61 protein-coding genes (2 of these 61 cut by a window edge) are annotated in these 57,671 nt (G+C 42.9%); 48 read left to right on the top strand and 13 right to left on the bottom strand.

What is annotated here, in order from left to right; all coding sequences use genetic code 11:
* Positions 1-1,021 carry the 3' portion of a tartrate dehydrogenase gene (locus tag AC2YHV_RS06595; RefSeq protein WP_487372846.1) on the top strand. The gene continues 62 nt to the left of window position 1, outside the view, so 1,021 of the gene's 1,083 nt are visible here — the last part of the coding sequence; its start codon lies beyond the left edge, outside the window; it ends in the stop codon at positions 1,019-1,021.
* A 64-nt stretch (positions 1,022-1,085) separates the two neighbouring features.
* The gene (locus AC2YHV_RS06590) at positions 1,086-1,271 is read left to right on the top strand and encodes a sporulation protein Cse60 (protein ID WP_048682016.1); all 186 of its coding nucleotides are present in this window, start codon (positions 1,086-1,088) and stop codon (positions 1,269-1,271) included.
* Between the two features lie 114 nt (positions 1,272-1,385).
* On the opposite strand, the gene AC2YHV_RS06585 is transcribed toward AC2YHV_RS06590, so the two are convergent.
* Positions 1,386-2,315 (bottom strand): SDR family oxidoreductase, encoded by a 930-nt coding sequence (locus AC2YHV_RS06585; protein ID WP_063575433.1) that lies wholly within the window; start codon positions 2,313-2,315, stop codon positions 1,386-1,388.
* Between the two features lie 147 nt (positions 2,316-2,462).
* Here AC2YHV_RS06585 and AC2YHV_RS06580 point away from each other — a divergent pair, with 147 nt between their 5' ends.
* From AC2YHV_RS06580 to AC2YHV_RS06570, 3 genes are all read left to right on the top strand, one after another.
* Entirely contained in the window at positions 2,463-2,633 is a 171-nt protein-coding gene (locus AC2YHV_RS06580; protein ID WP_164855101.1) for a hypothetical protein, read from the top strand.
* A 229-nt stretch (positions 2,634-2,862) separates the two neighbouring features.
* The gene (locus AC2YHV_RS06575) at positions 2,863-3,423 is read left to right on the top strand and encodes an MEDS domain-containing protein (protein WP_411738805.1); all 561 of its coding nucleotides are present in this window, start codon (positions 2,863-2,865) and stop codon (positions 3,421-3,423) included.
* A gap of 78 nt (positions 3,424-3,501) precedes the next feature.
* Entirely contained in the window at positions 3,502-3,756 is a 255-nt protein-coding gene (locus AC2YHV_RS06570) for an MGMT family protein (RefSeq protein WP_487372980.1), read from the top strand.
* A gap of 166 nt (positions 3,757-3,922) precedes the next feature.
* Here the strand turns inward: AC2YHV_RS06570 and AC2YHV_RS06565 are convergent, their stop codons facing one another.
* Positions 3,923-5,188 (bottom strand): BaiN/RdsA family NAD(P)/FAD-dependent oxidoreductase, encoded by a 1,266-nt coding sequence (locus tag AC2YHV_RS06565; protein ID WP_487372845.1) that lies wholly within the window; start codon positions 5,186-5,188, stop codon positions 3,923-3,925.
* A 205-nt stretch (positions 5,189-5,393) separates the two neighbouring features.
* On the opposite strand from AC2YHV_RS06565, the gene AC2YHV_RS06560 reads away from it, so the two are divergent.
* The gene (locus AC2YHV_RS06560) at positions 5,394-6,995 is read left to right on the top strand and encodes a putative polysaccharide biosynthesis protein (protein ID WP_268592737.1); all 1,602 of its coding nucleotides are present in this window, start codon (positions 5,394-5,396) and stop codon (positions 6,993-6,995) included.
* 123 nt (positions 6,996-7,118) lie between these two features.
* The gene (locus AC2YHV_RS06555; RefSeq protein WP_034309348.1) at positions 7,119-7,841 is read left to right on the top strand and encodes a pseudouridine synthase; all 723 of its coding nucleotides are present in this window, start codon (positions 7,119-7,121) and stop codon (positions 7,839-7,841) included.
* An 84-nt stretch (positions 7,842-7,925) separates the two neighbouring features.
* Here AC2YHV_RS06555 and AC2YHV_RS06550 read toward each other — a convergent pair whose 3' ends face one another.
* The gene (locus AC2YHV_RS06550; protein WP_034309346.1) at positions 7,926-8,147 is read right to left on the bottom strand and encodes a DeoR family transcriptional regulator; all 222 of its coding nucleotides are present in this window, start codon (positions 8,145-8,147) and stop codon (positions 7,926-7,928) included.
* Positions 8,148-8,671: 524 nt separating this feature from the next.
* Between AC2YHV_RS06550 and AC2YHV_RS06545 the strand changes: the two genes are divergently transcribed.
* The 4 genes from AC2YHV_RS06545 (at position 8,672) to AC2YHV_RS06530 (ending at position 11,014) form a co-directional block, all read left to right on the top strand.
* Entirely contained in the window at positions 8,672-9,022 is a 351-nt protein-coding gene (locus AC2YHV_RS06545; RefSeq protein WP_487372844.1) for a hypothetical protein, read from the top strand.
* Positions 9,023-9,206: 184 nt separating this feature from the next.
* Positions 9,207-9,560, top strand: coding sequence for an HAD family hydrolase (locus tag AC2YHV_RS06540; RefSeq protein ID WP_487372843.1), 354 nt, complete (start codon positions 9,207-9,209; stop codon positions 9,558-9,560).
* Entirely contained in the window at positions 9,551-9,739 is a 189-nt protein-coding gene (locus AC2YHV_RS06535) for a hypothetical protein (protein WP_487372842.1), read from the top strand. Before AC2YHV_RS06540 ends, AC2YHV_RS06535 begins: the two co-directional genes overlap by 10 nt.
* Before the next feature lie 210 nt (positions 9,740-9,949).
* Positions 9,950-11,014, top strand: a complete 1,065-nt coding sequence (locus AC2YHV_RS06530; RefSeq protein ID WP_098866446.1) for an NAD(P)/FAD-dependent oxidoreductase — start codon at positions 9,950-9,952, stop codon at positions 11,012-11,014.
* A gap of 290 nt (positions 11,015-11,304) precedes the next feature.
* On the opposite strand, the gene AC2YHV_RS06525 is transcribed toward AC2YHV_RS06530, so the two are convergent.
* The 4 genes from AC2YHV_RS06525 to AC2YHV_RS06510 form a co-directional block, all read right to left on the bottom strand.
* The gene (locus tag AC2YHV_RS06525) at positions 11,305-13,251 is read right to left on the bottom strand and encodes an FtsX-like permease family protein (protein WP_487372841.1); all 1,947 of its coding nucleotides are present in this window, start codon (positions 13,249-13,251) and stop codon (positions 11,305-11,307) included.
* On the bottom strand, positions 13,241-14,002 hold the full coding sequence (locus AC2YHV_RS06520) for an ABC transporter ATP-binding protein (protein WP_063577649.1): 762 nt from the start codon (positions 14,000-14,002) through the stop codon (positions 13,241-13,243). The genes AC2YHV_RS06525 and AC2YHV_RS06520 overlap by 11 nt, the downstream gene beginning before the upstream one ends.
* 100 nt (positions 14,003-14,102) lie before the next feature.
* Positions 14,103-15,107, bottom strand: a complete 1,005-nt coding sequence (locus AC2YHV_RS06515; protein ID WP_278089309.1) for a sensor histidine kinase — start codon at positions 15,105-15,107, stop codon at positions 14,103-14,105.
* A complete protein-coding gene (locus tag AC2YHV_RS06510) occupies positions 15,104-15,793 on the bottom strand; it encodes a response regulator transcription factor (RefSeq protein WP_098866443.1) in 690 nt (229 codons plus the stop codon). The genes AC2YHV_RS06515 and AC2YHV_RS06510 overlap by 4 nt, the downstream gene beginning before the upstream one ends.
* A gap of 156 nt (positions 15,794-15,949) precedes the next feature.
* Between AC2YHV_RS06510 and AC2YHV_RS06505 the strand changes: the two genes are divergently transcribed.
* Positions 15,950-16,294 (top strand): zinc ribbon domain-containing protein YjdM, encoded by a 345-nt coding sequence (locus AC2YHV_RS06505; protein WP_487372840.1) that lies wholly within the window; start codon positions 15,950-15,952, stop codon positions 16,292-16,294.
* 49 nt (positions 16,295-16,343) lie between these two features.
* Here AC2YHV_RS06505 and guaC read toward each other — a convergent pair whose 3' ends face one another.
* Entirely contained in the window at positions 16,344-17,327 is a 984-nt protein-coding gene (gene guaC / locus AC2YHV_RS06500; RefSeq protein WP_034309334.1) for a GMP reductase, read from the bottom strand.
* A gap of 1,845 nt (positions 17,328-19,172) precedes the next feature.
* Here guaC and AC2YHV_RS06495 point away from each other — a divergent pair.
* Together AC2YHV_RS06495 and AC2YHV_RS06490 are read left to right on the top strand one after the other, a co-directional pair.
* On the top strand, positions 19,173-20,057 hold the full coding sequence (locus AC2YHV_RS06495; RefSeq protein ID WP_487372839.1) for a PHP domain-containing protein: 885 nt from the start codon (positions 19,173-19,175) through the stop codon (positions 20,055-20,057).
* A 207-nt stretch (positions 20,058-20,264) separates the two neighbouring features.
* A complete protein-coding gene (locus tag AC2YHV_RS06490; protein WP_400448548.1) occupies positions 20,265-20,618 on the top strand; it encodes a UTRA domain-containing protein in 354 nt (117 codons plus the stop codon).
* A gap of 490 nt (positions 20,619-21,108) precedes the next feature.
* Here AC2YHV_RS06490 and AC2YHV_RS06485 read toward each other — a convergent pair whose 3' ends face one another.
* On the bottom strand, positions 21,109-21,612 hold the full coding sequence (locus AC2YHV_RS06485) for a DinB family protein (protein ID WP_487372838.1): 504 nt from the start codon (positions 21,610-21,612) through the stop codon (positions 21,109-21,111).
* 633 nt (positions 21,613-22,245) lie between these two features.
* On the opposite strand from AC2YHV_RS06485, the gene AC2YHV_RS06480 reads away from it, so the two are divergent.
* The 15 genes from AC2YHV_RS06480 (at position 22,246) to AC2YHV_RS06410 (ending at position 34,558) form a co-directional block, all read left to right on the top strand.
* Positions 22,246-22,914 carry a YdeI/OmpD-associated family protein gene (locus tag AC2YHV_RS06480; protein WP_278089134.1) on the top strand — a complete coding sequence of 223 codons (669 nt, stop codon included), beginning with the start codon at positions 22,246-22,248 and terminating at the stop codon, positions 22,912-22,914.
* 115 nt (positions 22,915-23,029) lie between these two features.
* Positions 23,030-24,040, top strand: a complete 1,011-nt coding sequence (locus AC2YHV_RS06475) for a permease (protein ID WP_487372837.1) — start codon at positions 23,030-23,032, stop codon at positions 24,038-24,040.
* Positions 24,040-24,792, top strand: a complete 753-nt coding sequence (locus AC2YHV_RS06470) for a TIGR03943 family putative permease subunit (protein ID WP_098864046.1) — start codon at positions 24,040-24,042, stop codon at positions 24,790-24,792. Before AC2YHV_RS06475 ends, AC2YHV_RS06470 begins: the two co-directional genes overlap by 1 nt.
* A 192-nt stretch (positions 24,793-24,984) precedes the next feature.
* Complete coding sequence (locus tag AC2YHV_RS06465; protein WP_052137319.1) at positions 24,985-25,440, top strand: RrF2 family transcriptional regulator; 456 nt, start codon at positions 24,985-24,987, stop codon at positions 25,438-25,440.
* Positions 25,441-25,514: 74 nt separating this feature from the next.
* The gene (locus AC2YHV_RS06460) at positions 25,515-26,225 is read left to right on the top strand and encodes a DsbA family oxidoreductase (protein ID WP_487372836.1); all 711 of its coding nucleotides are present in this window, start codon (positions 25,515-25,517) and stop codon (positions 26,223-26,225) included.
* Positions 26,226-26,364: 139 nt separating this feature from the next.
* On the top strand, positions 26,365-26,637 hold the full coding sequence (locus AC2YHV_RS06455) for a hypothetical protein (protein WP_057276754.1): 273 nt from the start codon (positions 26,365-26,367) through the stop codon (positions 26,635-26,637).
* Between the two features lie 400 nt (positions 26,638-27,037).
* Positions 27,038-27,853: a uroporphyrinogen-III synthase gene (locus AC2YHV_RS06450; RefSeq protein ID WP_063575456.1), complete on the top strand. Its 816-nt coding sequence runs from the start codon at positions 27,038-27,040 to the stop codon at positions 27,851-27,853.
* Positions 27,854-27,866: 13 nt separating this feature from the next.
* A complete protein-coding gene (cobA, locus tag AC2YHV_RS06445; RefSeq protein WP_487372835.1) occupies positions 27,867-29,312 on the top strand; it encodes a uroporphyrinogen-III C-methyltransferase in 1,446 nt (481 codons plus the stop codon).
* A gap of 497 nt (positions 29,313-29,809) precedes the next feature.
* Positions 29,810-30,223, top strand: a complete 414-nt coding sequence (locus tag AC2YHV_RS06440; protein WP_057276751.1) for a DUF4064 domain-containing protein — start codon at positions 29,810-29,812, stop codon at positions 30,221-30,223.
* A gap of 179 nt (positions 30,224-30,402) precedes the next feature.
* Entirely contained in the window at positions 30,403-31,359 is a 957-nt protein-coding gene (locus tag AC2YHV_RS06435; protein WP_487372834.1) for a transglycosylase SLT domain-containing protein, read from the top strand.
* 14 nt (positions 31,360-31,373) lie between these two features.
* The gene (locus AC2YHV_RS06430; protein WP_487372833.1) at positions 31,374-31,682 is read left to right on the top strand and encodes an immunoglobulin-like domain-containing protein; all 309 of its coding nucleotides are present in this window, start codon (positions 31,374-31,376) and stop codon (positions 31,680-31,682) included.
* A 66-nt stretch (positions 31,683-31,748) separates the two neighbouring features.
* Positions 31,749-32,279: an immunoglobulin-like domain-containing protein gene (locus AC2YHV_RS06425; protein WP_487372832.1), complete on the top strand. Its 531-nt coding sequence runs from the start codon at positions 31,749-31,751 to the stop codon at positions 32,277-32,279.
* A gap of 580 nt (positions 32,280-32,859) precedes the next feature.
* On the top strand, positions 32,860-33,078 hold the full coding sequence (locus tag AC2YHV_RS06420; protein WP_413003447.1) for a DnaJ family domain-containing protein: 219 nt from the start codon (positions 32,860-32,862) through the stop codon (positions 33,076-33,078).
* Between the two features lie 195 nt (positions 33,079-33,273).
* Positions 33,274-33,825, top strand: a complete 552-nt coding sequence (gene lepB / locus AC2YHV_RS06415; protein ID WP_223255759.1) for a signal peptidase I — start codon at positions 33,274-33,276, stop codon at positions 33,823-33,825.
* A 247-nt stretch (positions 33,826-34,072) separates the two neighbouring features.
* Positions 34,073-34,558, top strand: coding sequence for a DedA family protein (locus tag AC2YHV_RS06410; protein ID WP_034309313.1), 486 nt, complete (start codon positions 34,073-34,075; stop codon positions 34,556-34,558).
* 86 nt (positions 34,559-34,644) lie between these two features.
* On the opposite strand, the gene AC2YHV_RS06405 is transcribed toward AC2YHV_RS06410, so the two are convergent.
* The gene (locus AC2YHV_RS06405) at positions 34,645-35,379 is read right to left on the bottom strand and encodes an SDR family NAD(P)-dependent oxidoreductase (RefSeq protein ID WP_487372831.1); all 735 of its coding nucleotides are present in this window, start codon (positions 35,377-35,379) and stop codon (positions 34,645-34,647) included.
* Between the two features lie 444 nt (positions 35,380-35,823).
* On the opposite strand from AC2YHV_RS06405, the gene AC2YHV_RS06400 reads away from it, so the two are divergent.
* The 8 genes from AC2YHV_RS06400 to AC2YHV_RS06365 all read left to right on the top strand — a co-directional run bounded on the left by AC2YHV_RS06400 (position 35,824) and on the right by AC2YHV_RS06365 (position 45,131).
* The gene (locus AC2YHV_RS06400) at positions 35,824-37,161 is read left to right on the top strand and encodes an MATE family efflux transporter (RefSeq protein WP_487372830.1); all 1,338 of its coding nucleotides are present in this window, start codon (positions 35,824-35,826) and stop codon (positions 37,159-37,161) included.
* A gap of 155 nt (positions 37,162-37,316) precedes the next feature.
* Positions 37,317-38,729, top strand: a complete 1,413-nt coding sequence (gene pepV / locus AC2YHV_RS06395) for a dipeptidase PepV (protein WP_063575465.1) — start codon at positions 37,317-37,319, stop codon at positions 38,727-38,729.
* Positions 38,730-38,750: 21 nt separating this feature from the next.
* A complete protein-coding gene (gene dat / locus AC2YHV_RS06390; RefSeq protein ID WP_487372829.1) occupies positions 38,751-39,605 on the top strand; it encodes a D-amino-acid transaminase in 855 nt (284 codons plus the stop codon).
* Between the two features lie 219 nt (positions 39,606-39,824).
* A complete protein-coding gene (locus AC2YHV_RS06385; protein WP_487372828.1) occupies positions 39,825-41,063 on the top strand; it encodes an Nramp family divalent metal transporter in 1,239 nt (412 codons plus the stop codon).
* A 460-nt stretch (positions 41,064-41,523) separates the two neighbouring features.
* Complete coding sequence (thpR, locus tag AC2YHV_RS06380; protein ID WP_487372827.1) at positions 41,524-42,087, top strand: RNA 2',3'-cyclic phosphodiesterase; 564 nt, start codon at positions 41,524-41,526, stop codon at positions 42,085-42,087.
* Positions 42,088-42,106: 19 nt separating this feature from the next.
* Complete coding sequence (locus AC2YHV_RS06375) at positions 42,107-43,114, top strand: NERD domain-containing protein (RefSeq protein WP_487372826.1); 1,008 nt, start codon at positions 42,107-42,109, stop codon at positions 43,112-43,114.
* Positions 43,089-44,057, top strand: a complete 969-nt coding sequence (locus tag AC2YHV_RS06370; RefSeq protein ID WP_487372825.1) for a diacylglycerol/lipid kinase family protein — start codon at positions 43,089-43,091, stop codon at positions 44,055-44,057. Before AC2YHV_RS06375 ends, AC2YHV_RS06370 begins: the two co-directional genes overlap by 26 nt.
* Positions 44,058-44,348: 291 nt before the next feature.
* Positions 44,349-45,131 (top strand): phosphotransferase family protein, encoded by a 783-nt coding sequence (locus AC2YHV_RS06365; RefSeq protein WP_034311469.1) that lies wholly within the window; start codon positions 44,349-44,351, stop codon positions 45,129-45,131.
* Here AC2YHV_RS06365 and AC2YHV_RS06360 read toward each other — a convergent pair whose 3' ends face one another.
* A complete protein-coding gene (locus tag AC2YHV_RS06360) occupies positions 45,132-45,407 on the bottom strand; it encodes a YtzH-like family protein (RefSeq protein ID WP_034309293.1) in 276 nt (91 codons plus the stop codon).
* 242 nt (positions 45,408-45,649) lie between these two features.
* On the opposite strand from AC2YHV_RS06360, the gene trmB reads away from it, so the two are divergent.
* Positions 45,650-46,288, top strand: a complete 639-nt coding sequence (gene trmB, locus AC2YHV_RS06355; protein WP_034309290.1) for a tRNA (guanosine(46)-N7)-methyltransferase TrmB — start codon at positions 45,650-45,652, stop codon at positions 46,286-46,288.
* A gap of 129 nt (positions 46,289-46,417) precedes the next feature.
* Positions 46,418-47,263: a YtnP family quorum-quenching lactonase gene (locus tag AC2YHV_RS06350; RefSeq protein WP_487372824.1), complete on the top strand. Its 846-nt coding sequence runs from the start codon at positions 46,418-46,420 to the stop codon at positions 47,261-47,263.
* Positions 47,264-47,311: 48 nt separating this feature from the next.
* Here the strand turns inward: AC2YHV_RS06350 and AC2YHV_RS06345 are convergent, their stop codons facing one another.
* Positions 47,312-47,629 carry a PepSY domain-containing protein gene (locus AC2YHV_RS06345; protein WP_034309283.1) on the bottom strand — a complete coding sequence of 106 codons (318 nt, stop codon included), beginning with the start codon at positions 47,627-47,629 and terminating at the stop codon, positions 47,312-47,314.
* Between the two features lie 176 nt (positions 47,630-47,805).
* Here AC2YHV_RS06345 and AC2YHV_RS06340 point away from each other — a divergent pair, with 176 nt between their 5' ends.
* The 3 genes from AC2YHV_RS06340 to AC2YHV_RS06330 all read left to right on the top strand — a co-directional run bounded on the left by AC2YHV_RS06340 (position 47,806) and on the right by AC2YHV_RS06330 (position 50,467).
* Positions 47,806-48,879 (top strand): M42 family metallopeptidase, encoded by a 1,074-nt coding sequence (locus tag AC2YHV_RS06340; protein ID WP_487372823.1) that lies wholly within the window; start codon positions 47,806-47,808, stop codon positions 48,877-48,879.
* Between the two features lie 81 nt (positions 48,880-48,960).
* The gene (locus tag AC2YHV_RS06335; protein ID WP_098864022.1) at positions 48,961-49,482 is read left to right on the top strand and encodes a DUF84 family protein; all 522 of its coding nucleotides are present in this window, start codon (positions 48,961-48,963) and stop codon (positions 49,480-49,482) included.
* 115 nt (positions 49,483-49,597) lie between these two features.
* Positions 49,598-50,467 (top strand): AraC family transcriptional regulator, encoded by an 870-nt coding sequence (locus AC2YHV_RS06330; protein ID WP_427524202.1) that lies wholly within the window; start codon positions 49,598-49,600, stop codon positions 50,465-50,467.
* Between the two features lie 131 nt (positions 50,468-50,598).
* Here AC2YHV_RS06330 and AC2YHV_RS06325 read toward each other — a convergent pair whose 3' ends face one another.
* Positions 50,599-51,048: a YtoQ family protein gene (locus AC2YHV_RS06325; protein WP_048682245.1), complete on the bottom strand. Its 450-nt coding sequence runs from the start codon at positions 51,046-51,048 to the stop codon at positions 50,599-50,601.
* Between the two features lie 123 nt (positions 51,049-51,171).
* On the opposite strand from AC2YHV_RS06325, the gene AC2YHV_RS06320 reads away from it, so the two are divergent.
* The 6 genes from AC2YHV_RS06320 to murC form a co-directional block, all read left to right on the top strand.
* On the top strand, positions 51,172-51,678 hold the full coding sequence (locus tag AC2YHV_RS06320; protein WP_145504565.1) for a hypothetical protein: 507 nt from the start codon (positions 51,172-51,174) through the stop codon (positions 51,676-51,678).
* A 110-nt stretch (positions 51,679-51,788) separates the two neighbouring features.
* Complete coding sequence (locus tag AC2YHV_RS06315; RefSeq protein ID WP_034309264.1) at positions 51,789-52,100, top strand: thioredoxin family protein; 312 nt, start codon at positions 51,789-51,791, stop codon at positions 52,098-52,100.
* Positions 52,101-52,150: 50 nt separating this feature from the next.
* Positions 52,151-52,957: a DUF1444 domain-containing protein gene (locus AC2YHV_RS06310; RefSeq protein WP_487372822.1), complete on the top strand. Its 807-nt coding sequence runs from the start codon at positions 52,151-52,153 to the stop codon at positions 52,955-52,957.
* 133 nt (positions 52,958-53,090) lie between these two features.
* On the top strand, positions 53,091-53,435 hold the full coding sequence (locus AC2YHV_RS06305) for a M20/M25/M40 family metallo-hydrolase (RefSeq protein ID WP_487372979.1): 345 nt from the start codon (positions 53,091-53,093) through the stop codon (positions 53,433-53,435).
* 425 nt (positions 53,436-53,860) lie between these two features.
* Positions 53,861-56,686, top strand: coding sequence for a DNA translocase FtsK (locus AC2YHV_RS06300; protein WP_487372821.1), 2,826 nt, complete (start codon positions 53,861-53,863; stop codon positions 56,684-56,686).
* A 284-nt stretch (positions 56,687-56,970) separates the two neighbouring features.
* Positions 56,971-57,671: the 5' portion of a UDP-N-acetylmuramate--L-alanine ligase gene (gene murC, locus AC2YHV_RS06295; protein ID WP_034309255.1), read on the top strand. 604 nt of this gene lie beyond the right edge of the window; 701 of the gene's 1,305 nt are visible here — the first part of the coding sequence; its start codon is at positions 56,971-56,973; its stop codon lies beyond the right edge, outside the window.

The raw sequence follows: 57,671 nt of genomic DNA, 5'->3' as shown, positions 1-57,671 counted from the left end.
GGGTATAAAGGTCCTTAAAGAAGTGGCGGCAATTGCCGGTGATTTTTCTTTCCAGTTCACCTATTTTCCATGGGGCTGTGAATATTACCTTGAGCACGGCAAAATGCTGCCTGACGATGGACTGGAACAACTGATGAAGTTTGACGCCGTGTATCTGGGGGCTGTCGGTTATCCTGGTGTCCCGGACCATATTTCCTTACGTGAACTTCTGCTGAAGATCAGAAAGGGATTTGACCAATATGTGAATGTTCGACCCGTTAAATTGCTTCAAGGTGCACCCTGTCCATTAAAAGACGTGACCCGTGACCAAATCGATATGATTGTCATCCGTGAAAACAGTGAAGGGGAATATTCCGGTGCAGGTGATTGGCTTTTTAAAGGCAAGCCGGAAGAAGTCGTCCTGCAGACGGGGGTCTTTTCACGAAAGGGAACCGAGAGGATCATCCGTTATGCTTATGAACTTGCGCGCAAGACGAGAAGGACGCTAACGAGCATAAGCAAGGCGAACGCATTGAATTATTCAATGGTTTTTTGGGATCAGGTTTTTGAAGAAATTGGACAGGAGTATCCGGAAGTAGAAACGAATTCCTATCTGGTCGATGCGGCAAGCATGTATTTTGTCAAACAGCCTGAACGGTTTCAAATCGTTGTCACCTCCAATTTGTTCGGTGACATCATAACGGATTTAGGTGCTGCCATTGCAGGCGGTATGGGACTGGCGGCCGGTGCCAATTTAAACCCGGAACGGATTTATCCTTCGATGTTCGAACCGATTCATGGTTCAGCCCCGGATATAGCACATCAAGGCATCGCCAATCCACTTGCGGCCATATGGTCCGCCAGTCAGATTCTCGATTTCTTTGGACATGAGGTTTGGGGTGCGAAAGTGTTGGACGTGATTGAACAGGCGATGGTCGATAAAAAGGTGCTGACTCCTGATATGGGCGGGGCAGCTTCTACAGAGGAAGTCGGGGATGAAGTGGTTAAAATATTATCCGCTTCACTAAAAAATCAAGTATAAAAATCAAGTGAAAAGGGCATCCTGCACAATAACTATCATTATAGTAAAAGGGCGGGGAGAGCCGATGATACAAGTGAAATTATTTGATTATGAGCATGAAAAGGACCTAGAGGATGAAATGAACTTTTTCCTGGAAGACATTCGTGATAATCAAATCGTCGATATCAAATACAATGTCGCCACTACAGGTGAAGAGGAAGAGGAACAGATCTACTGTTTCAGTGCGATGATCATCTATAAAAAAAAATAAAGGCCGGCTGGCCCGATAATCAATAATGGACTACCTTTTGCTTGCTGACGGGCAATCAAAGGTAGTCTTTTTCCGTCTGGACTTCCTCGGAAGGGGGCATGTTCGTTGTGGAAATTAGGACGATGTCGCTTCCCCGCCATTGACATGAAGTGTTTGTCCTGTCACAAAACGGGAATCATCAGAGGCGAGATAGACAAAGGTGGGAGCCAGTTCAAATGGCTGGCCTTGACGCTCCATCGGATTATCGACTTGTGTCACTTCGTCTGCCGAGAAACTTGCCGGGATGAGGGGTGTCCAAAACCTTCCGGGCGCAATGGCGTTCACCCGGATGCCTTGGTCGACAAGACTGTTTGCCAAGGCACGGGTAAAACCGATGTTGGCCCCTTTAGTCGCCGTATAATCAATTAATTGCTTATTCCCATTAAACGTCACGACAGAAGATGTATTAATGATGGAGGACCCAGCTTTTAAATGGGGAAGGGCAGCACGCGTCGTGTAGAAGTGGGAATAGATATTCACTTTAAAGGTATCATCGAATTGCTCATCCGTAATATCAAGCAAGCTTAATTGCTGAAATTGAATGCCCACGTGGTTACAAAGAATATCGAGCTTTCCAAATGTTTCGATGGTGTCTTCCACGATATCGATGCATTGCTGCTTATCCCTTAAGTCCCCAGGCAGCAGTAAGCAACGTTGCCCAAGCTCTTCAATTCTCGTTTTAGTCCGATTGGCATCCTCATGTTCATCCAAATAAGCGATGGAAACATCTGCCCCTTCTTTAGCGAAAGCGATGGCAGCCGCAGCGCCAATCCCACTGTCTCCGCCAGTTATCAATGCGACTTTACCTGTTAATTTCCCGCTGCCCCTATAATTGGGATTTTCGATGATGGGCCTGGGCACCATTAATTTTTCTACACCGGGTTGGCGAAATTGGCGTTGCTCCGGAACCGTGATGGGTACGTCTTGATAACGGGTGATCTTCCCATAATTCGGATGCATGGGATAGCTTTTACCGGATGATTTCTTTTTATTATCTTCTGCCATGAGGGGTCCTCCTAATAAAGAATTTAGTCGGATTACTTTATGATGATCAGGCATATGCCGTGCATGAAGAACATGTATCGGGACGGGCTCGTTGCCGTGCGGCTCGAATATGCTGAAGGGGAGAAAAAAGTTTTTGGAGGCCTCTATATGCCATATTATTATAGCGAAGAAGTGAAGTGGTTATTGGTCGAACAATCGGATGAAAAGGTGGAGTTGTTATATGACTCCAACCCAAATACCTTTGAATTGCCGCTTATTGGACCAAGACCGCCATATTATTATAACCCGCGCTATGTGCCGTATTATCCCGTGATTTAAGAGTGAAGGGAAAATGCATGAAGTACGGAGTCTGCCGGATTGGGCTGCCTAGGTCTTTTTAAGAGTGGACTGAAAGCAGCCATAATTCGACTTAACTAAATTCCAGATCTTAACATGTCATTAGGAAAAACTGATTATATTCTTCTATGAATTTTACAAACACGGAGATAATGGGTAAAGTTATACATAATACATAGTACGGACTGGTGTATTAAAGGAGAGATTCATTTTGGATAATAAAATGAAACAATTAATAGAAAATATACAGCAGTCGGATGGTGGCCATATTTTATACTGTTTTGATGAATTGGAGTCATACATTGAAAATGAGGCAACTTTCATCATTACCGGTGTTCAACAGGGAGACCATATCCTGGTCGTCGAAAACGACCGCATCTTTCCTTTCGTGTACAAGAAATTGCAGATTCATTTAAATGAGGAGCAATTGGAGCAAGTGCATCTTATGAATAATTTTGATTTTTATTGTTTTCATGGAGACTTCCATCCTTCGACGATGGTTGATTATTTCTTGGAAAATATCGATGTATACACTAAACGCAATCAGCACATCCGGACTTGGGGCCATGTTGAATGGGGCCATGACGATCAAGTCAGCTTTGCGATAGGCGAATATGAAAAAGGGATCGACAAATTGATCAAGGAAAGAGGATTGATTTCTGTATGTGCATACGATGACTGCAGAGTGCCTGCCGAGCTTAAAACAAACTTGATCAAACATCATGGAGTCCTGATTACCGATGAAAAAATCACGATTTTAGCAAACGGATAGAATAAAGGGGCGAGGTATTTGGAAAGTTTTACTGAACGGGTCATTCATATCATACAACGAATCCCCTCCGGTAAAGTGATGACATATGGTCAGATTGGACAGCTCGCCGGAAGTCCGCGCGGTGCAAGGCAGGTCGTTAGGATCCTTCATTCTAGCAGTAAAAAACATGACCTTCCATGGCACCGTGTTATCAATGCCAAAGGTGAAATCGGCATAAAAGCGGAGGGCGCTGCAGAACACCAGAAGGCGATGCTCGAGAGTGAAGGCATCAAGTTCACGGGCCGGAATACCATTGACCTCGAAGCATATCGCTATCATCCAGAAATATTTTAAACGCATAGCCGGACTAGTAGTGGCGGGCGCGGTTTGGTCGAAAAAGTACAGTGAAGGCACAAACAACAGCACCTACACCAGAATCAAAGCCTAACGAACACGATGTATAGGCTTGCGAAATCGCAGTAAAAGAGGCTGATCCAAGCGGATCAGCCTCTTTTACGGATTATGAACGGGCAGACATGGCAGCATTCATGCCGGCGAGCCTGCCGGTCACTAATGCCGATGTGATATTGTAACCGCCTGTGTATCCGTGTATATCCAGAATTTCACCGCAGAAATACAGTCCGTCCATTAGTTTGGATGCCATTTCTTTTGGATGTATTTCCTTGACGGATACGCCGCCGCCCGTTACGAAGGCTTTTTCTAGCGGCTGGGTGCCGTGCACCCCGAATTGGAAGTCCTTGCATAATTCTGCAAAGCGGCGGATTTTTTCATTTGATATCGTCGCCCCTTGCTCTTGAAGGTCGATGCCGCTTCGCTCAAGCAGGAAGTGAAGGTATCGTTCAGGAACTAAACCTTTTAAGGTGTTTTTAATGGCTTTTTTCGGTTCGGCTTTTATTTCCTTCATGATGTCTTGAAAAACCTCTTCCTTGTTTCGGTCCGGAAGGGCATCAAGTTTCATGGTCACTTCCGACAGGTTCCATTTCTTCATCGCTTTCACGACGAATTGGCTGCATCTTAGAACAGCTGGACCGGAGACGCCAAAATGGGTGAAGAGCATATCCATTCTATGCGTAATCAAGGCCTTGCCCTTTGGGTTAAGGACACTCAATGAAACATCGCGAAGTGCGAGCCCTTGAAGTGTTCGATCTTTAATGAATGTTTCATGGCTAAGTACGGGAACCTCAGTCGGGAACAATTCGGTAATCGTATGCCCTGCCTTTTTAGCCCATGCGTAGCCGTCTCCGGTTGAACCGGTGTGGGGAACTGATTTCCCGCCGACTGCAATCACGACTGCATCCGTGTCAATGGTCTGGCCATCTTTTAACCGGACACCGCTGGTTTTTCCATGTTCATAGAGAACTTCCGCAACTGGAGAGTTCTTGTAGATCGTTACTTTTAAATTCGACAGGTGCGTCAGAAGGGCATCCACGACGCTTTGCGCTTTATCATTGACAGGAAACATCCGGCCATGGTCCTCTTCTTTTAGAGCGACGCCCAATTTTTCAAAGAATTGAATAATGTCCTCATTATTGAACTCTGAGAAAGCACTGTATAGAAATCGCCCGTTTCCAGGAATATGCTGAATGATTTCATCGATTGAGAGCCTGTTCGTCACGTTGCAGCGTCCCCCGCCCGAGATTGCAAGTTTCCTTCCAAGCTTCTCGCCTTTATCCACTAACAATACATGGGCACCTTTTTCCCCGGCTGCTATTGCTGCCATCAATCCGGAAGGACCGCCGCCAATTACCACTACATCATATTTCAAATTGATCACCACTTTATCATTTTCAGTCCCCTCATTATATAGCAAGAGCCCGTCAGATTGCGAATGTAGAAAAAAAGGAATTATTTGTTTGTGTATTATCTTCGAAAACGATAAACTTGAATGTAGTTTTCTATAGAAAAAATACTTTAATATGATAAGATAAAGAGCGTGTGAAACGTAACTGACAGAGGCAGGAAGGGATTAGATGTCATCTAAGTTTTTAAAAGGGGCTTTTATATTAACGCTGGGAGCGATCATTTCCAAGATTCTTGGTTTATTTTATGTCATCCCATTTGAACATATGGTTGGGAATAAAGGGGCTACCCTCTATCAATATGGGTACGTTCCCTATACCATTTTCATTAGCTTTGCAACGGCAGGCATGCCGCTTGCAGTATCTAAATTCATCTCGAAGTATAATGCGCTCGAGGAATACGCAGTCGGTGAGAAGTTATTTAAATCGAGCCTGAAATTAATGGTAATCACCGGTTTTCTCGCTTTTTTGATTCTCTATACGATGGCCCCGCTGTTTACTGGAGTCTTTGGGGTCAAGCCGGAAGATGCTGCGGATGTCACGGAGATCATTAGGGCAGTCAGCTTCGCCTTGATTTTTGTACCGTTCATGAGCATCATCCGCGGCTTCTTTCAAGGGCATGAAGCGATGGAACCAACGGCCATTTCCCAGGTTGTCGAACAAATTGTCCGCATCGTGTTCCTTCTGGCCGGTGTGTATGTTGTTTTGAATGTCCTTGACGGAGAGTTAGTGAGAGCCATCCAAATAGCTACCTTCGCGGCGACGGTCGGGGCTGTTGGCGGTTTAGTGGTGTTATTTTGGTATTGGAAAAAACAAAAACCATATTTGGACAGCTTGATGAAGAAAGACAGGGGAACGATGGAAATTTCCCTGAAGGAGATTTATAAAGAAATATTCCTTTCGTCGATTCCTTTCATATTCGTCGGAATCGCGATGCCAATGTTTCAGTTGGCTGACTTATTGTCTTTCAATAAGGCGATGTCGTCGATCGGGCTGCAGCATGTTGCTGAGGATGCACTAGGGGTGTTGAATGTGTATGCCCAGAAGCTTGTCTTGATTCCGATGACGCTTGCAACCGGGTTTTCGATGGCGCTTCTTCCTTCGGTGACGAAGGCATATGTAAGCGAGGATTCAAACGAGTTCAACCGCCAGCTGAACCAAGCCTTTCAAATTTTGCTGTTCATTACGATTCCAGCAGTCGTTGGCATGTCTGTGCTGGCCGATCCGATCTATAGTGCCTTTTACAGCCATGATCCACTTGGAATCAGTGTCCTGAAGGCATATGCGCCCGTTTCCATCTTGTTTGCACTTTTTTCCGTTTCGGCAGCTGTATTACAAGGGATCAATCAGCAAAAATATACAGTGCTCAGCCTGCTTGTGGGCTTTTTAATCAAATTGAGCTTGAATATCCCATTGATCAAGTTGTTTGAAACGGAAGGATCCGTTTACGCTACGGCATTCGGCTACTTGGCTGCCGTGCTGCTGAATTTGTATGTCATTACCTACTTTACTGGATATCGTTACAGCCTTACCATCAGGAGATCTGTTTTAATATCAGTTTTTTCAATAATAATGGGACTGGCTGCCTGGGGCATGAACATTTTACTATCGCTATGGCTTACAACGGAAGGGCGCTTCCAGGCGATTTTGATCGTGGCCGTTTGTGCAATTTTTGGAGCGCTCGTTTATGCGGCTCTTTCCTTGAAAAGCAAACTTGCCCATCGTTTGTTCGGTGCCCGGATCGATCGGTTAAAAGCTAAATTAGGATTGTAAGCTGGAAGTTTGATGTGTAAAAAAAAGGGTATTGAATGGTGAATCCCCGATTAAAATATATTGGCCTTGCCTGTCATTAAAGTGGGCAAGGCTTTTTACTGAAAAAGGCTTTAGGAGGAAACGATGAGAATAGATAAGATTTTATCCAATATTGGTTATGGCAGCAGGAAAGAAGTGAAAAAGCTCCTGAAATCCGGCGCCGTCAAGGTTAATGAAAGGCTGATTAAGGATCCTAAGGAACAAGTGGACCCTGATACGGAAAACGTGACGGTTCATGGTGAACGGGTTGAATACAGGGAATTCATTTATTTAATGATGAATAAACCGCCGGGCGTATTGTCCGCAACGGAAGATAACTACCAAGAAACGGTCATCGACATCTTGGAGCCGGAAGATTCGGTATTCGAGCCATTTCCTGTAGGCCGTCTTGATAAGGACACAGAAGGTTTATTGCTGATCACGAATGACGGAAAGCTTGCCCACCAACTGCTTTCCCCAAAGAAACATGTCCCTAAAACATATTTTGCGGTCATTGATGGCGAAGTAACGGAACGGGATATCGAGGCATTCCGCAACGGAGTGACCTTGGATGATGGATACGAAACAAAACCAGGAGAATTGAACATTTTAAAATCAGGCCTGACATCGGATATCGAGCTAACGATCATGGAAGGGAAGTTCCATCAGGTGAAGCGGATGTTTGAGGCCGTTGGCAAACGTGTCGTCTACCTAAAGCGTCTTTCCATGGGGAGTTTACAGCTTGATGAGGAACTCGAGCTTGGTGAATACCGTGAATTGACGGCGGAGGAGCTTGAACAGTTAAAGGCGGGCCAACCGGCTGAATGATAGCTGGACACAAAAAATGAGGCGGACAATATTGTCCGCCTCAAAGTATTTTACATATCGATCTTGTTCGGGTGGTCGTTCTTTTTACGATGACATCTTCACCTTTTTACTTGTTGTCGTCCAAAGGCCTCGGCTTGGGCTTTGAACAAGGTCATTGTATGCTAAGACATTTAAATCGCGCTGCACAGTTCGAGGAGTGATGCCAAATTCTTCTACAAGCTCTTGAGTAGAAACCGTACCGTTATTGCTAATGAACATATAAACGGATTTAATACGGGTTAACATGCGATTTGTTGAAGGTTTCAAAAAATCACTCCTTATTCTTTTCATTGTTATTTTGAACAAATGAAAACAACCGATATGTCGGACAGCATTCCAGCTGTCACTATGTACTTGCTATACCCACCCTATAACTCCTCGGAAACATTAGAAAAAATAAGATGTCATTAGCTTCATTCTACCCCTTTGCAAAAGCAAATTCTAGGGAAAAATACTAATTGACTAAATATTACATTTATTATATCAAATTTTAACAAAATTATTCTCATTGCCTATACAAAATTAATAAAGAGCTGTTCCATTTGTTCATGCTCATATTTTGCCAATAAAGAATGCTTGCTATGCACACAATACAAACGTTGACTTTTAAAGCATATGCATGTTATTTTACTTAAAACGGTCTTTAAATCGTAATTATTACGCTTTATGTGTTGATGGAGGAATTGCTTGATGGCTTGCCGTTACGATGTCATAATGAGGTATCGGGCAGTATAGACTTTTCATACATATCCAAGAGGATTTAAATATAAACCAATTCGAGGTAGAGCCATATGAACGATAGATTAATGGAGTTTTTATTGCGCGACGAAGTAACCAGACTTTCTGGCGTCAAAAAACAAGTGTATGAATTCATCGTGAACGAAGAAGATTATCTTGCATCGAAGGCGGACACGGTCGATCAATTCATGAGATTGCTGGTCAAGCATTCCCCGCCCAGGCTTGCAGCCCGTCATTTCAATATGCCCTATGGGGAAATCATCCGTTTCATGAATGAAATAGAAGAAGAACTGAATGAGAGATTAGAGGAAAGATGCAAGAGAGTGAAGTGGATGGACTACACGGAAAAGGACCAGCAGGCATTTGAGGAATATCATAGGAAGTTATATCTTTTCGTAAATTAATCAATTGGATCATGAAAATGCCCCGGAATGAAAGGGCATTTCAGACTGAAGACAAACTCGAAGAAAATCGAATTTGTCTTCAGTTTTTTTTTGCTTGTACAAATTTAGACGTTGATTGGAACGTAGGGCACTCGCTTTCCGCGGGCGGTCCGCCCGCGGCGCACTTGCGCCTGTGGGGTCTCCCTTGGACTCGCTTTTCCCGCAGGCCATTCCAGGGGTTATCGAGACAGTGGAAGCATTAAGGAATCGCGGCCTGAAGATTGGGTCGACAACGGGATATACCGATACAATGATGGAGGTCGTCACAGCAAATGCTTTGAAAAAAGGGTATGGGCCCGATTTCCATGTAACCCCGGATGCAACCCATTCGATTGGAAGGCCATACCCTTACATGATCTATCGGAATATGGAAAAATTGAAATTAGCGGCATCATGGAAGGTAGTGAAGGTAGGCGATACCATTTCCGACATGCAAGAGGGAGTGAATGCTGGGTATGGACGGTCGGAGTCATTGTCGGAAGCTCTGAGATGGGATTGAGTTTAGATGAGTATACAAGTTTGCCAGAAAGAGATAAACAAGATCTCATCTCTAAAACGGCAGATATTTTTTTGAAAAACGGGGCAGACTTCACCATCAAAACGATGGAGGAACTACCTGAACTCATAGATCATATCAATCTTCTTATATCGGACGGGAAAAGACCTCGTTCAAACTAGCATTCAGTGCGAGAAGGTGCAGCAACTTTCATCCTTGAGTAGGGATGAAGGATGGCTGCACTTTTTTTTCCCTAATTTCATACATACGTGCAGAATGGATCGTTTTTTTTGAAATTTAACTCGCCTGCTTATTGTAAAAAGTGAGAAAAGAGTGTACGATTAAATGAGAATGATAATCAATCACACTTGGTTGCCGGGGAGTGGACGTAGATGGAACAGCAGGATTTATTTGATGTAACGGTTATTGGGGGAGGGCCAGCAGGCCTTTACTCCACTTTTTATAGCGGACTTAGAGAAATGAAAGTTAAACTGATTGAATACCAGCCACGGCTGGGCGGGAAAATTCATGTCTATCCAGAGAAGATGATTTGGGATGTTGGAGGGCTGACACCGACTACTGGGGAAAAATTAATTGAGCAGCTAGTGGAGCAAGGTTTAACATTCAATCCAACAGTCGTCTTGAATGAGAAAGTGGAATCAATCACACGTAATGAAGAAGGCATCTTCGTTTTACATACGGCTTCAGGTCAAGTGCACTTTTCCAAGACGATCATTGTCGCGGTTGGCGGCGGAATCCTGAATCCGCAAAAGTTGGAAATAGACGGGGCAGAAAGGTTTGAAGTCTCCAATTTAAACTATACTGTCAAGTCTTTCAATCGTTTCAAGGATAAGACGGTGATCATTTCAGGCGGCGGGAATTCTGCCATAGACTGGGCAAATGAATTAGAGCCCATCGCCAAAAAGGTCTATCTGACATACAGGAAAGATAGTTTAGCAGGACATGAATCACAAGCAAGACAATTGATGGAAAGCTCTGCTGTTTGTTTCTTGAATACGACGATTACAAAATTGATCGCCTGCGATGATCATCAATCAATTGAACATGTTGAACTGACGAATCACGCAACGGGAGAAGTTTCTTACTTGCCGATCGATGAAGTCATCATCAATCATGGTTATGAGCGTGATACATCGCTGCTTCAAAATAGTAAAGTCGATATTGCCATTGCCGACAACTATTATATTGAAGGTACTCCTGCAAGTGAATCTTCGATGGATGGAATATACGCAGCGGGTGATATCCTTAAGCATGAAGGTAAATTGAACCTGATAGCAGGCACTTTTCAAGATGCTGCAAATGCCGTAAACAAGGCAAAGCAATTTATCCAGCCTGATGCTCACGGTGTGGGGATGGTTTCTTCCCATAATGAAATCTTTAAAAAGCGCAACAGGGAATTGATCAAGGAAATGATGAAACCGGCTGGGGTACTTTAAAGGGAGCGGATTTCTGAAAGCAGCTGGAACTTCATTGAGGGTTTGTACAATTTGAACGTTGATTTCCACTCCAGGCACTCGCTTTCCGCGGAGGGCCGCCCTCGGCGCTCTTTGCGCCTGCGGGATCTCCCTTGGACACGCTTTTCCCGCAGGAGTCTCGTACCCACCGTTCCAATCAACTGGAATGTTTTTTTAGAAAAATTTTAGGCGAACTGACTTTTCTCCGGATTTTTCTACAGTTTAAAAGCTCCAAGGAATCATTGGCCCTGGAGCTTTTAGTATCTTCGAAATTATAGAGATTCTTTAATGACCTTCTTGTAATGAAATACGGATAGGATTCCGAAGATCGAATACAATGCCGTGTATAATGCCATGACGATGATCATCGGTGTCCAAACTTCGGTCCCGAACAAGAACCATCCTGATTGGACTGCGAAATAACTGTGAAGCAGCCCGACGATTAAAGGAATACCGAAATTGAAAACTTGTTTTGCTTGGATTCCCTTTAGTAAGTCACCTCTCGTGAATCCCAGTTTTCTTAAGATCGTATAATTGGATTTTTCACCTTCACTTTCATCCATTTGTTTGAAATAGAGGATACAGCCGGAGGTAATGAGGAAGGTTAATCCCAAGAAGCCGACGATGAACATGATAAGGCCCATATTCTTCTTCTGGGTGTTGAACATTTTCAATTGGGAATCATTCACATGTTCTTCTTTGAAACTCATCCTTTTGAATAGATCATTCGCTTTTTCAAGTTCAGCTTCATCCTTCACATCAATGCCGATATTAACGGATGATACTTTTTGGATTTTCGGGTCGATATCCTTTTTCAAACGGTCGAATATCGTTTGGTCTACAATCGCAACGGGCAATCCGCCACTCGTGAAGTAATAGGACAGGAAGGTATCATCATTCAAACCTATATATGTTTGCGGAATTACTTCATTCTTGCCCTTCAGTTCAATCTTTCCGGAATCCTTCAAGGATATGACCTTCTCCATCATATTACTGTATCCGCTGAAAAGGGTCTCATCTTCAGCAAGGTTGATTCCTTTAACCGATTCATCACTGATGACGGGAACGGTCATGATGTCCGAATCGAAGTTCACTCCTTCGAGGCTCGTTTCCATTATTTCCTTTACATTGACATCCACCTGAATGACGTCAATCACCTTTGCGTCATAATCAATTTTACTGTCTGATAAAGCCTCTTTGAATTTATCCGCATCTCCCATATCCGTCATCGAAAAATCGGTAGGGATACTGCTTTGTGCCATTTTCTCCGCTGAGTAGTAGGAGATATAGCTTAATGATAATAAACCGATTGCCAAAGCGGAAACGGTCGTGATGATCGTCAATAATATCGCATTTGATTTCATCCGGAACATAATGGATGAAAGGGACAATACTTCATTGATGTTCAAATAGCCATTTTTCTTTTTACGGACGATATTAAAGATGAAGCTTACGGATCCTTTATAGAATAGGTAGGTACCGATGATGACGGTTGCCAGAATGACGATCATGGCCATGAAAAGCTCGGTCATCTGTGTAAATGCTCCATCGAATAATTTGGATGAAATGACATAGCCAGCAATGATCAGGGCGATCCCGAATATCCCGATGATCATTTCGACCATAGAAACTTTTTTCACTTTTCCTTCCGTCATGGAAGTCACTCTAAATAATGATAGAATGGTTTGCTTTTTAATGAAGGCATAATTCATCAACATGATTAAAAGATAGATGGCGCTAAAAACGAGCAAGGTTTGCACTAGCGGCTGAAAAGAAAAGTTAAGAGTCGCGATTGCCTGGACACCCATTATTTTAAATAGGATCATGATGATCAATTTTGAAGCGGCAAACCCTACAAAGATTCCCAGGAATACGGAACAGAAATACAGGATCAGGTTTTCCACACTCAGGATACGGAATATCCTGTTCTTCGTCATGCCTATCAATTGGAATAAGCCAATTTCTTTACTGCGTCTTTTAATGAAAATGCTATTGGCATATAAAAGGAATATGGAAACTATCGCAACAAGCAGGATCGATGCTGCCTTGATGGAGGCGGCCCCTTTCACCGTACCCTCCGCTTCATCCAGCGCTGGGTCATATTGCAAGGTGACGAAAGCAAAGTACAGGGAAGCGCTGAAGACCAGGGCAAACACATACAGATAATAGTTCTTCAGATTCTTCTTCAGATTTCGCAAGATGAGTTGATTAATGCTCATTTTGAACCCCTCCCAATACACCTTGTGTTTTCATGATGTCCTTGAAGAAGGTTTGTCTGGATTGTTCACCTTTATTCAATTGGGTATAGATTTGTCCGTCTTTAATGAAAATGACTCGGCTGCAATAACTGGCGGCCACGGGATCATGGGTTACCATGATGATGGTCGCTTTGTGCTTTTTATTCATTTCGCTCAGTTTGTTCAGTAAATCGGAAGCTGATTTGGAGTCAAGCGCCCCAGTCGGTTCATCCGCAAAAATGATGCTTGGATCATGGATGAAAGCCCGCGCTGCAGACGTACGCTGTTTTTGACCACCGGAAATTTCATTTGGGTATTTATCCTTCACTTCATATATGCCCAGTTCCTTCGCCACGCTATCAAACTTTTGTGCCGCTTCATTATTGGGCGTTTTTGTAATGGATAAGGGCAAGAGGATATTTTCTTTGACAGTCAATGTGTCCAATAGGTTATATTCCTGGAAAATGAAGCCCAAGTGGTTCTTACGGAATTCGGCCAAATTCTTTTCTTTCATCCCTGAAATCTCTTTACCATCGATCGTAATGGTGCCGTTGCTGATTTTATCGATGGAGGAAAGGACATTCAGCAAAGTCGTTTTTCCTGAACCGGAAGCACCCATGATGCTTACGAATTCACCTTTTTGTATGCTTATATCAAGACCCTTTAATACTTCTTGTTTATTGAATTTATTACCATAGCTTTTATGGATTTTTTTCGCTTCTAATATATTCATTTGGATACTCTCCTTTTTTTCTATATCCTCATTATAAAAGGCCATGTATTTCTTTTCCTTCGTTTGGACGAACAAAGAATAAAAGCATGTGACACTTTTGTCACATGCTTGTGATATTCACGAAATCATTTCTTTTTGGGAAGGTCAAGGTAACGGTCGTCCCGGTTCCAAGCTCTGATTTCACATCAATGGAGATGAATAGGGACTCGGCCGCATTCTTGGTTAAATATAGACCCATGCCGGTTGCCGCACTGTCACGATGATTTGTCGTGGATGTAAATCCTTTATCAAATATGCGGGATATATCCTTTGGGTCAATGCCCCGTCCGGAATCCTGCACTTCCAGAACCGTTTGTCCAGCTCGCTCATGGCTATATATCATGATATCTGAGTTTTCACTGTATTTAATGGAGTTGGTCAAGAGCTGCCTCATGATGAAGGCCAGCCACTTGGCATCACTAAGCACTTCGGATACGTCCAATTGTATCTCGAAGCCGATTCCTTTTTGAATGCACCATGACCGCAGGGTTTTAATCTCATCAAAGATTATTGTTTCCAAATCGGTTTTCTCTATATACAAATCATTTTCGATGAAAGGCATGCGCCTTTGATGGAGCTGCTGATCAAGAAGAAGATGAATGCGCAGCCACTCATAAGTCAAGTGTGATTTCAGCAATCCATCATCCAAGCGGTCAATCATTAAATGCATCGCCGTCAATGGTGTCTTCACTTCATGAATCCAAGATAATAATTCATCCTTCTCCTGCTCTAAAGTCATTTGACCGATTGCTGCGGATTTCTTCAATAATTCGGTTTGGTTAAAAATGCTGTTTTCTATGATTTTTTCGAAAGGGCTCTCTGGTTCGGCAATATTCGTTATATCCAGGTTGTCTTCCCGTGCTTCTAAACTTTTATAAAAGTAGGTTTCCTTTTTATAGCGGAAAATCAAAAACATACTGAACATGAGCAATGATAAAAAAACAATATACAGTATGGGCCTTAACGGAATGGCCGAATCAAGATAGGCGACAAAGATAATGAATAGATGAAGAAGTATGTAGAATGTGATCCAGCTGAACCTTTCCACGAGATATTTTCCGATCATGCATTTGCCACTTCCACGGCGATATAGCCCTGTCCGACCTTCGTTTCGATAAAATGCCCTAAATCCAGTTCATCCAGCCTCTTTCGTAAACGGTTCACATTCACTGTAAGGGTGTTATCGCTTATGAAACGTTTGTCATCCCATAAGCTGTTGATCAATTCCTCGCGGCTTACGATCTTGTTTTTCTGTTCAATGAGCTTTTTCAAGATGAAAATTTCATTTTTCGTCAATTCGATTGTGCCCGTCTCGGCCGAAACCGTGTTCTTTTCGTAATCCACGGTGGCGCCGCACCACGTTTTCAATTCGATCTTTTCCGTATTGTAATTATAGACACGGCGAAGGGTGGCCTGTATCTTCGCGATGAGTACATCGAAATGAAAAGGCTTCTGGATAAAATCATCAGCTCCAAGCTGCATGGACATCACCATGTCCGTAGGATGATCACGTGATGATAAAAAGATGATGGGAACATTGGAATGGGCCCGGATCATTCTGCACCAATGAAATCCGTCAAACTTCGGCAACTGGATATCAATGATGACCAAATCAGGTTTTATGTCCGTGAATTCCTGAACCACTTTACTAAAATCGCCGATTCCGTAAATATCATAAGACCATTGCGCCAATCTATCTTTAATTTCATTGAATAACGTTGTATCATCTTCTATCAATAGAAGTTTAAACAAGGGGTTCACCGCACTTTCCAGCTTTTTCTTAAAAGTATATAGTAAAACCTTTATAGGTTCTAGAGGAAGGGAGGGACAAGGGAGGTAATAAACTACTGGTTGTGTGTAAACTATTATTATATTAAAATTGGCATAATGAATGGAGGAAGTGAATTTATGTCTGATTTTCCTAATTGCCCTGCATGTGATTCAGAATATACATACGAAGACGGCAGTCTTTTAGTTTGCCCGGAATGCGCCCATGAATGGACAGTGGAAGCGGAAACGGAAAATGGTGATCAAAAGAAGGTTATCAAAGATGCTAATGGAAATGCCTTGAACGACGGTGATACCGTTACGGTAATCAAGGACCTTAAAGTGAAAGGGAGCTCATCCGTCTTAAAAATGGGCACTAAAGTCAAAAGCATCCGTCTAGTTGATGGAGATCATGATATTGATTGTAAAATAGATGGTTTTGGTGCAATGAAATTAAAATCCCAATTTGTTAAAAAGGTGAAATGATAAAAAAACGGCCTAATCCATTGATTAGGCCGTTTTTTTAAATTACTTCTTAATAAACTTTGTCACCGTTAAAGATTGAATTCTTAACGACCACATAATCCACATTCCGGATGGCTTCCAATTTGGTACCGCCTGCATATGAAATGGATGACTGAAGATCTTGTTCCATTTCCTTCAACGTATCTTCCAAAGATCCTTTGTGCTCAACAAACATCTTTTTGCCTTCAACGTTTTTCTTTTCACCTTTTTGGAATTCCGAAGCTGAACCAAAGTATTCTTTAAAGGCCTTTCCATCTTTCTCGATCGTTTGACCTGGAGATTCTTCATGTCCGGCAAATAGTGAACCGATCATGACCATTGAAGCTCCAAATCTAACTGATTTGGCAATATCACCGTTCGTGCGAATGCCGCCGTCAGCGATGATTGGCTTGCTTGCCGCTTTTGCACACCAGCGAAGTGCAGCTAATTGCCAGCCGCCCGTTCCAAATCCAGTCTTGATTTTAGTGATGCATACTTTCCCTGGTCCAATGCCCACCTTTGTAGCATCCGCACCTGCATGTTCCAATTCACGTACCGCTTCAGGAGTTCCCACATTTCCTGCAATGACAAAACTTTCAGGTAAATGTTTTTTAATATGCTGTATCATTTTTATCACGGCATTGGAATGTCCGTGCGCTATATCTATCGTAATGTATTCAGGTACAATGTTGTCATTCGATAATTGTTCGATGAATCCGTATTCTTCTTCTTTAACGCCGACACTGATGGATGCGATCAATTCTCTTGAATGCATGTCTTTAATGAAAGTCAGTCGTTTTTCTGGCTCAAAACGATGCATTACATAAAAGTAACCGTTTTCAGCCAAGTAAATGGCAATCTTTTCATCAATGATCGTTTGCATATTGGCAGGTACTACAGGTAACTTGAATGTATGTTTACCTAAAGTAACGGATGTATCACACTCAGAACGGCTATTTACTACACATTTTGCAGGAATTAATTGAATATCTTCATAATCAAACACGTTTTCCATGTTATGCACCTCTATATACGAATATTTTTGTCTTTTTTAATAAAAATTGTTCGCCCATTAGGTAATGTACATCATTTTTGACAGTAAGTCAAAAATTTTATTGGTTTTGTTCTGATTTTATTTCAACTTAATGGGAAATCCGTAACAGGGTAGGGAGCTGAAAAGGACGAATGAATATGTTACTTTGGAACGTTGATTTCCACTTCAGGCACTCGCTTTCCACGGGCGGTCCGGGAGCCTCCTCGGGGCGCCTGCGGGGTCTCCCATGCCGCGCTTTTCCCGCAGGAGTCTCGTGCCTTACGTTCCAATCAACTTTGTTTTTATTTAGATAGAACCCTTTTGTCTACAAATTGCGTTTGTAAAATGGGAACGTTGATTTCCCCTCCAGGCACTCGCTTTCCGCGGGCGGGCTGGAGCCTCCTCGGCACGCCTGCGGGGTCTCCCATGCCACGCTTTTCCCGCAGGAGTCTCGTGCCTTACGTTCCAATCAACTTTGTTTTATTTAGATAGAACCCTTTTGTCTTACAAAGTGCGTTTGTAAAATGGGAACGTTGATTTCCCCTCCAGGCACTCGCTTTCCGCGGGCGGGAGCCTCGGTGCGCCTGCGGGGTCTCCCATGCCGCGCTTTTCCCGCAGGAGTCTCGTGCCTTACGTTCCAATCAACATTGTTTTATTTAGATAGAACCCTTTTGTCTACAAAGTGCGTTTGTAAAATGGGAACGTTGATTTCCACTCCAGGCACTCGCTTTCCGCGGGCGGGCGGGAGCCTCGGTGCGCCTGCGGGGTCTCCCATGCCGCGCTTTTCCCGCAGGAGTCTCGTGCCTTACGTTCCAATCAACTTTGTGTTATTGAAAAAACTGCAGGCTGGTCTATTCCGAACCAAGTTTTAGACTAGTTTATCCTTTAAGTTTTTCACCTGTACTCCTTAATGGATGGAAGAAATATGCGCCACTCCTGCCGAATAACTGGCTAGCCAAGACACCAAAGGCGCTTGCTTTGATGAGGCTTGGCATACGGTCGGCGGAAAGGGATGCGGATTTCTGTAATCAAAAGGAATGTTTTCTAGAAAAAACTGCAGGCTGGTCTATTCCGAACAAGTTTTAGACTAGTTTATCCTTTAAGTTTTTCACCTGTACTCCTTAATGGATGGAAGAAATATGCGACACTCCTGCCGAAAAACTGGCTAGCCGAGACCCCACAGGCGTTTGCTTTGATGTGGCTTGGCAGCCAGTCGGCGGAAAGGGAGCGGGTTTCTGAAATCAAGTGGAATTTTTTAAAGAAAAAACTGCAGGTTCGTCTTATTCCGAACCCTATTTAAGACTAGTTTATCTTTCATGTTTTTTCTTGTACTCCTTAATGGATGGAAGAAATATGCGACACTCCAGCCGAAAAACTGGCTAGCCGAGACCCCACAGACGCTTGCGTCGAGGAGGCTTGGCAGACAGTCGGCGGAAAGGGAGCGGATTTCTGAAATCAACTGGAATTTTTTAAAGAAAAAACTGCAGGTTCGTCTTATTCCGAACCCTATTTAAGACTAGTTTATCTTTCATATTTTTCCCTGTACTCCTTAATGGATGGAAGAAATATGCGACACTCCTACCGAAAAACTGGCTAGCCAAGACACCAAAGGCGCTTGCTTTGATGAGGCTTGGCAGACAGTCGACGGAAAGGGAGCGGGTTTCTGAAACAACTGGAAATTTTTTGTCTGCAGCTTGAAATACTTAAGTATTTTCACCAATCAGGACGACTTTTACACCTTTACGTTTTTTTACATCATCTTAACGTTGACCGACATGGCACTAAGTTAAAATGAAAATGGGTAACGAATAAGAATGGGGGATTGGCATGAAGGTTGAATTACATTGTCATACGAACGTTTCAGATGGTTCCAGTTCTTTTGAAGAACTATTGGAGGTTGCAAAAAGGGAGAGCATTGGCCATTTAGCGATTACGAATCACGATACAACAATGAGATTGCAAGAGATGGCGGAACGGGGTAAGGAAATAGGTATTGAAATCATCCCTGGTATCGAAGTTTCCGGTTATGACTTTGCAAGAGGAAGGCGTGTACATATTTTGGGCTATTTTGTCGAGCCTGGTCATAAGGCCCTTGAGGATTTATGTAATCCACTGATTGAAAAGAGGAATGCAGCTTCTGAAAAAATGGTGGAACGGCTGATTCATGCAGGATATCGAATAACTTGGGATCAGGTATCTAAATTCAGGGGAGGAACCGGTGTTTATAAACAGCATATTATGCTGGCGCTTCGGGAATCGGGGTATACGGATTCTATCTATGGAGATTTGTATAAGAAAATCTTCAGCCGCGGCCAAAATGGGGAAGAGCCGGGCATTGCCTTTATTCCTATGGAGTATGTGGATGCCATACTGGCTGTGAAGGCGATTCGTGTTGCCGGAGGCGTCCCTGTCCTTGCTCACCCTGGACAATACGGGAGCTTCGAAATTATCCCTGATCTTGTAAAAGCAGGGCTTGAAGGGATTGAAGTTCTTCACCCGCATCATGGTCATGCAGAAGAGGAAAGAGCGATTTCATATGCAGATCAATATAATCTCATTAAAACAGGAGGTTCCGATTTTCATGGGGATTATGGGGAAAAGCCGATTCGGCTTGGCAGTATGAGCCCTGGAACGGAATGTGTGAATGCTTTGAAAGTAAGGAAAAAAAGCATGGCCATTAATGATGTGGTATTGAAAAATATCGATCTATGAAACCAGGAATTTTCTGTGAAAGCGGCATGCTTACATGCTGGATTGGGAATTTGAAAGACTGAACATACAGGGTCTTGTATGGAAAAAGATCGATAAAATAAGTGCTTCCTTGCGATCTGGTAATTTTTACAAGAAAATCATGATAGCTTCATATTTTCTCATTACACTGACAGTAACAAGGAAATTATATGTAAAGGGGGATTTTTGTTGGCGGAAAATAAGGTCTTTAAAATTGGCAGGCTTAGGTTAATAGACGACTTCCCGCTTGCTCTTCATACATCTTTTGTAACAAAATCAACTTTTCCTGAAATAGAAAAGGACGGTCCGGATATGACCTCCATGTTTCAATATTATGGGCAGAGCGGCTTTGTAAAGTTCGGATCCAGCAGGAGCACGCTGAATGCGATTTTTCCCACTCTTTTCGAACGGGATATTTTGCAGTGTTCAAGTTCGATTCCACTTTTGCAAGTGGAATCATTATGCCGGGATAAGCGGAGTAATCAAGCCCTTGAGCATACGGTCAAAATCTATCGGAGCGATTGTTTCACATATGTTATATAAAAACTTCCATTCCAGATATCGATCGAATTCACTAGTAAATGCTCTGAATTCACGAGTAAAAGTACGAAATTCACGAGTAAATGCCCCGATTTCACGAGTAAAGGTACAGAACTCACGAGTAAATGCTCCGAATTCACGAGTAAAGCACGAAATTTGAATAGCGAGGCCCGGCTTTAACAAATTTCATACAAAGATTTACTCTTTCTTAACGTACGTTCACTTGGCAGCAAGCTTGAAACTAAAACATATTTTATCCTGATCGTCGCAATCTGTCTTGAAATCTTCGCAACACAAATCAAAAGGAAACTATAAGTATCATCTTGATACTAGAATGCTGGCTAGGGAAATATGGGCTCTGCCAATCTATCCACTTGGTGCAGCCCCCGACAGTCACGATCGTTTCATAGCATGCATGAAAAAAGACCACAAAATGACGTGGTCTCTTTGTTTGAAAAGTCTCCGGCTGATTATTTAATTTGTCATGAAAGGCTTATAAAAGGGCGGTCTTTATTTCTTGAATCTGTTTTATATGCCTTTGTTCATGTAAGGATAATAACTCAATCCATTGATCCAATGAGAGGTCCCCGAACAGGGGATGTTTGGCTTTCTTTCTATTTAACAGGATATCTGAATCCATATCATAAAGAACCTGTAATAATCGATCCCTTGATTCTGCCAGCAAATCCATGAGGCTCGATAATTGAAATGGGGCTGAAGAGGGTGAAATGGCCTCAGGGGATGAGAATTTCCTTGTTCTATCAGTAACGAAGTAAATGTTTTTTTGAATGATATTATTAAAATCCCTTTCCCGAATGCCATTTGCTATAACTTCTGTAAAAACCTGTTCCGTAAGATATAAATGATGGCAAATTTGGGCGATGTTCCATACTTCAGGCACAGGCTTATGGTGGAGCGTTTTTTCATCCAACTCCGTAATTTCCTCAATTAACTGTTTTCTTGATTCAAATAGCAAATCATACTCGATATAATTCATGAGAACTCCCCTTTTGTGACACCCACATATGTAAGCATCACTGAATTTTTTGAAATAGGAAAAAAAGGGATATCTGATTGCATAAAGAATGCATAAAAACTACGGGAAAAACACCTGATTTAAAGTGGATTCATGATGATTGAAGGAGTGCGACACTATGTTTTGAAGCATGGTTTCTATTTAATGAAGAGTGTTAAAAGATATCTCTTATAGTACAACGAAAAGACATTTTTCACTGGTATTCATAATTTTGGGAAGAAATGCAAATCTGGAGTCAAGTCTATATTTCCAGGGACTGCATTTTTTCTGGAGCTTTGATACCCTATCATGCCTATGCAAAAAAGTTGAGTTTATGCCTACTTAGAATATTGCGCCTAGGGCCTCCGCTAATGAACCGAAAAATGAAGCTGGCATTCAAAGGGAAAAGAATCTATAGATGCTGGACATTGGAAATTATTATATCTGAATTATAGCACAGTTAATATTTTCCTAGAAATGATTATATGAAAAGATACGGAAGGTTTCCACATCGAATTTTGGATTTTTATACTATCTAGAGAAAAGTTGCTAACGCAATGGGAAGCTTATAAACTGAAGGTAGAAAAAATCAACCAGGATTGGATGGTGAATGCAATGGCTAAAACAATAGTTGAAAAACTGAATTTACATAAATATGAACGGGTGGCAGTCCTGAATCAGCCAGCCGGGGCGGATTATTTAGCAGAGCTGCCGGATTACGATACAAAGCTTAATGAAAGTGCCTATGATCTTATATTTGCCTTTGTATTGGATATGGATTCTTTAAAGAGAATCGTGGATAAGGTGATCGATAAAAATCATTTAAGTAAAAACGGCTATATTTTTTTGGCGTACCCCAAGAAGGGGAATAAAGAATATGCTACATATATTCATCGTGATGATCTGATGCAGGGCCTTGGTGCGGATTATGAAGGGTATGTTGGCTCGAGTGACCTGAAGTTTGCGCGTATGGTTGGGTTGGATGATGTCTTTACGGTAGTCGGACTTAAAGAAGACTCAAAAAATAGAAACCGTCCCTCTGCCAAAGCAAGCCAATCGGTAGATGATTATATCGGCACGATTTCTGAAATTGAGAAAGATTTGCAGGATTCCCCTGATTTGCTTGCGTTCTATCAATCACTTACGCCAGGGTATCGCAAGGATTGGGCCCGTTATGTGTATAGTGCAAAACAAGAGGCGACACAAGTGAAACGGCGCCAGGAAATGAAAACGATTTTAGGAGAGGGTTATAAGAGCAGGGATCTATATCGAAGGAATAAATGAGGGTGGTGAAGTCTTCCATTCTCTTTTTTCTTGTTCTTTTCACCCTATCAAAAGCATATACTAGACCGAATCGAAACTTAAATCGTAATAATTATGATTTGCGAGGTGGTTAAATATGCTTTTGAAACGCTACGCGGGAAATTTGCTGTTATTGATTCTGCTGTTTTTGCTGCTGGCATTCTTTTTTCTAGGCGATGTGTTCGTTCCCAAAGCAATTGATTTCTCGGACTACCCGATGCTTCACTCAGTGCTCGTCGTGTTTTTGGGATTGTTTTTAGAATCGATTCCTTTCCTGTTCCTGGGGGCCATTGCTTCATCATTCATCCAGTTGTTCATCAGTGAAGAAATCATTCAGCGGATGATACCCAAAAGACCCCTGACGGCCATTTTTGCCGCGATAGCCGCGGCGCTGATCATTCCGGTTTGCGAATGTGCAATCATCCCGGTCGTCCGGAGATTGATTCAAAAGGGTGTCCCGGTCCATGCAGGTGTGGTCTTGCTCGTAACAGCCCCAATATTGAATGTCATCGTGTTCGGCTCAACTTATTATGCGTTCCAAAATAATCCGTCCATTCTATATGGAAGAATCATTCTTTGTGTCCTGACGGCCATAATCGCAGGTTTATTCATTCATATATTCAGCACTAAAGATGTGGTGAAAGAGGACAAGCTGGAACTGGTGCAAGGGCATGTACATGATAGTCAGTCCAGTAAATGGACAAGCTTCATTGATCATACTTCGCAGGAGTTTTTTATGGTCGGCCGATACTTTATCATCGGAGCCTTGTTTGCCAGTGTATTTCAGGTGTTCATGGATCGGTCCGTAATGTCCGATATTGGTCAGGCGCCAATAATAGGCACGGCGTTGATGATGGGAATTGCGTTTGTGCTTTCACTCTGTTCATCGGCTGATGCCTTCGTTGCGGCCTCCTTTTCCCATAGTTTTCTGCCAGGCTCCATACTGGGATTCCTTGTATTTGGCCCCATGCTGGATCTGAAAAATGTTTTGATCATGATGTCTTGTTTTAAACGGAGCTTCGTCGTCACGTATGTCCTGCTTATTTTCGCAGTCGTCTTCAGCCTCTGCCTGATTGCAGGAGGATTGATCAGTAAGGGGGGCTTCTGATGAAACGTTTTTTTATCCAAAGACTTGAAGGATTGCTGCTGCTGGGATTGGGCCTCATGATCTTTAAATTGTATGTTTCAGGATATTTAACGAAATTGATCGCACCCAAAATGGTTCCATATGCATTGGCGGCACTTTTCGCTTTTTTAGTGATCAGCCTTCTCCGAATGAAAAAACAAAAACAAAGTGAACAACATTGTGATTGCGGATCGAATGGGGAGTCTTCGGTCCTGAAATATGGTTTGTTCTTCCTTCCGATTCTTCTGGGCTTCATCCTGACCGATTTTACTTTAAGCGGGGAAGCGCTGGCGAAAAGGGGGATGGCAAAGCAGCAGGCACAGATGGTAAGTTCATATGATTCCGGGAAACATGCGAATGGGGAGAAAATCTCCGTAACCGATGATAATTACTTTGAAGTGCTGGATGATTTACTGAACAACCTCGATACGATCAAGGGGAAGGAGATAGAGATTTCGGGGTTCATATACCGTGAGGATACATTCACAAAAAAACAAATGGCCATCTCCCGCCTCTCCATGTCCTGCTGTGTGGTCGATGCGACGTTATATGGATATATGGTCAACGGGAACGTGGAAGGAATGAAGACGAATGATTGGTATACGATTACAGGGACATTAAAAAAAGGAAGCTATAAAGGGGAACCCGTACCGGTGATCGATTTAAAAGAATCGAAGAAAATAAAGGCACCGGAAGAAGCTTATTTATATGAAAATGTACAAATCATTCAGTAGTATTGAAAAACCCGGCAAAAGGATGTTTTGCCGGGTTTTGGTGCCGAAAGGATATATTATTTTGCCGAACCCGGAAACGGCTGGAAAATCGTGCGCTGCGGGCGGAAAATCGAGAAATGGCGCCATTTGTTCGGGAGCACGTAACATAGTATAATGGCCTTACCATGGATAAGAGTGTAAGGGGGGATAATTTTGTCTTCAAGTAATCGAAACAATCAAATTGGTCCGCCGCGCTTTGCCATTGCCATTCACTCTTTGGTTTGGCTCGCGCAAAGCGAAAAGCTCCTGACAAGTTCGGCAATCGCCTTAAAGGTGAAGTCACACGCCACTTTTTTAAGAAGGGTGATGGCACAGCTTGCAGCTGAGGGGATCGTCGAAACAAAGGAAGGAAGGGAAGGCGGTTATAGTCTGAAGGTGCCTGCCTCTCAGCTTACTTTGGCGGATGTGTATCAAGCGGTACGGCCGGAATGTCTTGTTTGTATGGAAACGAGCGAATGCGGAGAGGTCGGGAAGCAGCTGGATACGGCTTTGGAGGAAATCATGAACGAAGCCGAAAAGGAAACATTGCGCCTGCTAAAGGGCTATACATTGGAAGAATTCATGAAAAAAGTCGACTTCACCAATTTTGAAAATGAGTGTCTGGGCTAATATCCTTGCAAGAGGATACCCAGGATTATATAATGTGCTTAATGCGATTGCATTTAAAACGAGGAGGTATTTACATGAAGGTGGAAATTTGGTCGGATTATCAATGTCCGTTCTGTTATATAGGTAAGCGTCGGTTCGAAGAGGCGTTAAAGCAGTTTGAAAATAAAGATCAGGTGGAGGTCTCATTTCGCAGTTTTGAGTTGAACCCAGAGGCTGAGCGGGATATCAATATGACTCAAAATGAAATGCTGGCCAAGAAATACGGCATGTCTCAAGCTCAGGTGGAAGCGAACAGCCAAAACCTGACTCAACAGGCTAAAGAATTGGGACTCGATTATCAATTGGACAAAGTCGTCTTAACGAATTCGTTCGATGCCCACCGCTTGATGCACTTTGCTGAATCAAAAGGTAAAGAGAAAGAAATGAATGAACGCCTATTTAAAGCTTACTTTACGGAAGGCAAACATATTGGCGATCACGCTACATTGGCAAGTTTGGCAGAAGAGGTTGGCATTGAAAAGTCCGAGACGGAGTCCATGCTGGCAGGAACGGCATTCACGGCAGAGGTTAGGGGAAATGAACAAGAAGGAAGCCTGCTTGGCATTACAGGCGTCCCATTCTTTGTCATTAATCGCAAATATGGAATCTCCGGCGCCCAGCCAACGGAAGCATTCCTCGATACGCTAAAAAAAGTATGGGCTGAGGAAAATCCGCTTACGATCGTGAATGATCCAGCAACAGGCGACGCTTGTACGGACGGATCTTGTAACGTAAAGGAAAAATAGAAGATGAAGAAGGAGACCCCAAACTGGGGTCTCCTTTTTTTACTTAAAAAGGAAATGTCATGTATGGCAAAGAATATAGTGTACAGGATGGCTTTTCCAAAAAAAGTCCGAAATGAAAGGGAGTTAAAGGATGTATATAATGATTGGAATACTAGTCCTCGTGATTGCGTGTATAGTAATTGTCAAACTAATTTCCTATAAATATTGGACATGTATTTATACAGCATTCGGGAATGAAAATTATTATAAGGCGGTTGCGAAATTGGAAAGGGAAGGGATACCCTTCAAAACGAAAACGCCTATGAACTTAGGCACTGAAAACTTTCAGAATCGCCATGAAACCACTCAATATGATGTTTTTGTAAAAAAAGAACTGGAGCATATTGCCCAAAGGGCGATAAATAAGAATTAACAAAAGGTTAAATCGTGAAAATCGCTGTCCTGATGTGGCAGCTTTATTTTTGGCTAGAAAAGGTAGCATGAGGAATTTGAAGCAGGCCATGTTTTGCTTTTTTGGAAACTCACGAGTAAAAGCCCAAAACTTACGAGTATTTGCTCCAAACTTACGAGTATTTGCTCCAAACTTACGAGTAAAAGCCCAAAACTCACGAGTATTTGCTCCAAACTCATGAGGGCGGGACTTATGAAAAGCAAAATGCTGCTAATTCATCTTTCCACTGAATTTATATAAGCTAAAAGAAAGAAAAAGCGTTGTTTTTGATATGGAATCCGTTTTTTATAGTTTCATAGACTGAAAATTTGTATAATGGGTGAGATGGATTTAATTGAATGTACATATAGGAGGGACATGGATGAGTAAGCTTAATGGCAGGACCGTTGCTTTATTGGGGGCGCGGAAGACGGAAGAACTTAGTAAAATCGTTCAAAATCTTGGGGGAGTCCCGCTTGTTCGCCCGGCACAGGGGACGGTTTTCCTTGATGATTCCCATTTGGAAGAGGATGTCACCCGGTTGATGGCAGGGGAGTTCGATTGGATCATTCTCACGACGGGAGTGGGGACGGAATTATTATATAAAACGGCAGTGAAGATGGAAGCGGGAGAGCGTTTCATAGAGGCTTTGCAGTCTATGAAAATTGCAGCTAGGGGCTATAAAACGGTTAATATGCTGAAAAAGCTTGGCCTGCAGCCATTAATCCGTGATGATGATGGCAGTACGGCAGGGCTTGTTCGCAATCTGGAAGGCCATCTGCCTGGAGGTGTAAAGGTCGCTTTGCAGCTTCACGGCGATCCGGCGCCTCTTTTGATGAATTGGCTGGATGAACAAAAAGTGGAACATAAAGAAATCCTGCCATATGAACATATAGCGCCTGAAAAAGAAACGATGCAGCAGCTGATCCAAGAAATCCTTGAAGGCAAAATCGATTCGGTTGTGTTCACGAGTGCACCCCAGCCGCGAAATTTAATGAGATTTGTCCGTGAACAAGGCGTGGAGGATAAGATAGTCGGCCTGTTTGCATCAGATGTAATTGCTCTTGCGGTCGGAAAGGTAACGGCGCAGGTGGTGATCGATGAAGGGATTGAGCGGGTCATATATCCTGAAGATCAACGGATGGGCAGTGCAATGGTGGAGCTGGTGAAATATTATCAAGGAATGGCAAGCAGATAGGGGTGAGTGCGGCATGACCAAGGGCAAGGTTTATTTTGTTGGTGCAGGTCCGGGTGATGAAGGCCTGATTACCGTAAAAGGCCAAAAAGAGATTGAAAAAGCGGATGTCATTTTATATGATAGATTGCTGAATCCCAAGCTGTTGGAGGCTGCCGCCTTCGATTGTGAATTGATATATTGTGGCAAGACACCTTATACTACTGGCATCAGCCAAGGGGAAATCAATGAGCTGCTTGTTTCCAAAGCACTGGAAGGGCATCGGGTCGTCCGTTTGAAAGGCGGTGATCCTGCTGTTTTTGGAAGAGTTGGGGAGGAAGCGGAATCGTTGAAAGATGAGGGTATCCCATTCGAAGTCATTCCGGGGGTTACGTCCAGCATTGCTGCATCCATGTACGCAGGAGTTCCCGTCACACATCGGGATTACGGACGTTCCTTTGCGATGGTGACGGGCCATGACCAAACGAAGAAGGATATAGATTGGAATGGGCTTGTGAGTATAGATACGGTTGCCTTTTATATGGGTGTGGCCAACCTTCCGTCTATCCGCAAAAATTTGATCAATCATGGAAAGCCGGGGAATACACCGGCACTCGTCATTCAATGGGGCACTTATGGAAGACAGGAAAGTGTCGAGGGTACCTTGGATGATATCGTCGAACGGGTAAGTGAAAGGTCGCTTGGCAATCCTGCAATCACCTTGGTCGGGGATATCATTTCACTAAGGGGAAAACTGCAATGGTTCGAAAGGAAGCCGCTTTATGGACAACGGTTTTTAGTGGCCCGGACTGGGACGGCAAAGAGTGCTTTGGCGGAAGCCCTGTATGAACTTGGCGGCGAAGTCATCGAGTTTCCTAAATGGAATGCGGAAAAAGTGAAAATAGAAGAAAGTCAGCTGCTCGCTTTTCTTTCATATGATCGAATTCTCTTCACTTCGCCTGAAAGTGTCCATGGATTCTTGGATTCACTCACTGAACAAGCTATTGATTTCCGCCGGATTTCTTCTAAACTATATGTGTTATCAAGGAAATCGAAAAAGGCTTTGCAGCAACGGGGTCTGACGGCCGAGCTCAAATCCGGGATGCCGGAAGCCGGAACACTGTTAGTTGTTGGAGATCGAAAAAGGGATCTTAGAGATCCGGCACATGGGGACGGAGACTATATTCAATCAATCGCTAAATTTGTCGATGAAAGATTCCTTGAAATCTTTCCGAGAATGCTTGATGGGAAAGCTGTAGAAACGGTATTATTTTCAAACCGGCATTCAGTCGATATGCTGATGCAATATGGGGACAAGGCAAACGTGGATGTTGAAGCGCTGCTAAAACAAGCCTCCATCGGGGTGATCGGGGAAAGTACCGGCAATAGACTTCAAGTCTATGGATTTACATCTGATATGATGCCGAAAGAACCGTCTGTCGAACAATTGGTGGATTTGATCGTGAATAGGAATGTTTTTTAGGCTCTGATAAAAACAGAGTCTATTTCCTTTGCGGGGCTTCGTTATTCACCTTCTATTAATATTGTTGGCGTTCAGTGTTAGGGCCAATCGTGTTATCATTTAATTACGGAACATCACGGAGTACGAAAAGCCCTCACTTACTGCTTTTATTGGCCGGTTCATTCAAAGACAGAAGGTGACTTCATGTTTAATATTGGCGATGTTTTATGACAATTATTCTACCTTGCCCTACTTGTTCTGTTATTCGTTATGGTTGTGAAGGCGGTCCGTTCTTTATAAAACATATGACAAAAATGAATAACCTGGATAATAAAAGAGATGAATTACATGAACGATTGAAAAAGAAGGATGAATGAAGGCAAGGCAGGGGGGCGTTAAAGGATTTGGACGAATTCACCACATTTACACTCAATTTTGAGGAGTAAGGAATAAAAGTCTTTTATTCCTTCACAGATTGGGTATTATATATACGTGACTTTTCCAGGGAGGCGAAGTAAATGAAACGGACATGGGAATACGCATTAAGTATCATAGGCGTGAGTATCGCCGCGATTTTTTTAATCGTGACGATCATAGCGGCCGTCTATCTCAACAGTATCGATTTGAAAGAAATGGTGGACAACTCATTAATGACAGATTCTCAGGAGTTTTCCTCATCTGAGATAGATATGTCAGTCAAATTTTTCATGGGCTTATTATGGGCTGGGATCATATCTCTGTTCATTGCCTTGGCAGGCGGTTTGATCGCTATCTTTCTATTAAAGGGCGGCAAGGCGAAGGGAGCCGGAATCTTATTGATCATTACGGGCATTCTGACGATTTTTCATGTTTGGCCGCTTATCTTCTTCATCATACCGGGTATCATGTGCCTTGTAAGGAAGCCGAGGGAAACGGTGGAAGTGATCGAATGATACGGCATCATACATAGTTTTGTGATTTGAAAACAAAGGAGCTTTCCCGTTAATGCGGGTAAGCTCCTTTTATACTGTAAGGATATTTTAGGGGGGAATACCTTATTATACCTGCAATCACCAGTCTATCATGTTACTATTATTATAGATTTAAATATAAATAGACTGGAGTTCGATCAATGAAAATACCATTATTGAAGGTTGGGGCACTGACCTGTTTAACGCTTGGTTTGTTCAATGGACAGGCTTTTGCGGAGTCTGGTATAACCAATGCGTGTTCATCATTCGGTGAGATTCAACCCAATGAAAATCCTTCCCATAAGCAGATTAACTGCTTAATGACGAATGCGGCAATAGAGGCTGAAATCCCCCCTGAAGTGGTAAAAGCGGTGGCTACACAGGAAAACGGGGATTGGAGGCAATTTAATGAGGACGGTAAACCGATTAAATCCGGCGATGGCGGTATCGGTCTAATGCAGCTTACCAATAAAACTGGATATGACCAGAAAAAGCTGGAAAATGATATAGTCTACAATATCGAGGCAGGTGTCGAGGTCCTGAGTGGCATGTATTCAAGAAGGGATTTGCCCAAGATCAAAGATGCAGGACGAAGGGTCATCGAAAACTGGTATTTCCCTGTCATGGCATATAATGGGACAAAACCAGTTAACAGTCCTCTTTACCAGGAAAACGGGCAAAGAAATACGAATGCCTACCAAGAGGAAGTTTTTGCTGAGATAGAAAACCAAAGTTATTTGAATGATACAAAACTGGCAAAATATCCATTCAAAACATCGGACTTTCAATATGATCGGAATAGCACGGACAATATCATCTTTAAAAATCTTGAATACACACTGACAGATCAAACACATGACTCTGTTTATTGGTTCAAGGCTGGAGACAAAGTGGTGACGACATCAAGCGCGAATATCAGGAAAGAAATAAGCACTACGGCAGGTGCAGTATCTGTTCCACCAAATACAAGCTTGATCATCACAGGGAATTTTAACTATCACGAATCTAAAGGAAATAAATTTGTTTTTTACCCCGTACAAACGGAAGACGGGAAGATTAAGGGGTATGTTTCATCGGCTTACCTATCCAATAGGCTATCAATTGTCGCACCTATCTAGGATACGAATAACCTGTGATTTCTGGGGCTGCCGGTAAATCGATTCCATTCAACTCCACTTTCAATCCTAAAACCAGCGTAAAGGCGAAGGATGATAAAGATGGTGACTTAACGAGTGCCATAGGTGTGGAAGGTAAGGTGGATACCAAAAAAGTGGGCAACTATAATTTGACTTATACGGTAGCTGACAAGGCTGGGAATGTTGCCAAGGTCACAAGGAAGATAACCGTTTATGATCAAGTCAAGCCGGTGATTTCAGGTGCCGGGAATAAAACCATCAAACTCTTCATTCATTCCAAAAACAAACGTGAGTGCCAAGGATAACGCCGATGGCAACTTGACTAGTAAAATCAAAGTGACGGGTACAGTGAATACGAAAGGACCTATACATTGAAGTATACGGTTACCGATTCATCGGAAAATGCAGCGACTGTCACAAGAAAGATCACGATAGATGGCACCAAGCCAGTCATCTTGGGAGCCAATAGTAAAACCGTTGGCTATTATTCGACATTCAGCCCTGAATCGGGCGTATCTGCGAAAGATAACCTGGATGGCAACATGACGAGTAAAATAAAGGTGACAGGTACGGTGAATACAAAGAAAAAAGGTACGTATACATTAAAGTATACAATCACTGATTCATCGAAAAATACTGCAACAGTCACAAGAAAGATCACGGTAGACAGCACAAAGCCTGTCATTTCCGGTGCCAAGAGCAAAACCATTGCCTATAACTCGACATTCAATCCTAAATCAGGTGTATCCGCAAAAGATAATCTTGATGGAAGCTTAACAAGTAAGATCAAAATAACAGGGACTGTGAATACGAAGAAAAAAGGCACCTATACATTGACTTACACAGTTACGGATAAATCGAAGAACAAGGCGGTAGTAAAAAGGGAAATCACCGTTAAATAGAAGGCCAAAAAGGATTCCCTGATTAGGGGAATCCTTTCAGAATGTAGACAAACTCGATGAAAATCGAGTTTGTCTACATTTTTTTTGGCTTGTACAAATTTGGACGTTGATTTCCACTTCAGGCACTCGCTTTCCGCGGGCGGTCCGGGAGCCTCCTCGGCGCACTTGCGCCTGTGGGGTCTCCCTTAGACTCGCTATTCCCGCAGGAGTCTCGCACCTTCCGTTCCAATCAACTATGTTTAATATTTCAGATAGGACTCCTTTTGCCTACAGTCTTTTTTGTTTTAATATAGAACTATTAAAACTTGAGGTGATGAGGATGTTTTCGAAACATCATTCTAATCAGCGATATCAACTTGAAATGATTACTTTAGATCAACTCGTGCCGGCGAATCATTTGTTCGTAAAATGGAGGCTTCCATGGACTTCACTTTCATTATTTTTTGATGTCTGAATGTGTTTGGCTGAAAGATAGGCATATATAATAGTAGAAAGTGTCCCCAAGGGTGGAGTGGGTATTGATAAAAATGTTATAATTGTAAAAACATGTAATGATAAGTGATCTGAAGGGGGATTGTTTATGGGCAAAGAACACGGGCATGTGAACTGGATGGATCAGATTTTCAAGGAATATGAAAGAGAAGGCGGGCTGAAGAATAATCCTGGCTTTGGTAAACCGCTTCCGGAGTCGGCGCTGTCTGGAAATATATATGACAACTTCTTGACGAAGGCCAAGGATGCCGGCTTCCTTCCGCTTTGGATAAAATGGCAAAAAGAAATTCACGAATGGGTGAAATAAATGAGAAAGTCCGTACATATTATGCGATTTGTCCAACTAAAATGCAGCGCAGGGAAATAGAGTTGGAAAGCATGGAAATCCAGTGTGGAAAATGGAAGTAAATGACAATGTGTAAAATGTGGGTATTTCTATGACGTGATCATGAAAGGATTATGTTATAATGGCATGAATAAAAAACAGAGAGAGGGACTTCGATTGGAAAAAAGAAAAGAAGTTTTTTCATGGATAAAAGCGATATTGATTGCAGTCATTCTAGCTTTTTTAATTCGAACGTATATTTTTGCACCGATTGTCGTGGACGGTGAGTCAATGATGCCGACTCTGCAAGACCACGAAAGAATTGTTCTTACCAAGTTTGGAACGAATATCGATAATATAGACCGGTTTGATATTGTCGTTTTTCATGCAACGGTAGATAAAGATTATATAAAAAGGGTTATCGGTCTGCCAGGTGACCATATTGAATATAAAGACGATACGCTTTATATTAATGGGAAAGCTTATGAAGAACCATACTTGGACAAATATAAGAATCAGATGCCATCAGGAGTGCCGCTGACTGAATCCTTCAAGCTCGAAGATATTACAGGCAGCATGACAGTGCCGGAAGGCCAGTTGTTCCTTATGGGGGACAATCGCCAAAATAGTTTGGATAGCCGTGAAATTGGCACGATTTCCGTCGATGAAATCGTGGGCAAGGCGAATCTAGTGTATTGGCCGATCAATGAAATAAAGATTGTGAAATAAGAAGAAGCGGACTCGGGTATCGAGTCCGCTTTTATTGTTGCCGATTTTCATCCTTAATGAGGAAACTGCCATACAGGTATTTCAACAAAAAACGTGTCCATTCTTCTTTTTTTTCTATTTTTTTTTTGAAAATCAACTCATTTGGGTTAAATTAGGTTATCCTATTAAAAAGAAGTAATCACGTTACCCAGGCCCGCATAAGAAAATGGATTACTTTAATAAAGGGTGCTGAGATGGAGTACTTTAGATGGATATAGTAAAAGATTTAATATCAAACTATGGTTATTTTGCGATATATGGATTGTTGGCGATTGGGATTATTGGCTTGCCGGTACCTGATGAGTTCATGATGACTTTTGTCGGCTATTTGTCATCCATTTCCGTTTTGAATGTCCAGGGAGCTTTCCTTGTCAGTTTCCTTGGCTCGATATCCGGGATGCTTGTCAGTTATTTCATCGGAAAAAAGGTGGGGAAGCCTTTTTTGAGGAAGCATGGTAAGTGGATCAAAATGACCCCCGCGAGGTTGGAAAAATTGGAGAAATGGTTCAATAAATACGGTCCATGGACGATTATCATCGCCTATTTCATTCCAGGAGTCCGTCACTTCGCCAGTTACATTTCCGGTATGAATGGAATGGGGAAACGAAAGTATTTTATCTTTGCAGGAGCAGGGGCATTCAGTTGGTGTTTGGTATTTACGACTTTTGGCTATTTCATCGGTGTGTTAACTTAACTCATTACAACTTACAAAATTTCTTTATTGAATCAGAAAATCCCGTTTCTGAGTATTAGAAACGGGATTTTCCATTTCTGCTTTAATTATTGAGCGGAGTATCCGCCGTCGATGACAAGCTCGGCACCAGTTACGTATGAAGCTTCATCGGATGCTAGATAAAGCACGGCATTTGCAATATCCGCCGGCTGACCCAAACGTTGTAATGGAGTGGCCTTGATCATTTGGTTCACTAACTCTTTTGATTCTTCTGATTTTTGAGTCATCGGTGTTTCGATGATACCAGGGAATACGGCATTGACACGGACGCCCATGCGGCCATATTGCGTTGCGGCAGCCTTGGAAATAGCACGGACGGCACCTTTTGAAGCTGAATAAGAGTTTAAGCCCATTCCGATTTGAGCTGTAAAGGAAGAAATGTTTACAACTGCGCCTTTACCTTCTTTAGCCATGTGAGGAACAACGTGTTTCATTCCAAGGAATGGTCCAAATCCATTGATGCCTAACATTAGCTGCCAATCGGCCAATGTCGTATCGTTAATGCCTTTTTCCGTTGAGATACCGGCATTGTTTACCAAAATGTCGATTTGGCCAAATTTAGCGATAACTTCATCCGTCACCTTTTTCCAGCTTTCGTCTGAAGATACATCAAGTACAGTACCATGGACGTTATCGAGTTCATTCACGGCAGCTACAGCTTTTTCATTGATATCGGCAGCAATGACTTGTGCTCCTTCTTTTGTGAATAGGTCTACCATCTCCCTGCCCATACCAGATGCTCCGCCAGTGATAAATGCTACTTTATCAGTCAATCTTCCCATCATGATCACTCCTAATTAGTTGTTATAACGATGAATATATATTCAAGCATAGTTCAAAAGGTATATTATCAACGAGCAATACTAAAAACTCCTTCAAGAATCCGTCAGGTATTTTATTTTCCGGCTTGGGAAATGCCTTTTTCTTGCTGGATAAAAATGTACTTCCCATAACCCCTGCGGGTTGAAAGCGATATCAATCTTTCAATCTTCAAATTTTGATTCGTAAATGATCCAGATTTAAAATGGCTTTTACCCGTTCTATTTGAAACGTTCCACAAGTAATCTTGTAGTGGCATCTCTTGCATGTTGGGGAGCACCATATGTACAATTCTAGTGATTAAAATTAAATACTGCAATATTTTTGTACTTTGAATACAATTTTTTATAACGACATTCCAATTCTAACTTTTCAGAACTTTTATGTACATAGGAGGTCATCATTTTATGAATAACAGAGTATATCTTTCCTTGGCCATCCCGCTTACGATTTCGACGATGAGTACGCCCTTGCTCGGTGCGGTCGATACGGCTGTGGTTGGAAAGTTGAGTGATCCCGCTTATATTGGCGGGGTGGCTGTCGGAACCATAATTTTTAATACGATGTATTGGCTTTTTGGTTTTCTTCGGGTCAGTACATCTGCTTTCGCTGCACAAGCGGAAGGGGCAAGGGATGAAAAGCAAACCCTGATGGCCTTGATTCGGCCTTTTTTCATTGCAGCGATCATCGGTCTGCTCTTTATCGTGATCCAAAAGCCCATTTTGAATGTATCGTTAGGCGCAATCGGTCCGGAATCGGATGTTTCCGCCTTTGCCGCAGATTATTTCGGCATCAGGATATGGGGCGCGCCATTTGCTCTATTGAATTATGTCATCTTAGGCTGGTTAATGGGGAAATCGAGGATAAAAACGTCTTTGTTCATTCAAGTTTTCATGAACGTGATGAATATAATCTTATGCCTCGTTTTCGTTAATGTTTTTTCATGGTCTGTATCAGGGGTTGCTGCCGCTACACTGATATCAGAGATTTCCGCTTTTTTACTGGGCTTGTGGGTCATCCGGAAAGCGGTTAACGTACCGGATTCTTTTTCAATCCGGGAGGGGTTCGATCGGGCTTCCCTGAAAAAAATGATGGTGGTCAACAGGGATTTATTCATCAGGACCATTTGCCTGATCACGGTTTTCAATCTTTTTACGGCCAAGGGAGCGACTTTCGGGACAGAGACCCTGGCGGCCAATGCCGTACTCATTCAAATCCATTATCTGATGGCCTATTGCTTTGATGGCTTCGCGAACGCGTCAAGTCTTCTGGTCGGGAAGGCGATTGGTTCGAGAGATATAAACCTTTATAAAAAAACACTCTCACTCTCGGCGCGGTGGGGCTTGTATGCCTCAATCATACTTGCCGCATCTTACTATCTTTTCAGCGATGAGGTCATTCTCTTATTCACGGACATTCCCGGCGTCATCGAATTGGCCCATGAATATGGACTTTGGATAGTCCTATTCCCATTCAGTGCCTTTATCGGACTCATTTTTTATGGAGTGTTTACCGGTGCGACTGAAGCCGTTCCAGTAAGGAACTCGATGCTTCTGGCACTGATGGCTTTTTTAATAGTCCAATTCGCAGCAGTAAGCAATCATGGCAATCATGGTTTGTGGCTTGCATTCCTGGCTTTCAGTTTAGGACGTTCTTTGTTTTTAGCATTATATATCCCAAGACTGAACAGAAAAGTAACAGAGTTAATGAATGACGATAGTCTAATGAAATCATCCTCTTTTTAATAAAAGAGGGTGTTTTTTTATTTTTGTAAGGATTTTATCGGTAGTTTGATGTTAGCAATAATGCGGGAATACGAAGAATAGGTAGCAAGGCTTGGCGAATGTGGTAGTAAAAGTGATAAAATGAAAAATATATATAAAAGAGGAGTTGTCATATTTTGAGTGAATTGAATTGGCGAGAAGAAGTTGAAAAACGGAAAATGGACTTATTGCTGGACACACAAAACTTATTGAAAATAAAAAGTGTACTTGATGAAGAACATCCGACAGAGGAGGCCCCACTCGGTAAAGGGGTGAAGGAAGCGCTTGATTTCATGCTTCAATTAGGCGAAAAAGACGGTTTTACCGTGAAAAATGTCGATAATGTCGCTGGGCATATCGAAATGGGGGAAGGCGAGGAGTTAATCGGGATATTATGCCATGTCGACGTGGTACCTGAGGGAGATGGCTGGAGTTCGGATCCGTTTGGCGCTGAAATCCGCAATGGCCGCATATATGCCCGTGGGGCAATCGATGATAAAGGGCCGACGATGGCTGCCTATCATGCGATGAAGCTGGTCCGGGAGCTAGGAGAACCTTTGAACAAACGTGTGAGGATGATCATTGGAACCGATGAAGAATCGAACTGGCGCTGCGTTGACCGGTACTTTGAAGTGGAGGAAATGCCTTCGATCGGCTTCGCACCAGATGCTGACTTCCCGATCATCAGTGCGGAAAAAGGAATCTGGGATTTCTCGGTTATCCATCCTGCCGATGCAGGAAATGGCACGAACTCAGACGTGAATGTCATCGAGTTTTCTTCAGGCCGAAGGACGAATATGGTACCGGATTTTGCGACGGCTATCGTGGAAACGGACAAACCTGCTGAAGTGGCGGCAAACTATCAGGATTATTTGCAAAAGTACTCATTGGGGGGCCAAGCCGTTCCGCAAAAAAATCAAGTGCTGCTTGAAATGAATGGTGTCTCGGCACACGCGATGGAACCGAACAACGGAAAAAATGCAGGTCTGCATTTAGCCGTATTTTTAGCTGATCTCACTCTTGATCCGCATGCGAAAGCATACTTCACTTTCATCAAGGATCGTTTGTTCGAAGATTCCCGCGGAAATAATTTAGGTGTGGCTTATTCGGATGAGCAAACAGGAGAATTGACGATCAATGCCGGCGTTTTCAATTATTCTAAACAAGGCGACAGCTCGATCGGTTTCAGCATGCGTTATCCGGTCACGTTTGAGTGGGAACAGCAAAAGGCGGCGCTGGAAGAAAGGCTTGCGGCATATAATTTGAAAGTGAAGACCAATTCACATTCAACTCCCCATTATGTGGACAGTGAAAGCTTCTTGATCAAGACGTTGCAGGAAGTGTATGAAGCGGAGACAGGTGATAAAGCCGAGCTTCTTTCGATTGGCGGCGGAACATATGCCCGTTCATTGAAAGAAGGCGTTGCATTTGGCCCGCTTTTCCCTGGCAGCGAAGACATTGCGCATCAGAAAGATGAATATATTGATATTGAGGATATGCTTAAGGCTACGTCCATTTATGCACGTGCCATTCATGAATTGGCTAAATAAGAGGCAAAGAGGGAGAAAGACATGGGAAAAATCATTTTTAACGGCGACCTTAAAGGCAGGTCCGAAGTAAAGGTAGATATAGAAGACAGGGGATATCAATTCGGTGATGGCGTCTATGAAGTCATCCGGGTTTATAATGGCGAATTATTTACGGAGGATATGCATCTGAACCGGCTGATGGACAGTGCAAAGTTGATTCAGATGAAAGTTCCCTTTGCGATAGTGGAAATCAAAACCCGCATGAAAGAGCTGATCGCTGAAAATCAACTGAAGGACGGTATCGTCTATATGCAGCTGACAAGGGGAGTATCTGCGCGTACACACTCTTTTCCAACTGCAGAGGTGGAACCGGTCTTTGTCGCCTATACAAAGGAAATGCCTTATACAGGCAAAATGAAGCCAGGGGTCAATGCTGTTACCACCGAAGATATACGCTGGCTGCGCTGTAATATCAAGAGTTTAAATCTACTGGGAAATATAATGGCTAAACAGCAAGCGATGGAAGCCGGCTGTGATGAAGCGATCCAGCATCGTGATGGTACGGTGACGGAGGGTAGTTCGTCAAATGTATCAATCGTGGTGGATGGGCAACTTAAAACGCATCCGGCCACAAACTTGATCCTGAATGGAATTACCCGTCAGGTGATGCTGAAGCTTTGCGCTGATCATGGGATTCCCTATGTCGAAGAAGCCTTTACGGTCGAGGACATGATGGCAGCCGATGAAGTTCTTTATACAAGCACTAGCGTCGAAGTGACACCAATTATAAATATCGATGGCCAATCGATTGCAGCCGGGGAACCCGGTCCGATAACTCAAAGACTGCAGAAACTGTTTTCCGAGGAAATCGAGAAGCAATGCGGTTCCATTAAATAGCGTAACGCCCCTTTGCCACTAATGGCAAGGGGTTTTTTTATCTGTTAACCGGAAGCGAGATGGCCTTCCCCGAATCCCCGATCACGTTAATTACATCGATATGCAATCCTCCCTTTTTGTTTTGACATTTTCAAGAACCAGGAATATACTTGCTAATAACCTAAAAAGTTTACCTGTCGCAACAATTTAAGTTGCGTATAAAAAGGAGTTGACATAGATATGTCCGATGTGTTGCATCAATCTTCTTCGAGAGGAATAAAAAAACTGCTTCCCTATCTAGGGCCTGCCTTCATAGCAGCTGTTGCCTATATTGATCCAGGGAATTATGCGACCAATATTACAGCCGGATCTAAATATGGCTATACGTTATTATGGGTTATCTTCGCCTCCAATTTAATGGCTGTGCTAATCCAATCTCTATCAGCTAAGTTGGGGATAGCCACCGGAAAGAACCTTCCGGAGCTATGCAGGGAAAAATTTTCGAAAAAAACATCTTTCTTATTATGGATTCAGGCTGAAGCCGTTATAATGGCAACCGACCTGGCTGAATTCATAGGAGCCGCACTTGGGATTTATTTATTATTTGACTTACCGTTAATCACATCGGCAATCATTGCAGCGATTGGTTCCTTTGCCATTCTAGAAATCCAGCGCAGGGGTTATCGAGCATTCGAAGCCCTGATTACGGTCATGATATTTGTCGTTGTGATAGCTTTTGGCGCTCAAGTTTTTTATGCAAAACCTGACACGTCGGCCGTTGTTTTAGGACTATTCACTCCAAAATTCGAGGGAGTGGACAGCATTTTACTATCGGCAGGTATGCTTGGAGCCACCGTTATGCCACATGCGATATACCTTCATTCCTCTTTGACTCAAAGAAGGATTGTCGGAGTGAACGATATGGAAAGAAAAAGGATTTATCGTTTTGAGCTAATTGACATTGTCATCGCCATGTTGATTGCAGGTGCGATCAATGCCGCCATGGTCATCGTTTCAGCTGCCCTATTTCATAAGAATGGAGCACTAGTGGAGGACTTGGATGTTGCCTATCAACAATTCGGGGCCATGCTTGGACCATCAGTCGCGATGTTCTTCGGAATAGGATTATTATTTGCCGGTTTATCGAGCTCATCCGTTGGTGTAATGACAGGTGATGTTGTCATGCAAGGATTCATTAAAAGACATATTCCGATTTATTTAAGAAGGGTCATTACTACCGTCCCGCCCCTGCTCATAATATTATGGGGAGTGAATCCATCCAAAGCGCTTGTGATGAGCCAAATTGTACTCTCGTTTGGCATCGCGTTTGCCTTAGTGCCATTGATCATGTTTACAAGCAATAAAAAAATCATGGGCAGCCTGGTCAACCATAAAATCACCTCGAGCATCGCTTGGCTTATAGCTGTACTTATCATTGGGCTGAACTTGTTCCTGCTTTACGAAACACTGTTCAGCTAACATGGGAATGGCAGGGAAGGACCGATTTTTGGTCCTTTAGATTGAAACTCGATAATAATTGAGTCAGGTTTTTAAAATTTGACCGTTGATTTCCCCTCCAGGCACTCGCTTTCCGCGGGCGGTCCGGGAGTCTACTCGGTGCCTATGCACCTGCGGGGTCTCCCTTGGACGCGCTTTCCCCGCAGGAGTCTCGAACACCCGCTCCAATCAACTTTGGATAGTACTCCTTTTGCCTCCAGTATTCAGGACCGATTTTTGGTCCTTTTTTGCTGTTTTTTTCGTTAATCTACCCAGCCTGAAAAATACATTCCGGACCTGCGCATGATCCGTCAGGGGCTTTGTTCATAGGATGGTAGATTAGCGATATTCCTGAGGAGGGAGTATGTATTAGGAAGCCCAGGAAAAGGTATAGGCAATGGGAATTATGGTAAAATTAAAGGGAAAACAGGAAGGAATGGAAATGAACATGAATACTCATTTTTTCTTTGCTTTAGTATTGCCTGATGATATTAAGGCCTATTTAAATGCTGTTACGGAACAACTAAAGCCAGACTTTCCATTTAAGAAATGGCTGCATCCAGCCGATTATCATATTACGATGGCATTTTTGGGCAATGCTCCCGATACATTGAAAGAAGATGCTTTGGGGCGTGTGGGAAGCGAGCTTGCCAATGAGGCCTCATTCGGCTTGGAACTGGGCGATATCGGCGGTTTCGGCAAGAGTGATAGTCCAAGGATTCTATGGGCAGGCGTCAAGCAGCAAGAAAGGCTTTTTGCCATTCAAAGGAAAGTCTATAGTTCCTGTATCGAGGCGGGTTTTGAACTTGATAAAAAGCCGTTTAAGCCTCATATTACACTGGCAAGAAAATTCGAGGGGGATAATCCCTTTTCGCTGGAGGGCGTTCGCCAGATGGCGAATGTGCAGGATAAGCATTTTGAAGCAGACCAGGTTGCGTTATATCAAACACATCTTGGAGCTTCCCCTTCATACGAGAAGATTTTCACGATAAACCTCCAAAAATAGAGAGATGGGTGGTGGTCGCATGGCACAGCTCATAAAGATGCAAGATTATATTTCCCGGTATGAGCAGGATATTTATCGTTATCCTACACAATTTGCGCGGTTGAAAAAACAGCAATGGGATAAATTGAAGGCTGCTTATAATGCGGGCGAGCTAGATCGGTTGTATAGTGAACATACTGAAAGTGAAACACAGGTCAAATTTGATCCTCCTCAGGAAGATTCGAAGCGCCTGTTTAAAAGGGTGAAAGGCATATTCCTCCGGACAGGTAAACAGGAGTCAGGGGCGGAAGAACTGCCGATGCCGAACCGGATTGAAGATCCTAATGTTTTTTCATTAAGGTTTCCGTTCCGGCCGGCCAGTCTCGATGAATTAAAGCAAAATTTTTTAAATCAATTGCTTCGTTTTCAAATGAAATGGGGGAGTTCGACGCTTCGTGAAAAGTCATTTGTGGACCAATCATTCTTTTTGGATGAGAGGCTCCGTTTTTTTCTGCAGCGTTTTCCGGATACGTTTCTCGTATTATATAAACCTATCTTTCTTTTGAAAAATGCGCCTGTTGAGGTCGAAGTCATTTTATTGACCCCAGTTGATGCATGGTGCATCACGTTTCTTGAAGCGGAAGAAGACGCTGCTTTCATCGGGTCAAGTGAACGATTCTGGGTCCGCAGGCATCATAAGCATCCTGATAAAAAGGTGCTCAATCCTTTGCTTGGTGCAAATCGGATGACGAACATCGTCTCCCGGTTATTTGAGCTATATGGAGTGAACATGCCGATTAAAAAGGTGATTTTATCCCGGAATGGATATGTCGATTATCCCGAAGCCCCTTATGATATTACGATATTGGATAAACGGACCTTCCCGGAATGGTTCGAAAGGATGCGGGCCATATCGTCTCCGCTCAAGGCACAGCAGTTAAAAGGGGCACAGGCTTTGCTTGAACATTGCCAAACTACATCCAGCCTGCGACCTGAATGGGAAGCGGAGTATAACCAAATGGATGGAAATCAGCATGCCGCACCTTAAAGAAACGGTGTATTTCATTGTCAATCCAATGGCAGGAAATGGAGAGAGTTTGAAGGTTTGGAAAAAAGCCGAGAAAATACTGCAATCAAAAGCTGTTCCCCATGAGGTGTTTTTTACACGGGAAAAAGGGCATGCGCTAAGAATGACGAAGGAGATCCTATCAGGGACGAAGCAGGATACCCGGATGATCGCTGTCGGGGGTGATGGCACGATCAATGAAATGATAAATGGCGCCATTGGTTTCCCACACGCTATCATCGGTTCCCTTGCGGCTGGATCCGGCAATGATTATGTAAGGGGCATTCAAAAAACCGAGAGTGTGGAAGAAGCACTTTCTTTATTTCAGGAGAATGCCTTTAGTGCCATTGATATTGGACAGTTCGAGACGAATGGCAAGATGGGGTATTTCGTGAACAGCCTGGGAATGGGCATTGATGCTGAAATTTCCGATGAAGCGGACCGTTCCCCTCTGAAAAAATGGTTTAATTTTATCAGAGCGGGTAAATTAATTTATCTGCTCATTTTTATAAAAAAGATAGTGACTTACAAGCCCGGCTGCATGGAATTGATCATTGATGGTGACCGGCATTTTTTGAAAAAGGTTTGGTTCATCGTTATTGCGAACCAGTCCTATTTTGGCGGCGGGATGAAAATTTCACCGATGTCGAAGGTGGATGATGGCAGTTTGAACGTGATTGCGGTCCATGATATTCCTTTGTTGAAATTATTGACCGTCTTCATCACCGTTTTATGGGGCGGTCACCTGAACATTAAAAATGTTGATTCTTTTTCCGGTAAAAAGATAAAAATGAAGAATGAAGGGTCAGTGAAAATCCAGTCTGATGGGGAAATTGTTGGTAGGAACGAAGTAGCTGCAGTGGTTCTGAAAGAGAAATTGCGCGTCATGTTACAGGCTGATAACCGATACAAAAATATGAAATGATTTATTTGTTTTTGTTTTATGCGTATAATCGTTTTATAGTACTTGACGAAGAAACCGTTTTTCAACTAAAATTTAATTTATGGCTATTGTTTAATTGCTCAATAGCTATTTTTTTATTTCTCTAAAATGAGGATGTTTTTAATTGCGGGTATCATCCCGATGCAAGTATATATGCAGCTTCGCCAGCAGGCGATTTTTTATAAAACATGGACTCAAAGTAGTGGTAATACATACACTAGGTGAACGTACCCACATTTGTATGATTAAGCGAGGAAATCGAAGGTGAACCAGTTGGAACATTTATTAGGTCAGGAGTGGGATATATCCCCTGCTGGAGGAGCTACGGGAGAAGCCTTTATTGCCGAGAAAGAGGGGCAGAAACTCTTCCTTAAACGAAATTCATCGCCATTTTTAGCTGTTCTTTCAGCTGAGGGCATTGTTCCAAAGTTAATGTGGACAAAACGTCTGGAAAATGGGGATGTAATTACGGCCCAGCATTGGATGGAAGGCAGGGAGCTATCTCAGCAGGAAATGAACAATATAAGAGTCGCAAAGCTGCTTCAAAAAATTCATCAATCCGATCCTTTGTTAAGCATGCTCAAAAGGCTTGGGAAATCCCCTTTACGACCTGAAAGTATACTTACAGACATAGAAACCGGGTTATCTTCGGATGTTACGGACATTCCGATTATCAAACAGGCCATCCATTTTTTACAGAACAATCTCCTGTTGATTGAATGCGACGAAAAAGTCGTCTGTCATTGTGATGTGAACCACAATAATTGGCTCATGACAGAAACGGACGGATTGTTCCTGATTGATTGGGACGGAGCGGTCATAGGCGATCCGGCCATTGACCTCGGCATACTCCTTTATTCATATGTCCCGAGGGAAGAATGGAATCAATGGCTTGCCCGTTACGGCAAGAAGCTTGACGCAGGCCTGGAGATGAGGATGAAATGGCACACGGTTTCACAACTTGTGCTTTCCATCCAATGGCATCATCGCAGGAAGCGGTACGAGGAAAGAAATGAATTACTGCAAAAACTGGAAGCTTTATTGATGGTCAGCTGATCAGAATTGATCTATATCATCCACCCACTGGGACAGGTCGTTCTGGTGGGTTGAAATATGTGCATCTAAATCGGCGGTACCGATGCCCGTCTGACTGTATTCGTAAATCTCCGTCAGTATCGTTTTCACATTGCTGTCAATTTCCATATTGATCATTAAGGATTTGACGAGCCTTTCAACCTGTTCACATTCAGAAACGGATCCGCAGCAGTCTGTTTGATGGTTGGTCAATATATCTTTCAATAGTGACATTTGGTGTTCATGGGAAAGCGGCATATAATGCCTCTCCTTTCTTAAACATGGATTCAAGGGATTCCCAGGTGGTGCCCGCCTGCCCTTCACTTATTTATGGTGTGTTTTGCTGAAAGTTTTATACATGAAAACTACAGTGACTGTCGCCTGGATGGCCGGCAGTTTTTTTATTTGACCAGTGGGTGTTTCCTAAAAAAATCAACTTGCAGGAATCCATACACTCGTGTTATGGTTTGAACGATTATATTATAAATAGGGGTGTCATCATGCGTTTAAGAAATAAACCTTGGGCTGAAGACCGTTTGAATGATTTTCCACAATATGTAATTCAGCAGCCAGTGAGCCATAAAGGTAAATGGCATGAAGTTTTCGGAAACGATAATCCGTTATATATTGAAGTGGGTACGGGAAAAGGCCGTTTCATCACAGAAATGGCAAAGGCCCATCCTGATGTGAATTTCATTGGAATTGAAGTATATGGAAGCGTCATTGTCGCTGCATTGGACTTGCTGATTGAAGCGGATGTTCCAAATTTAAAGCTGTTGAATGTTGACGCAGCGAACTTAGGGGACTATTTTGCAAAAGGTGACGTGGATCGCGTCTACTTGAATTTCTCTGATCCATGGCCGAAATCACGTCATGCAAAACGCCGGTTAACATATAAGACCTTCCTCGAAGTATATGAAGGCATCCTGCCAGACAAAGGCGAGATTCACTTCAAGACGGATAATCAAGGGTTATTCGAATCTTCCTTGAAAAGTATTTCCGAATACGGCATGCTCTTGAAATTTGTAAGCCTTGATTTGCATAACAGCAGTTTTGAAGGCAACATCATGACTGAATATGAAGAAAAGTTCTCGAGTAAAGGCAATCGGATATACCGATTGGAAGCAATGTTCCAATAATCAACGATCAGAAACCAGGTGCACAGCATCTGGTTTTTTTGTTTGTTTATGATTGACGGGGATGACTTGATTGTTATCAATTTCAATATATGGAAGCGGGTGTTAAACTAAAGGCAGAGGAGGGGTAAAATGGAAACGATGCAAATAGGGGAAATAAAATTAACATGGTTAAATGGCGGTGTGACACACTTGGATGGCGGTGCGATGTTCGGTGTTGTACCGAAACCGCTTTGGTCCAAGAAGTATCCCGTTAACGAAAATAACCAAATCGAGTTACGTACGGATCCGATTTTGGTCCAGGCTAATGGATTGAATATGCTTATAGATTCCGGCATTGGCAATGGAAAGATGAATGACAAGCAGAAACGGAATTTTGGGGTGACGGAGGAATCCAATCTTGTCGAAGATCTTGGCAGACTTGGGATTCAGCCAAATGATATCGATTACATTTTAATGACCCATCTGCATTTCGATCATGCCTGCGGGTTGACGAAACGTGAAGGTGAAACTTGGGTGCCTGTTTTCGAGCGTGCAGAAATCATTACGACCAAAACGGAATGGGCGGAAATGAAAAACCCGAATATTCGTTCAAAAAGTACATATTGGTCAGAAAACTGGGAGGCTGTCGCTTCTCTTGTACGTCCTTTTGAAGTGGAACAGGAAATTGCGGCCGGCATTAAAATGATCCATACCGGGGGGCATAGTGATGGACATGCGATCATCATCATAGAAGATGGCGGGGATAGATTGATCCACATGGCAGATATCATGCCGACGCACGCGCATGCGAATGTCCTCTGGGTCCTCGCTTATGATGATTATCCCATGACTTCCATCGAGGCGAAGGAAAAGTGGATGAAATCCGGACTGGAAAATGGTTCCTGGTATAGCTTTTACCATGATGCCCAATACTGTGCCATCAAATGGGATGCAACGGGTAAGGAGATACTAGCCGAATTGAAACGGAAGCGTTAAAAGGAAAGCAAAAGGAGGACGTCATCTGACAGCCCTCCTTTTTTTGTTTCAATCATTTTGAGCATTAAGCTCCAATATCGTTCCTGTCGAAGCATCTGCAACAAATTCGAATTGCTCGCGTTTCCCTTCTGTATTTCTGGTGATCCCGCCTTTGTACACTTCATAGTCCAAATCGTTTTTTGTATAGTTCTCCGGCTTCATCAAGATCCATGAGCCATATATATTTCCGTCCTTTTTGACTGTTTCCTTCACTTGGGCCAAGACTTTATCGGGAGAAGGTTTACTTGATTGATCCAATAATTGTTTTGCTGCATAGCCAGCAGCAAACCCGGCTGCAGTACCTAGTAAAAACGTTTTCCAATTCATTGATTTCTCCTCCATTGCATTTTATAAAATCACTTCTTCTAGTATACAGAAGAACGCTTTATTTGACTAATAATTTGAAATTTTACCCATAAACTGATAAATTAGAACTTTCTAGTGTAACATGATGCTAAGTTTTGTAAAATAGAAAGAAACAATACATAGTTAGGGGTAGAAAAATGAATCATGAGACTTTGGAGCTTTTTAAAACATTGACGGAATTACCGGGAGCCTCGGGAAATGAACATGCAGTTCGGAGTTTCATGAAGAGTGAGTTGCAAAAGTATTCGGACGAAATCGTCCAAGATCGCCTCGGCGGAATATTTGGCGTAAAAAGAGGCAATGAGGATGGGCCGACCGTCCTGGTTGCCGGGCACATGGATGAAGTGGGATTCATGGTCACATCCGTAACAGAAAATGGAATGATTCGCTTTCAGACCCTAGGAGGCTGGTGGAGCCAAGTGCTTTTGGCCCAAAGAGTCGAGATCATAACCGATAACGGTCCGGTCATTGGTGTCATCGGTTCGATTCCGCCCCATTTGCTTGATGAGTCGCAACGCTCAAAACCAATGGATATCAAAAATATGCTGATTGATATTGGGGCGGATGATAGGGAAGATGTGAAGAGAATCGGTATTAAGCCCGGTCAGCAGATTGTACCGATTTGTCCATTCACGCCGATGGCCAATGAGAAGAAAATCCTCGCAAAAGCGTGGGATAATCGTTATGGCTGCGGACTTGCGATTGAATTGTTAAAAGATTTAAAAGGTGAAACGCTGCCGAATGTCTTATATTCCGGGGCAACCGTCCAGGAGGAAGTGGGATTACGGGGTGCGCAAACTGCAGCTCATATGATCAAACCGGATCTTTTCTTTGCTTTGGATGCAAGTCCGGCGAACGATATGTCCGGCAGTAAAAGTGAATTTGGCCAGTTGGGAAAAGGGGCACTGCTCCGCATTTTTGATCGTTCGATGGTTACGCATCGCGGCATGAGGGAATTCATCCTTGATACGGCCGAATCGAATGAGATTCCGTATCAATATTTCGTTTCCCAGGGCGGCACGGATGCAGGGCGAGTCCATATTGCAAACGAAGGCATTCCAAGCGGGGTGATTGGCATTTGTTCCCGCTATATTCATACACATGCATCCATGATTCATATTGATGATTATGCCGCTGCCCGTGAACTGATAGGGAAATTGGTTCGTTCCTGTGATAAAACGACATTCGAAACCTTGATAAAAAACGCTTGATGGAGAAAGCTGAAATGGAAAGGGATGCAGTCATGTATCCTTTTCCATCAGCTTTTTTTACATAGAAGGAAGGTAATTATATTGAAAATAGCAGTAGGCAGTAAGAATCCAGCGAAAGTAAGTGCCGTGCTTGGTGTATATGAAGATGCTGAAATCATTTCGCTTCAAGTGGAGAGCGGGGTTCCGGAACAGCCTTTTTCAGATGAGGAAACGATGGAGGGGGCCATGACACGTGCCCGGAATTGCTTGATTCACAGTGATGCCGATATGGGTATCGGACTTGAAGGCGGTGTCGTGAAAATGGGACAAGCCCTGTTTCTGTGTAATTGGGGTGCAATGGCCACGAGGGGCGGTGAGGTTTTTGTAGCTGCCGGAGCGAGAATCCCGGTTCCGGGAATCGTTGCCGGGAAGGTGCTGGACGGTGAAGAGTTGGGACCGGTGATGGACGCCTTCACAAAGCAAGAGAATATTAGCAAAAAGGAAGGGGCGATCGGCGTATTTACAAATGAGCGAATCACGAGGGGAGAAATGTTCCTTCATATCATGAGGATGCTAGCCGGTCAACACGAATATAAGCTGAAAATGAGAAAGCACGATTTATGAATCACTGTCATGGAAAGGCGTCTTTGAATGGAAACGAACTCTGCCAAAACTGAGCAGAATAAGACAGGGTTTTATTGAGCGGTCTTGGTACTATAGTGACAAGGGGTGAGCGAATATGGGGTGGGCAGAGTCAATCCAAAAGGCCATCGACTATATCGAAGAGCACTTATTGGAGGACCTTACGATCGAGAGCATTTCCAGGCAGGCGAATGCTTCGGCTTTTCATTTTCAACGGACCTTCACCATTTTAACGGATATTTCCATTGGTGAATATATCCGGCGCCGAAGACTGACTTTAGCTGCCCAGGAGATATCATCCACAAATGGCAAGGTCATTGATTTAGCCTACAAATACGGCTATGACACCCCCGAGGCCTTCTCAAAAGCTTTTCGAAGGCAGCATGGGGTATCTCCAAGCGAAGCGCGAAAGTATATGGGGAAGCTGAAATTCTATGATCGCCTGATGATACAGGTCATTCTGAAAGGGGCAAAACCGATGAAATACAATATCCTTGAAAGGGATTCCTTTCAATTGATAGGAATCAAGCAAGAGTTTTCCTTGGTTAATGAAGAGAATTTGATTGGGATTCCAAAGTTGTGGGAGAAAGTCAATTCGAATGGAACAGGAGATAGGTTAGCGAAGTTGAACAATGGCCAAATAAATGGTTTGCTTGGTGTATGTGTCGATAAGCGTAATGTGGAAAAAAGTGAAACGATGGATTATTGGATAGGTGCAGAGTATGCCGGGAAAGTGCCTGAAGAGTTTTCGACCCTTACGATACCGGCTTCCAAGTGGGTTGTATTTGAAGTTCACGGACCTATGCCTGATAGCATGCAACAAGCTTGGAAGCGGATTTTTTCCGAATGGTTCCCTACGAGCGGTCATGAACATGCCGGAACTCCTGAATTGGAAGTATACGACAATGCGGATGCTTCAAACCCTGACTATTACTCCGAAATTTGGATTCCGATTAAAAAGGGATAGTATTCAACCATCAAAATCATTCGTTATTCGCTTGCAGGGGGTTAGGCATCTAATTTGCCCCTGCAAGCTTTTTTATTTGTAAATATGAATGATCAGCCCTTCATTTTTGTGCTGGTTAAGGGCAGGGAGATTTACAGCCCGTCTTCAAAAATATAGGAAAGCACCTTCATGGCTTGGTTTACGGATTCGACCGTGACACTCGCCTTTTCCGATAATTCCTTTAAGGCATGGTGATGGGTTTCCGGGCGAATCAAAATAAGCGGTTTTCCCAGGGAAATGGCGGTGCTTGCATCCATGGCAGTATTCCACTGCTTATATTTCTCGCCAAACAGAGCGACGACAAGATCGGCTTTTTTCATCAAAAGACCTGTCCGCAAATTATTGATTTGGGAAGCGGCTGCATCCTTCAGGATAGGATTCGGCTGTTCCCCGAGGACATCTTCACCGATATTATCGGAGCGTTCATGATTTTCCATCGGGCCGACGAATTCTAATGGAAGCTTCAGTGCAGCGGCCTTATCTCTCAACTCACTTCTCCAATTTGAATGGATTTCCCCAGCAAGATAAACGGTTAACTTCATTGTTTTCCTCCTCGATATTAAAATTGCTTTCATTGTACCATGTTTTTTAGAAAATGGATGAATTCCATAAATAAGGATAATATTATCCATAAGATAGTAAAAGAGACGGCTGGAGGAATGACGATGGCTATATCGAATAAGAATTTCCTTGTTATCCTGTTGATAAGCAGTTTGATCGTAGGCTGCTCAGGGATCGAGAGACAAACCGAAAAGGCAATGAAGGCTGCTGAAGTGGCTTTTCGTGACGATGAAAAACAGCCCAATCAAGAGGCAGGGCTAATTCAGGTCCATCTGCCCAAGGATTTTAAAGTAGTGGAAGAACATGATAATAACTTGATTTTACAAAAAGGTGATCAGATTTATATATTATTTGTCAATCCAAATGAAAAAGAAGACAGTTCCGTGTTATATTTGGCGATTAAGGAACAAGAGGATCAATTTGAAGTGCTGCATTCTTTTCAAACTGATGATAAATTCGGCTTTATTTCAATTAAAGAAATACCGAAAGAAAAGTATGAGCTTGCAGTGGGGATCGGCGGGGTGAAACTGACAACGGAAACGGATAAAGACCAATTAAAAACCGATGCAAAACAAATGATGGAAATCGTTTCATCCGTGCCCCAGAGATAAGCTGACCCCTGCCTTTCAACCGATCCGTATTAATGGTTGATTCGGGGAGAGTCTGGTATGATGGGATTATAAAAAATTAAGGTGTCATTTAGAGCAGGAGGAATATACAAATGGAAAAATTACAAACCGTCGAGCAATATGATGCATTGAAAAATGAAGGCAAACATATCTTTCTTTTTTCCGCTACATGGTGTGGAGATTGCCGTGTAATCGAACCGATAATGCCGGAGATAGAAACGAAATTTCCTGATTTTACATTCATTTATGTGGACCGTGATGAATTCATCGATGTGTGTGCGGCTAATGATGTATTCGGTATACCAAGTTTCATCGCCTATGATAATGGTAAAGAGCTAGGCAGATTCGTGAGCAAGGATCGCAAAACGCAAGAACAAATTGAGGAATTCATTCAATCACTATAATCAAAATCCCCTTCTCGCTGGGGATTTTTCAATGAAGAGGAGGGTCAGTCATGAAAATGGACAGCACGAAGCTGAAAAATATTTTGAAGGAACGTTTAAAAGATGAGGGTCGGACATTCAAATTCGATAGCAAGCAAGATACGTTACGGGTGGAAAATGTGAAGACCGGGAAAGGGATCACCATCGAGTTGCCTCCTGTACTTGCTAACTATGAAAACGTACAGGAAAAGGCCATCGATGAAATTATTTATTACGTGGAAGAGGCCCTGAATGTGATGGGGGGAGAACACAGCATGGAAGGCAAGGAGAAATTCATTTTCCCAGTCATCCGCTCGACCTCCTTTCCAATGGAATCGGAAGACGGAAATCCGTTTTTATTCGATGAGCATACAGCTGAAACCCGGATTTTTTATGCCCTTGATTTAGGTAAAACCTACCGTCTTATAGATGAAAAGATGATTCAACGGGAAAACTGGCAGGGTGACAGGATCCGTGAAATTGCCCTATTTAATGTCCGTTCGCTCTCCACTGAAATGAAGTCGGATATCGTTGCAGGTAATGCATTTTATTTTTTGAACACGAATGATGGATATGATGCCAGCAGGATCCTGAATGAATCATGGCTTCGGGAAATGAAGGACAAGGTCGAGGGAACCATGGCTGTGGCCATTCCCCATCAGGATGTCATCATCATTGCCGATGTGAAGAATGATACGGGCTATGATATTCTGGCGCAAATGGCGATGAGCTTCTTTGCCAGCGGTCATGTTCCGATTACGGCTCTATCATTCCTTTACGAAGAAAATGAGTTGGAGCCCATCTTCATTATGGGTAAAAACAAAAAGCGTGAACAATAATATAGGGAATCACAAAAGGACCGTGTCAGCATCTGGCAGCGGTCCTTTTAAAGTTTGATAGAGTTTATAACTCTCTTGTAGTTGATATTTATTTTTTAATCGGTGATAATATAATTGAAATATTTTGAAAAAAATGGATAAAACATTCGATGTTCAGTGCGAACTTACATATGTGCCCGATTATCCTCCGCTATACAATGACCCTGAACTGACTGAATTCGTGAAAAATAGCCTGGAAAGCATGAATGACAAAGAAATTAAGAAGGTAGTCGAATTTCCGGTTTTTTCAGGTTCAGAAGATTTTTCGTATTATGCAGAAAAGATACCAGGCTGCTTCTTTTACATTGGCTGTAAACCGAAAGGGGTGGAGAAGGCATATTTCAATCACCATCCTACATTCGACATTGATGAAGATGCCCTTTTGATCGCTTCCAAATCAGTGGCCCAGGTTGTTTGCCGTTTTTATGAATGGAACTAGTCCTTTGGTCTTCGTTTGCAAAAAAAACGGAGAAACCCACAAAACACCGTTCGGTATAAACGAACGGTGTTTTATGGGTTGCGACAGGCAATAGGATTCTGCCGGAGGTTTCATGAAGGATGATGCAATGAATTGGCCAGTCTGTTTTCAAGTCAGCATGAAAACTTAATCTCTTTGTAAACGCGATTTAACAGCTGTGTTTTATTTAAATAGTAGACTAGGGGCTAATGTTATTTCGTGATGATAGGTTTAAACCCATTGTAGAAGGGGTTTAATAGGGTAGGAGTTCTGCGAAATACGTTAAGGTAGCAAGAATGCGATAAAAAAGTAGATACTAATCCTAATTTAGCTTAAATTTTCTCGATATTTTTAAAATAACTGGTAGAATTAGTTACATAACTACAGATGTAGAAAGAGTGATAGTTTTGAAATGGCTAAATAAGATGAAAAAATGGTTCCAAGCAGAGGAAATTATTGAAATCGAAGAGATTATTATAGATGAACCGCTTGATGAAGAGACATTGAGGAAAATGGATTTTTCGAAGCTTACGAAGTCAAAGAAAGAAGAAATAAAGGTTTACAATCAAAAAGTGGAAAAAATGTCCCAGACACCAGACCCGGATACGAAAATCCTGTTTCAATATCCAAAAGGCCAGTTCAAGTTTCCGCTCATTCCAGACCGGGAGCAGAATAAAAGAAAACCTAGGGAAAGAAATAGGGAAGACAACGAACCCAAACAGGGGAAAAATGTGACTAAAGAAACAACGAGAAGGCCTGTAAGGGATCCTGAACCAAAACGGAGAAGCATTGACCGGGAGGAAAATTCAAAAATAGTCCCGTCAAATACTCCATTCCGCCCAACGGAAATCCCATCACCCATTTACGGGTTCCGTCGTCCGGAAAAAAAAATAGTCCCTTCTGAAGAAATTGTCGAATATGAATTGGAAAGCAAAATGCCCATCTTTAAAAAAGAAGTACCCGCTATCGAGATTCCGGTATCGATCCCTGAAATCTCAAAAGATGCGTCACATGAGGAAATGACGGCAGAACCCGCCGTTCTTATACCGGAACAAGCGGAAAAAAAAAGGGAAGATACGGAGATACCCGCTTTCTTTCGTAGAAATTCCATTGAGTCATTGCCAGAAGAAACGGTAAGCGAGCCTAACATAATTGAGCCTGAGGTAGAAATAGAGGCTATTGAACAGGACCAAGTTGATTTTGGACGCGAAGTCGCCGTATCCATCATGGAACAGGCGGACGACACACGGCCTGAAGCGATATCCGTTCATGGGGAGGCTGCTGTACAATTAAATCAACCATCCGTAAGTCAAGGAACAATGCCTGAAAGTGACTCATCTGAGGCAATACCTGAAATGCAGCCTAAAAGTCCGAAAAAACATATTCCATTTAATGTGATGATGCTTAAGCAAGATCGGGAAAAAAATGGCTTCATGAATAAAATGATGCCGGAAAAAAAAAGCCTTAATCCGGAAAGGGCAGTAGTCTCATCTGATAAACGAGCAATGGATGATGCTGCCCAATCGGAGGAGGGACAAGCGGAACCATCCGCCATTCCCGAACGGAAACCGGAGGCAGGCAGAGTTATGCCGAAAGAGGAGACTCGGGACATTGCACCTGCCTTTATGGACACCGAAACCGCCGGCGAGCCTGAAAATACAGTTGAATCTATTATTGGTTCCGATCCTAAGCCCCTTCTAGTACAGGAATCCCCCATTTCTGGAGATGGGTATCAAGAGGCAGTTTTAACAGAGACAGCGGAAAGTGGCCAGGGCAATGGCCTTGAAGTTTTTGGTTCCGTGGAAGCGGATGATAATCCATACTATGTGTTTCCGAATATCGAATTGCTGACACCTCCCACTTATGCTGTGCATGATGATGAGTGGCTCGGGGAACAGACTGTATTACTTGATCAGACATTGAAAAATTTCAATGTCCGTGCAAAGGTCGTCAATGTCACCCAAGGACCGGCAGTCACTCGTTTCGAGGTGCATCCGGAGCCGGGAGTGAAGGTGAATAAAGTGACGAACCTGATGGATGACATCAAATTAAGCCTTGCTGCCCAGGATATGAGGATGGAAGCGCCCATTCCGGGTAAACATACAATCGGCATCGAGATTCCGAACAGGAAAAGCAAACCGGTATTTTTGCGTGAGGTTTTGGAAAGTACTGAGTTTCAAGAGCATGAATCACCGCTTGCCGTGGCTTTAGGCCTCGATATATCCGGTCAGCCGATCATCACGGATTTGAGAAAGATGCCGCATGGTTTGATAGCCGGGCAAACGGGATCGGGGAAAAGTGTCTGTATCAACACCATGCTGGTCAGCTTGCTGTATAAAGCGACGCCGCAGGAGCTGAAATTACTGTTGATCGATCCGAAAATGGTCGAGCTCGCCCCATATAACCGGATCCCGCATTTGGTCAGTCCAGTCATAACCGATGTAAAAGCCGCTACGGCTGCGTTGAAATGGGCTGTAGAGGAGATGGAACGGCGTTATGAATTGTTTGTACATGCCGGTGTACGTGATATCACCCGCTTTAATGAACAAGCGGAAAAAGCCGGTCAATATTCAAGCAAGCTGCCTTATATCCTGGTGATCATCGATGAGCTTGCGGATCTAATGATGATGTCCCCGGCTGATGTAGAGGAAGCGATTTGCCGGATTGCTCAAAAGGCACGTGCCTGCGGCATCCATTTGATTGTAGCCACTCAAAGACCTTCAGTCGATGTCATAACTGGATTGATCAAGGCAAATATCCCGACAAGGATTGCTTTTTCGGTTTCTTCACAAGTGGACTCCCGTACAATCATCGATAGCGGCGGTGCAGAAAAACTTTTGGGAAGAGGAGATATGTTATTCGCTGAAAACGGCTCTTCAAAAACGGTGCGCCTGCAAGGGACTTTCGTGAGTGATGAAGAGATTGATCAAGTGGTCAACCATGTTAAACGGGAGCAGCAGCCGAAATACCTGTTTGAACAGGAAGACTTGCTGAACAGGGCCCAGGTCACGGAAGAAGCGGATGAACTGTTTTTCGAGGCATGTGAATTTGTCGTGAGCCAGCAGGCAGCATCTGCATCGAGCGTCCAACGGCGTTTCCGTGTCGGATATAACCGTGCATCGCGTCTAATAGAAATGATGGAGCAACAGGGGGTCGTTTCCGAATCCAGGGGCTCAAGGCCCAGGGATGTATTGATTACGCAAGAAGAGCTGGAATTTTTACATGTTAATTAAGAGAACCTTATAAAAGGAAATTGTATATAATGTGAAAGGGTGAAAACCCTTTTTTATCACCTTAATTGAGGGAAAAGCCAATGATTTGATAAATTGGCATCCCCCTGACATGGATGAATGAATAAAAAAGTGATATAATAGTTTTTTGTTGATGAATGACTGAAAATAAAAGTTCGAAAACCTATGAAGAAATTGCGTTACTAACAAGTCTCGTAATGGAAAAACAAATAAAAGATGACGTCATATACTGTCATACAGGTAGACGATTGGTGGAGGTTCGCTTTATGACTGCTTACCATTTTGTGGGAATTAAAGGGTCGGGTATGAGTGCTCTTGCACAAATACTGCATGATATGAATATTGAAGTGCAGGGTTCCGATTACGAAAAAGAATTTTTTACACAATTGGCATTAGAAAAAGCCGGGATTAAAATCCTTCCTTTCAACGAGGAAAATATTCAACCTGGAATGACCATCATTGCAGGAAATGCGTTTCCGGATAGTCATCCGGAAATCTTGAAGGCAAAAGAACTTGATTTGCCGATTATCCGTTATCACCGTTTCCTAGGTGATTTCATGAAAAACTTCATCAGCGTGGCGGTTACGGGAGCGCATGGTAAAACATCGACGACCGGCTTACTTGCCCATGTAATGGGGGGCGCTAAACCAACATCCTTCCTGATTGGGGATGGAACGGGTAAAGGAATCGTGAATTCTGATTACTTCGTATTCGAAGCATGTGAATATCGCCGTCATTTCCTTTCCTATTATCCGGATTATGCAATCATGACGAATATCGATTTTGATCATCCTGATTATTACGCCAATGTCGAAGACGTGTTCGAGGCTTTCCAAACGATGGCCCTTCAAGTCAACAAAGGCATCATTGCGTGCGGGGATGATGAGCATTTACCACATATTCAGGCGAAAGTACCGGTTATTTTTTACGGATTTGCAGAAGGAAATGATTTTCAAGCGAAAAATGT

This window comes from Peribacillus sp. SRI_006, assembly GCF_057586375.1.
This window is presented reverse-complemented; position numbering and strand designations above follow the sequence as displayed.

What these genes read in the sequence shown, in the direction of transcription:
- AC2YHV_RS06590 (WP_048682016.1), top strand. Translation starts at nt 1,086, where the DNA reads ATGATACAAGTGAAATTATTTGATTATGAGCATGAAAAGGACCTAGAG.
- AC2YHV_RS06585 (WP_063575433.1), bottom strand. Translation starts at nt 2,315, where the DNA reads ATGGCAGAAGATAATAAAAAGAAATCATCCGGTAAAAGCTATCCCATG.
- AC2YHV_RS06580 (WP_164855101.1), top strand. Translation starts at nt 2,463, where the DNA reads ATGCCATATTATTATAGCGAAGAAGTGAAGTGGTTATTGGTCGAACAA.
- AC2YHV_RS06570 (WP_487372980.1), top strand. Translation starts at nt 3,502, where the DNA reads ATGACATATGGTCAGATTGGACAGCTCGCCGGAAGTCCGCGCGGTGCA.
- AC2YHV_RS06560 (WP_268592737.1), top strand. Translation starts at nt 5,394, where the DNA reads ATGTCATCTAAGTTTTTAAAAGGGGCTTTTATATTAACGCTGGGAGCG.
- AC2YHV_RS06555 (WP_034309348.1), top strand. Translation starts at nt 7,119, where the DNA reads ATGAGAATAGATAAGATTTTATCCAATATTGGTTATGGCAGCAGGAAA.
- AC2YHV_RS06545 (WP_487372844.1), top strand. Translation starts at nt 8,672, where the DNA reads ATGAACGATAGATTAATGGAGTTTTTATTGCGCGACGAAGTAACCAGA.
- AC2YHV_RS06535 (WP_487372842.1), top strand. Translation starts at nt 9,551, where the DNA reads ATGGGATTGAGTTTAGATGAGTATACAAGTTTGCCAGAAAGAGATAAA.
- AC2YHV_RS06530 (WP_098866446.1), top strand. Translation starts at nt 9,950, where the DNA reads ATGGAACAGCAGGATTTATTTGATGTAACGGTTATTGGGGGAGGGCCA.
- AC2YHV_RS06525 (WP_487372841.1), bottom strand. Translation starts at nt 13,251, where the DNA reads ATGAGCATTAATCAACTCATCTTGCGAAATCTGAAGAAGAATCTGAAG.
- AC2YHV_RS06520 (WP_063577649.1), bottom strand. Translation starts at nt 14,002, where the DNA reads ATGAATATATTAGAAGCGAAAAAAATCCATAAAAGCTATGGTAATAAA.
- AC2YHV_RS06515 (WP_278089309.1), bottom strand. Translation starts at nt 15,107, where the DNA reads ATGATCGGAAAATATCTCGTGGAAAGGTTCAGCTGGATCACATTCTAC.
- AC2YHV_RS06505 (WP_487372840.1), top strand. Translation starts at nt 15,950, where the DNA reads ATGTCTGATTTTCCTAATTGCCCTGCATGTGATTCAGAATATACATAC.
- guaC (WP_034309334.1), bottom strand. Translation starts at nt 17,327, where the DNA reads ATGGAAAACGTGTTTGATTATGAAGATATTCAATTAATTCCTGCAAAA.
- AC2YHV_RS06495 (WP_487372839.1), top strand. Translation starts at nt 19,173, where the DNA reads ATGAAGGTTGAATTACATTGTCATACGAACGTTTCAGATGGTTCCAGT.
- AC2YHV_RS06485 (WP_487372838.1), bottom strand. Translation starts at nt 21,612, where the DNA reads ATGAATTATATCGAGTATGATTTGCTATTTGAATCAAGAAAACAGTTA.
- AC2YHV_RS06480 (WP_278089134.1), top strand. Translation starts at nt 22,246, where the DNA reads ATGGCTAAAACAATAGTTGAAAAACTGAATTTACATAAATATGAACGG.
- AC2YHV_RS06475 (WP_487372837.1), top strand. Translation starts at nt 23,030, where the DNA reads ATGCTTTTGAAACGCTACGCGGGAAATTTGCTGTTATTGATTCTGCTG.
- AC2YHV_RS06470 (WP_098864046.1), top strand. Translation starts at nt 24,040, where the DNA reads ATGAAACGTTTTTTTATCCAAAGACTTGAAGGATTGCTGCTGCTGGGA.
- AC2YHV_RS06460 (WP_487372836.1), top strand. Translation starts at nt 25,515, where the DNA reads ATGAAGGTGGAAATTTGGTCGGATTATCAATGTCCGTTCTGTTATATA.
- AC2YHV_RS06455 (WP_057276754.1), top strand. Translation starts at nt 26,365, where the DNA reads ATGATTGGAATACTAGTCCTCGTGATTGCGTGTATAGTAATTGTCAAA.
- AC2YHV_RS06450 (WP_063575456.1), top strand. Translation starts at nt 27,038, where the DNA reads ATGAGTAAGCTTAATGGCAGGACCGTTGCTTTATTGGGGGCGCGGAAG.
- cobA (WP_487372835.1), top strand. Translation starts at nt 27,867, where the DNA reads ATGACCAAGGGCAAGGTTTATTTTGTTGGTGCAGGTCCGGGTGATGAA.
- AC2YHV_RS06440 (WP_057276751.1), top strand. Translation starts at nt 29,810, where the DNA reads ATGAAACGGACATGGGAATACGCATTAAGTATCATAGGCGTGAGTATC.
- AC2YHV_RS06435 (WP_487372834.1), top strand. Translation starts at nt 30,403, where the DNA reads ATGAAAATACCATTATTGAAGGTTGGGGCACTGACCTGTTTAACGCTT.
- AC2YHV_RS06420 (WP_413003447.1), top strand. Translation starts at nt 32,860, where the DNA reads ATGGGCAAAGAACACGGGCATGTGAACTGGATGGATCAGATTTTCAAG.
- AC2YHV_RS06410 (WP_034309313.1), top strand. Translation starts at nt 34,073, where the DNA reads ATGGATATAGTAAAAGATTTAATATCAAACTATGGTTATTTTGCGATA.
- AC2YHV_RS06405 (WP_487372831.1), bottom strand. Translation starts at nt 35,379, where the DNA reads ATGGGAAGATTGACTGATAAAGTAGCATTTATCACTGGCGGAGCATCT.
- AC2YHV_RS06400 (WP_487372830.1), top strand. Translation starts at nt 35,824, where the DNA reads ATGAATAACAGAGTATATCTTTCCTTGGCCATCCCGCTTACGATTTCG.
- dat (WP_487372829.1), top strand. Translation starts at nt 38,751, where the DNA reads ATGGGAAAAATCATTTTTAACGGCGACCTTAAAGGCAGGTCCGAAGTA.
- AC2YHV_RS06385 (WP_487372828.1), top strand. Translation starts at nt 39,825, where the DNA reads ATGTCCGATGTGTTGCATCAATCTTCTTCGAGAGGAATAAAAAAACTG.
- thpR (WP_487372827.1), top strand. Translation starts at nt 41,524, where the DNA reads ATGAACATGAATACTCATTTTTTCTTTGCTTTAGTATTGCCTGATGAT.
- AC2YHV_RS06375 (WP_487372826.1), top strand. Translation starts at nt 42,107, where the DNA reads ATGGCACAGCTCATAAAGATGCAAGATTATATTTCCCGGTATGAGCAG.
- AC2YHV_RS06370 (WP_487372825.1), top strand. Translation starts at nt 43,089, where the DNA reads ATGGAAATCAGCATGCCGCACCTTAAAGAAACGGTGTATTTCATTGTC.
- AC2YHV_RS06360 (WP_034309293.1), bottom strand. Translation starts at nt 45,407, where the DNA reads ATGCCGCTTTCCCATGAACACCAAATGTCACTATTGAAAGATATATTG.
- trmB (WP_034309290.1), top strand. Translation starts at nt 45,650, where the DNA reads ATGCGTTTAAGAAATAAACCTTGGGCTGAAGACCGTTTGAATGATTTT.
- AC2YHV_RS06350 (WP_487372824.1), top strand. Translation starts at nt 46,418, where the DNA reads ATGGAAACGATGCAAATAGGGGAAATAAAATTAACATGGTTAAATGGC.
- AC2YHV_RS06345 (WP_034309283.1), bottom strand. Translation starts at nt 47,629, where the DNA reads ATGAATTGGAAAACGTTTTTACTAGGTACTGCAGCCGGGTTTGCTGCT.
- AC2YHV_RS06340 (WP_487372823.1), top strand. Translation starts at nt 47,806, where the DNA reads ATGAATCATGAGACTTTGGAGCTTTTTAAAACATTGACGGAATTACCG.
- AC2YHV_RS06330 (WP_427524202.1), top strand. Translation starts at nt 49,598, where the DNA reads ATGGGGTGGGCAGAGTCAATCCAAAAGGCCATCGACTATATCGAAGAG.
- AC2YHV_RS06325 (WP_048682245.1), bottom strand. Translation starts at nt 51,048, where the DNA reads ATGAAGTTAACCGTTTATCTTGCTGGGGAAATCCATTCAAATTGGAGA.
- AC2YHV_RS06320 (WP_145504565.1), top strand. Translation starts at nt 51,172, where the DNA reads ATGGCTATATCGAATAAGAATTTCCTTGTTATCCTGTTGATAAGCAGT.
- AC2YHV_RS06315 (WP_034309264.1), top strand. Translation starts at nt 51,789, where the DNA reads ATGGAAAAATTACAAACCGTCGAGCAATATGATGCATTGAAAAATGAA.
- AC2YHV_RS06310 (WP_487372822.1), top strand. Translation starts at nt 52,151, where the DNA reads ATGAAAATGGACAGCACGAAGCTGAAAAATATTTTGAAGGAACGTTTA.
- AC2YHV_RS06305 (WP_487372979.1), top strand. Translation starts at nt 53,091, where the DNA reads ATGGATAAAACATTCGATGTTCAGTGCGAACTTACATATGTGCCCGAT.